Annotated in this window: 58 protein-coding genes (2 of these 58 only partly in view); 34 read left to right on the top strand and 24 right to left on the bottom strand. The window is 46.8% G+C overall.

The genetic code is table 11. The features are described 5' to 3' along the window. Both mreC and mreD read left to right on the top strand, forming a co-directional pair. Positions 1–43, top strand: partial view of a rod shape-determining protein MreC gene (gene mreC / locus JOY44_RS19925; protein WP_171575299.1) — the 3' portion only. 791 nt of this gene lie to the left of the window's left edge; only the last 43 of its 834 coding nucleotides appear in the window; its start codon lies off the left edge, out of view; it ends in the stop codon at positions 41–43. Continuing rightward, positions 40–603, top strand: coding sequence for a rod shape-determining protein MreD (gene mreD / locus JOY44_RS19920; protein ID WP_171575298.1), 564 nt, complete (start codon positions 40–42; stop codon positions 601–603). The genes mreC and mreD overlap by 4 nt, the downstream gene beginning before the upstream one ends. A 44-nt stretch (positions 604–647) precedes the next feature. Here mreD and JOY44_RS19915 read toward each other — a convergent pair whose 3' ends face one another. From JOY44_RS19915 to JOY44_RS19905, 3 genes are all read right to left on the bottom strand, one after another. Then, positions 648–1280 carry a molybdenum cofactor guanylyltransferase gene (locus JOY44_RS19915; protein WP_171575297.1) on the bottom strand — a complete coding sequence of 211 codons (633 nt, stop codon included), beginning with the start codon at positions 1278–1280 and terminating at the stop codon, positions 648–650. Positions 1281–1310: 30 nt separating this feature from the next. Beyond that, on the bottom strand, positions 1311–2324 hold the full coding sequence (locus JOY44_RS19910) for a glycosyltransferase family 2 protein (RefSeq protein WP_171575296.1): 1014 nt from the start codon (positions 2322–2324) through the stop codon (positions 1311–1313). 77 nt (positions 2325–2401) lie between these two features. Continuing rightward, positions 2402–3043 (bottom strand): serine O-acetyltransferase, encoded by a 642-nt coding sequence (locus JOY44_RS19905; RefSeq protein ID WP_171575295.1) that lies wholly within the window; start codon positions 3041–3043, stop codon positions 2402–2404. A gap of 164 nt (positions 3044–3207) precedes the next feature. On the opposite strand from JOY44_RS19905, the gene JOY44_RS31190 reads away from it, so the two are divergent. Continuing rightward, positions 3208–3396, top strand: a complete 189-nt coding sequence (locus JOY44_RS31190) for a hypothetical protein (protein ID WP_171575294.1) — start codon at positions 3208–3210, stop codon at positions 3394–3396. Here the strand turns inward: JOY44_RS31190 and JOY44_RS19900 are convergent. Further along, positions 3357–4160: a sensor histidine kinase gene (locus JOY44_RS19900; protein ID WP_171575293.1), complete on the bottom strand. Its 804-nt coding sequence runs from the start codon at positions 4158–4160 to the stop codon at positions 3357–3359. The genes JOY44_RS31190 and JOY44_RS19900 overlap by 40 nt on opposite strands. Before the next feature lie 311 nt (positions 4161–4471). On the opposite strand from JOY44_RS19900, the gene JOY44_RS19895 reads away from it, so the two are divergent. The 7 genes from JOY44_RS19895 (at position 4472) to JOY44_RS19865 (ending at position 14504) form a co-directional block, all read left to right on the top strand. Further along, a complete protein-coding gene (locus JOY44_RS19895; RefSeq protein ID WP_171575292.1) occupies positions 4472–6082 on the top strand; it encodes a Ppx/GppA phosphatase family protein in 1611 nt (536 codons plus the stop codon). Positions 6083–6311: 229 nt separating this feature from the next. Then, the gene (dnaK, locus tag JOY44_RS19890; protein WP_171575291.1) at positions 6312–8231 is read left to right on the top strand and encodes a molecular chaperone DnaK; all 1920 of its coding nucleotides are present in this window, start codon (positions 6312–6314) and stop codon (positions 8229–8231) included. Positions 8232–8437: 206 nt separating this feature from the next. Next, positions 8438–9397 (top strand): asparaginase, encoded by a 960-nt coding sequence (locus JOY44_RS19885; protein ID WP_171575290.1) that lies wholly within the window; start codon positions 8438–8440, stop codon positions 9395–9397. A 64-nt stretch (positions 9398–9461) separates the two neighbouring features. Beyond that, on the top strand, positions 9462–10640 hold the full coding sequence (locus JOY44_RS19880) for an isomerizing glutamine--fructose-6-phosphate transaminase (protein WP_171575289.1): 1179 nt from the start codon (positions 9462–9464) through the stop codon (positions 10638–10640). Positions 10641–10826: 186 nt separating this feature from the next. After that, positions 10827–12329, top strand: coding sequence for an esterase-like activity of phytase family protein (locus JOY44_RS19875; protein ID WP_171575288.1), 1503 nt, complete (start codon positions 10827–10829; stop codon positions 12327–12329). Between the two features lie 165 nt (positions 12330–12494). Continuing rightward, positions 12495–13523, top strand: coding sequence for a hemerythrin domain-containing protein (locus tag JOY44_RS19870; RefSeq protein WP_171576133.1), 1029 nt, complete (start codon positions 12495–12497; stop codon positions 13521–13523). Between the two features lie 114 nt (positions 13524–13637). Then, positions 13638–14504, top strand: coding sequence for an SDR family oxidoreductase (locus JOY44_RS19865; protein WP_171575287.1), 867 nt, complete (start codon positions 13638–13640; stop codon positions 14502–14504). Between the two features lie 93 nt (positions 14505–14597). Here the strand turns inward: JOY44_RS19865 and JOY44_RS19860 are convergent, their stop codons facing one another. Beyond that, complete coding sequence (locus JOY44_RS19860) at positions 14598–14849, bottom strand: hypothetical protein (RefSeq protein WP_171575286.1); 252 nt, start codon at positions 14847–14849, stop codon at positions 14598–14600. Between the two features lie 213 nt (positions 14850–15062). Here JOY44_RS19860 and JOY44_RS19855 point away from each other — a divergent pair, with 213 nt between their 5' ends. From JOY44_RS19855 to JOY44_RS19845, 3 genes are all read left to right on the top strand, one after another. Then, the gene (locus tag JOY44_RS19855) at positions 15063–15218 is read left to right on the top strand and encodes a hypothetical protein (protein ID WP_171575285.1); all 156 of its coding nucleotides are present in this window, start codon (positions 15063–15065) and stop codon (positions 15216–15218) included. A 70-nt stretch (positions 15219–15288) separates the two neighbouring features. Beyond that, positions 15289–15720 (top strand): hypothetical protein, encoded by a 432-nt coding sequence (locus JOY44_RS19850; protein ID WP_171575284.1) that lies wholly within the window; start codon positions 15289–15291, stop codon positions 15718–15720. Positions 15721–15878: 158 nt separating this feature from the next. Then, entirely contained in the window at positions 15879–16802 is a 924-nt protein-coding gene (locus tag JOY44_RS19845) for an alpha-isopropylmalate synthase regulatory domain-containing protein (protein WP_203032068.1), read from the top strand. Positions 16803–16812: 10 nt separating this feature from the next. Here the strand turns inward: JOY44_RS19845 and JOY44_RS19840 are convergent, their stop codons facing one another. The 4 genes from JOY44_RS19840 to JOY44_RS19825 form a co-directional block, all read right to left on the bottom strand. After that, a complete protein-coding gene (locus JOY44_RS19840) occupies positions 16813–17682 on the bottom strand; it encodes a fructosamine kinase family protein (RefSeq protein ID WP_171575282.1) in 870 nt (289 codons plus the stop codon). A gap of 60 nt (positions 17683–17742) precedes the next feature. Continuing rightward, entirely contained in the window at positions 17743–19053 is a 1311-nt protein-coding gene (locus tag JOY44_RS19835; RefSeq protein WP_171576132.1) for a M16 family metallopeptidase, read from the bottom strand. A 186-nt stretch (positions 19054–19239) separates the two neighbouring features. After that, positions 19240–19707, bottom strand: a complete 468-nt coding sequence (locus JOY44_RS19830) for a SufE family protein (protein WP_171575281.1) — start codon at positions 19705–19707, stop codon at positions 19240–19242. 72 nt (positions 19708–19779) lie between these two features. Continuing rightward, positions 19780–20151 (bottom strand): hypothetical protein, encoded by a 372-nt coding sequence (locus JOY44_RS19825; protein WP_171575280.1) that lies wholly within the window; start codon positions 20149–20151, stop codon positions 19780–19782. Positions 20152–20435: 284 nt separating this feature from the next. On the opposite strand from JOY44_RS19825, the gene JOY44_RS19820 reads away from it, so the two are divergent. Together JOY44_RS19820 and JOY44_RS19815 are read left to right on the top strand one after the other, a co-directional pair. Next, on the top strand, positions 20436–20927 hold the full coding sequence (locus tag JOY44_RS19820; protein ID WP_171575279.1) for a helix-turn-helix domain-containing protein: 492 nt from the start codon (positions 20436–20438) through the stop codon (positions 20925–20927). Positions 20928–21073: 146 nt separating this feature from the next. Further along, positions 21074–22393: a C1 family peptidase gene (locus JOY44_RS19815; protein WP_171575278.1), complete on the top strand. Its 1320-nt coding sequence runs from the start codon at positions 21074–21076 to the stop codon at positions 22391–22393. 109 nt (positions 22394–22502) lie between these two features. Here JOY44_RS19815 and JOY44_RS19810 read toward each other — a convergent pair whose 3' ends face one another. Together JOY44_RS19810 and JOY44_RS19805 are read right to left on the bottom strand one after the other, a co-directional pair. After that, positions 22503–23012 (bottom strand): pentapeptide repeat-containing protein, encoded by a 510-nt coding sequence (locus tag JOY44_RS19810; RefSeq protein WP_171575277.1) that lies wholly within the window; start codon positions 23010–23012, stop codon positions 22503–22505. Next, positions 23009–24394, bottom strand: coding sequence for an LCP family protein (locus tag JOY44_RS19805; RefSeq protein WP_171575276.1), 1386 nt, complete (start codon positions 24392–24394; stop codon positions 23009–23011). The genes JOY44_RS19810 and JOY44_RS19805 overlap by 4 nt, the downstream gene beginning before the upstream one ends. A gap of 509 nt (positions 24395–24903) precedes the next feature. Between JOY44_RS19805 and JOY44_RS19800 the strand changes: the two genes are divergently transcribed. Further along, the gene (locus JOY44_RS19800) at positions 24904–27285 is read left to right on the top strand and encodes a tetratricopeptide repeat protein (RefSeq protein ID WP_171575275.1); all 2382 of its coding nucleotides are present in this window, start codon (positions 24904–24906) and stop codon (positions 27283–27285) included. A gap of 214 nt (positions 27286–27499) precedes the next feature. After that, positions 27500–28282 (top strand): hypothetical protein, encoded by a 783-nt coding sequence (locus JOY44_RS19795; protein ID WP_171575274.1) that lies wholly within the window; start codon positions 27500–27502, stop codon positions 28280–28282. Positions 28283–28454: 172 nt separating this feature from the next. Here the strand turns inward: JOY44_RS19795 and JOY44_RS19790 are convergent, their stop codons facing one another. From JOY44_RS19790 to JOY44_RS19780, 3 genes are all read right to left on the bottom strand, one after another. Then, complete coding sequence (locus tag JOY44_RS19790; protein WP_197985593.1) at positions 28455–30260, bottom strand: S8 family serine peptidase; 1806 nt, start codon at positions 30258–30260, stop codon at positions 28455–28457. A gap of 117 nt (positions 30261–30377) precedes the next feature. After that, positions 30378–31244, bottom strand: a complete 867-nt coding sequence (locus tag JOY44_RS19785; RefSeq protein ID WP_203032067.1) for a PPC domain-containing protein — start codon at positions 31242–31244, stop codon at positions 30378–30380. Then, positions 31201–31518 carry a hypothetical protein gene (locus JOY44_RS19780; RefSeq protein WP_171575272.1) on the bottom strand — a complete coding sequence of 106 codons (318 nt, stop codon included), beginning with the start codon at positions 31516–31518 and terminating at the stop codon, positions 31201–31203. Before JOY44_RS19780 ends, JOY44_RS19785 begins: the two co-directional genes overlap by 44 nt. A 217-nt stretch (positions 31519–31735) precedes the next feature. Here JOY44_RS19780 and JOY44_RS19775 point away from each other — a divergent pair, with 217 nt between their 5' ends. After that, the gene (locus tag JOY44_RS19775; RefSeq protein WP_171576130.1) at positions 31736–33538 is read left to right on the top strand and encodes an ATP-binding protein; all 1803 of its coding nucleotides are present in this window, start codon (positions 31736–31738) and stop codon (positions 33536–33538) included. A gap of 125 nt (positions 33539–33663) precedes the next feature. Here JOY44_RS19775 and JOY44_RS19770 read toward each other — a convergent pair whose 3' ends face one another. Further along, the gene (locus tag JOY44_RS19770) at positions 33664–33912 is read right to left on the bottom strand and encodes a hypothetical protein (RefSeq protein ID WP_203032066.1); all 249 of its coding nucleotides are present in this window, start codon (positions 33910–33912) and stop codon (positions 33664–33666) included. A 336-nt stretch (positions 33913–34248) separates the two neighbouring features. Here JOY44_RS19770 and JOY44_RS19765 point away from each other — a divergent pair, with 336 nt between their 5' ends. The 3 genes from JOY44_RS19765 (at position 34249) to JOY44_RS19755 (ending at position 38425) form a co-directional block, all read left to right on the top strand. After that, positions 34249–35991 (top strand): helicase HerA domain-containing protein, encoded by a 1743-nt coding sequence (locus tag JOY44_RS19765; protein WP_171575271.1) that lies wholly within the window; start codon positions 34249–34251, stop codon positions 35989–35991. A 726-nt stretch (positions 35992–36717) separates the two neighbouring features. Continuing rightward, the gene (locus JOY44_RS19760) at positions 36718–37701 is read left to right on the top strand and encodes an RNA polymerase sigma factor, RpoD/SigA family (protein ID WP_171575270.1); all 984 of its coding nucleotides are present in this window, start codon (positions 36718–36720) and stop codon (positions 37699–37701) included. A 94-nt stretch (positions 37702–37795) separates the two neighbouring features. Further along, positions 37796–38425 (top strand): ribonuclease H-like domain-containing protein, encoded by a 630-nt coding sequence (locus tag JOY44_RS19755; RefSeq protein WP_171575269.1) that lies wholly within the window; start codon positions 37796–37798, stop codon positions 38423–38425. Here JOY44_RS19755 and JOY44_RS19750 read toward each other — a convergent pair. After that, a complete protein-coding gene (locus tag JOY44_RS19750; protein WP_171575268.1) occupies positions 38422–39297 on the bottom strand; it encodes a pirin family protein in 876 nt (291 codons plus the stop codon). The two genes, JOY44_RS19755 and JOY44_RS19750, sit on opposite strands and share 4 nt — an antisense overlap. Before the next feature lie 145 nt (positions 39298–39442). Here JOY44_RS19750 and JOY44_RS19745 point away from each other — a divergent pair, with 145 nt between their 5' ends. Beyond that, a complete protein-coding gene (locus JOY44_RS19745; RefSeq protein WP_171575267.1) occupies positions 39443–40126 on the top strand; it encodes a class I SAM-dependent methyltransferase in 684 nt (227 codons plus the stop codon). Between the two features lie 22 nt (positions 40127–40148). Beyond that, complete coding sequence (locus tag JOY44_RS19740; protein WP_171575266.1) at positions 40149–40727, top strand: hypothetical protein; 579 nt, start codon at positions 40149–40151, stop codon at positions 40725–40727. A gap of 66 nt (positions 40728–40793) precedes the next feature. On the opposite strand, the gene JOY44_RS19735 is transcribed toward JOY44_RS19740, so the two are convergent. After that, positions 40794–42962, bottom strand: coding sequence for an NACHT domain-containing protein (locus tag JOY44_RS19735; protein WP_171575265.1), 2169 nt, complete (start codon positions 42960–42962; stop codon positions 40794–40796). A gap of 356 nt (positions 42963–43318) precedes the next feature. On the opposite strand from JOY44_RS19735, the gene JOY44_RS19730 reads away from it, so the two are divergent. Then, positions 43319–43732 (top strand): hypothetical protein, encoded by a 414-nt coding sequence (locus tag JOY44_RS19730; protein ID WP_171575264.1) that lies wholly within the window; start codon positions 43319–43321, stop codon positions 43730–43732. A gap of 171 nt (positions 43733–43903) precedes the next feature. Here the strand turns inward: JOY44_RS19730 and JOY44_RS32205 are convergent, their stop codons facing one another. The 3 genes from JOY44_RS32205 to JOY44_RS19715 form a co-directional block, all read right to left on the bottom strand. Continuing rightward, complete coding sequence (locus tag JOY44_RS32205) at positions 43904–45265, bottom strand: ATP-binding protein (protein WP_245404936.1); 1362 nt, start codon at positions 45263–45265, stop codon at positions 43904–43906. 37 nt (positions 45266–45302) lie between these two features. Further along, positions 45303–45731: an arsenate reductase ArsC gene (locus JOY44_RS19720; protein ID WP_171575262.1), complete on the bottom strand. Its 429-nt coding sequence runs from the start codon at positions 45729–45731 to the stop codon at positions 45303–45305. 288 nt (positions 45732–46019) lie between these two features. After that, positions 46020–47417 (bottom strand): UDP-N-acetylmuramoyl-tripeptide--D-alanyl-D-alanine ligase, encoded by a 1398-nt coding sequence (locus JOY44_RS19715; protein WP_171575261.1) that lies wholly within the window; start codon positions 47415–47417, stop codon positions 46020–46022. A 228-nt stretch (positions 47418–47645) separates the two neighbouring features. Between JOY44_RS19715 and JOY44_RS19710 the strand changes: the two genes are divergently transcribed. Then, positions 47646–47930, top strand: coding sequence for a DUF427 domain-containing protein (locus JOY44_RS19710; RefSeq protein WP_171575260.1), 285 nt, complete (start codon positions 47646–47648; stop codon positions 47928–47930). Between the two features lie 202 nt (positions 47931–48132). Beyond that, positions 48133–48510, top strand: coding sequence for a DUF2237 family protein (locus tag JOY44_RS19705; protein ID WP_171575259.1), 378 nt, complete (start codon positions 48133–48135; stop codon positions 48508–48510). Between the two features lie 80 nt (positions 48511–48590). Here the strand turns inward: JOY44_RS19705 and JOY44_RS19700 are convergent, their stop codons facing one another. Together JOY44_RS19700 and JOY44_RS19695 are read right to left on the bottom strand one after the other, a co-directional pair. Continuing rightward, positions 48591–49001 carry an EamA family transporter gene (locus JOY44_RS19700; RefSeq protein ID WP_171575258.1) on the bottom strand — a complete coding sequence of 137 codons (411 nt, stop codon included), beginning with the start codon at positions 48999–49001 and terminating at the stop codon, positions 48591–48593. Between the two features lie 21 nt (positions 49002–49022). Then, on the bottom strand, positions 49023–49427 hold the full coding sequence (locus JOY44_RS19695) for a DUF2499 domain-containing protein (RefSeq protein ID WP_197985590.1): 405 nt from the start codon (positions 49425–49427) through the stop codon (positions 49023–49025). Between the two features lie 61 nt (positions 49428–49488). Between JOY44_RS19695 and csaB the strand changes: the two genes are divergently transcribed. From csaB to JOY44_RS19675, 4 genes are all read left to right on the top strand, one after another. Continuing rightward, positions 49489–50532, top strand: coding sequence for a polysaccharide pyruvyl transferase CsaB (gene csaB / locus JOY44_RS19690; protein ID WP_171575257.1), 1044 nt, complete (start codon positions 49489–49491; stop codon positions 50530–50532). Positions 50533–50635: 103 nt separating this feature from the next. Next, positions 50636–50941, top strand: coding sequence for a glutaredoxin 3 (gene grxC, locus JOY44_RS19685; RefSeq protein WP_171575256.1), 306 nt, complete (start codon positions 50636–50638; stop codon positions 50939–50941). Next, a complete protein-coding gene (gene tadA / locus JOY44_RS19680) occupies positions 50938–51432 on the top strand; it encodes a tRNA adenosine(34) deaminase TadA (protein WP_171575255.1) in 495 nt (164 codons plus the stop codon). The genes grxC and tadA overlap by 4 nt, the downstream gene beginning before the upstream one ends. A 122-nt stretch (positions 51433–51554) precedes the next feature. Further along, on the top strand, positions 51555–52376 hold the full coding sequence (locus JOY44_RS19675; protein WP_171575254.1) for a lysophospholipid acyltransferase family protein: 822 nt from the start codon (positions 51555–51557) through the stop codon (positions 52374–52376). Between the two features lie 21 nt (positions 52377–52397). Here the strand turns inward: JOY44_RS19675 and JOY44_RS19670 are convergent, their stop codons facing one another. Further along, entirely contained in the window at positions 52398–54509 is a 2112-nt protein-coding gene (locus JOY44_RS19670; protein ID WP_171575253.1) for a S8 family serine peptidase, read from the bottom strand. Between the two features lie 377 nt (positions 54510–54886). Between JOY44_RS19670 and JOY44_RS19665 the strand changes: the two genes are divergently transcribed. The 3 genes from JOY44_RS19665 to grxD all read left to right on the top strand — a co-directional run bounded on the left by JOY44_RS19665 (position 54887) and on the right by grxD (position 56296). After that, entirely contained in the window at positions 54887–55495 is a 609-nt protein-coding gene (locus JOY44_RS19665; protein WP_242541809.1) for a hypothetical protein, read from the top strand. 154 nt (positions 55496–55649) lie between these two features. Then, entirely contained in the window at positions 55650–55904 is a 255-nt protein-coding gene (locus tag JOY44_RS19660; protein WP_171575251.1) for a BolA family protein, read from the top strand. Positions 55905–55972: 68 nt separating this feature from the next. Further along, positions 55973–56296, top strand: coding sequence for a Grx4 family monothiol glutaredoxin (gene grxD / locus JOY44_RS19655; protein ID WP_171575250.1), 324 nt, complete (start codon positions 55973–55975; stop codon positions 56294–56296). Between the two features lie 88 nt (positions 56297–56384). On the opposite strand, the gene JOY44_RS19650 is transcribed toward grxD, so the two are convergent. Continuing rightward, a complete protein-coding gene (locus tag JOY44_RS19650; protein ID WP_171575249.1) occupies positions 56385–56633 on the bottom strand; it encodes a DUF6761 family protein in 249 nt (82 codons plus the stop codon). A gap of 285 nt (positions 56634–56918) precedes the next feature. Between JOY44_RS19650 and JOY44_RS19645 the strand changes: the two genes are divergently transcribed. After that, positions 56919–57022, top strand: the 5' end (the start) of a protein-coding gene (locus JOY44_RS19645; protein ID WP_171575248.1) for a response regulator transcription factor. It continues 673 nt past the right edge of the window; the window shows 104 of its 777 coding nt (coding positions 1–104); it begins with the start codon at positions 56919–56921; its stop codon lies off the right edge, out of view.

Genomic DNA, 57022 nt, shown 5'->3' with positions numbered 1-57022 from the left:
TTCTGTGCCTACCCATTCCGAGCAAATAGAGCCTCAACTATGAGAAACGAGTCTTTATTTGAGCGATTGCAAGATCGTCCGATCGCTCGCGTTGTAGTCAACAGTGCAGTAACTGTTTTGTCGGTTTTGCTCTGTTTAATAATCTCGCCCACGAGGCTGCCAGGCATGGAGTTGGCAGGGATCGGACCTAATTGGCTATTAATCTGGGTCGTTGCCTGGAGTGTGAAGCGTTCTGTGTTGCAAGGCGCACTAGCTGGGTTAGCATTAGGGCTGATTCAAGATGGCATGACTGCTCATACACCCACCCATGTTGTTAGCTTAGTACTGGTAGGAGTTTTAACGGCTCGATTGAGAAAAGAACGGTATCTCCGAGAAGATTTTATTTCAGTTGCCCTAATTGCTTTTGCAATGGCAGTGATGGCAGAAACCGTGACTGCCATCCAATATAGTATTCAAGGTGGTCGCTCCTTAGTAGAAATCTGGACTTATCACCAACTCATAGCCTTGGGTTCTGCTGTTCTCAGCAGTCTTTGGGCACCCATTATTTATTTTCCGCTGAATCGCTGGTGGCAACAGATGAGTCTTCTAGAACAACAGTCTTAAGACTTTTCATTGCTTTGTCTGTTCATAAAGCTTAATTTAACTTTTTACAGCATGTCTAAAACGCCTCTAACTTGCAGCAGATCCTCTGGTGTGTTGCAGTTAAACAGCATTGCCTGTTCTTGTCGCTTTATGTTTGGATCATCACTGAACTGAATTGCCTGGACTGATGCTTGAGCTAACCATGCTTGGAGCGATCGCCCACCTTGATTCATGAACTGAGTCAGACTGGGTAAGCAATCAGTTCGATAAAAACCACACAACGGTTCCCATCCCTTCTGGCTTTTAGGAAGTAGAGCCATTGCCCCATTGACCTGCATTAATTGCAGCATCCAACGTTGTAAAACTGCTTGACTTAACCTGGGCAAATCACACGCCAGCAATAATACCCACTCTGCTTGAGTCTGCGTCAACCCTTGAACAAACCCAACTAACGGACCCTGCGGTTTAGATTCGCCCTTTAAAGGACTTTCTTCAATCACCGAGCAGCGAGCAGGCACAATTCCAGAGTAGGGTCTCACTCCGGTAGTCACAACAAACACTTGGGGGGCACACTGCATGGCGATCTCACAGGTACGCTGTAACATCGGGGTGCCATCTACTCTAATCAACGCCTTGTCTCTGCCCATGCGAGAGCTTTGCCCTCCCGCAAGAATAATGACCGATAGCGAGGGTTGCATACTGTTTATTCGGATTATTTAGAATTTCTCCTAAATACTAGGAAGCTTTTGACAGGGAATGCCTTGCTTTAAAAATACGCTGTTGCGAAACGTGTCTGCCAACATTTGAGGGGGATCAGTATCTGGCTTTCGTTGTAGCATCCGTCGCACCCGCCAAAGGCTAAATCCACTTAGCCAGGCAATATCAACAAGGGCAGTATAGAACCATCCATGGTTTTTGAGAAAATAGCGGCGGCGAGAATCAAACCAATATTGAGGGAGACGCTTAGGTGGCTGATTGGTAGCAGTCACTCCTGTACTTTGTCCTAAAATGTGCATCACTCTACTTTGGGGAACATACCAAGCAGTCCAACCTGCACGCCGCGCCTGTAAGCAAAAGTCAGTTTCTTCGAAATAGAGAAAATATCCTTCATCCATCAGCCCAATCGATTCAAACACTTGCCGACGGATCATCATGCTGGCACCCGGTAGCCAGTCAATTTGTTCCTCCTCATTGTCCATGACTTTAGCAACAATCCACTTAGACAACAGCTTAGAGACAACACCAAGACGAAGGGCTGAATCTAACTCGCTAAAAATACTAGGAAAACGGAATGCATAAGGCCAAGGTTTGCCATCAGCCTCTTCAAAGCTGCTGCCTGAAATTCCTACTTCTGGATGCTGATCCATAAAATCTATTAGAGCTTTGAGGGCACCAGGGCGCACTTGCGTATCGGGATTAAGCAGGAGGAAATAATCGGGTGGGTTGGCTGTTTGAAGGGCAGGACGAATGGCATAGTTGTTGCCATAAGCATAGCCACCATTGAGTTTGGAGGGTAAAAGAGTTGCCCAGTCTTGCCACCCTTCTGCCGCGATCGCGTTGCTAATTTTTTCTACCGAGTCATCGCCCGAATTGTTATCGACGATGACAACTTTTGCCCCAGGCACCGATTTAATTTCCTCTTGAAGAGAGCGCAAACTATCAACAACCAGTGAACCTGTCCGGTAATTGACCGTGACAATCAGCAAACGATTTTTATCTTCAATCTGAAGTTCAGCAGACATAGCGTTATACCCACAAAATTAAAGGAACAGTGTACAAATGCACAAAAAATGAATATTGAAGCTGCACGAAAATTAAATCAAAATGTCTGCATTGCTTCAATATCTTCGCTGAGTCCAGTCAAATTGTTTGGCAAGTTATTCCCCGAAGCAAGTGTTAGTTTTGTCTTGAGAATCTTGGCAGGAATACCCACAGCCGTTGCCCCAGCGGGTACATCGATTAGAACCACTGCATTAGCACCAATATTGGCATCATCGCCAATTGTCACTGACCCAAAAATTTTTGCACCTGCACCGACATTGACTCGTGCTCCTAGCTTAGGCGCATCCAGTGGTCTTTCTAAGTAGCGATTTCCCAACGTTACACCTTGGCGGATGATGCTATCATCGCCAATTTCACAGTAACCATGAATGACGATCGCGCTTTGATGCTCAATGATGACGCGGCGACCCAACTTGGTGGTATAGGGCAGTTCAATACCATAGGTGTTTCGCACTTTGCGAAATAGCATCCGGTACAGCACACTAAATGGAGCGCGTAATAGCTTAGACGATAGGCCCATCCGCCATACTCCAAAGCGATGAACAGCGATCGCTCGAAATCCAGGTTTTGTCCAATCTCGCCCGTGGGCAATCCAATCTTCAGTAATTTGCTGCCATAAGTCCAGATGTTGATCTGAAGGTGAGTCACCGTTTACCGTTCGGTTGAGATTTTGGGGCATGTACAATCCTGCCGTTTACTGTAAGACTTTTTTTGACAAAGGGAGTCAAGCTGAAAGCTTTTACTACGATAGTGTTCCCATTGTTGATGAAAACACTTGTTTTTAAAAGCAGCAGCATTCGCCCTTGAGCTTTATAAACTCTTGTTATTTTTAGCCATATCAAAGTGAAACATAAAGCGTTTGATAAAGCAGACAAAGCACTGCGAGAGCGTTTTGCTAAAGCCTACTACGCAAAAAATGATACAAACCCGAAGAAGGAGCGATCGCCTTTCATCCAGGTTTATGTGGGTAGATGGCACGATAACAGTCTATTTTATCGGGTGAAAGGTGGGGTAATTGGCAAGGTGAAGTAAAACCGGCTACCTGCGCCATGAATGGATTCAAAACCGATTTGTCCACCTTGATTCTCGACTAGAAGCTTGCACAAAGACAATCCTAAACCCGTACCCTCAATATTTTGGCGATCGCCGTGCTTGACTCGATAAAACCGATTAAATAGATGAGGCTGATCCGCTTCAGGAACGCCCAAACCATAATCTTGCACCCATATCTCTACCCAGCCCGATTGCTTGACCACTGCGCCCACGTCAATCGCCTGCCCAGCAGGGGAATACTTAATCGCGTTGGATAAAAAATTGACCAGGACTTGGGAAATCTGCCAGCGATCGCCCCAAACCTGAGGCAACCCAGCTTCAAATTGATACATGACTGGATAGGGTGCCAACTCTGCTATCACCTCCTTGACAAGAGTTTGAAAACAAAAGCTCGTTGGCTGAGTAGCTATCTTTCCAGTCTCTACATTACGCAACGCCATTAAGTCACGCAGCAGATGGGTAAGTGATTGGAGTTTTTGCTGGATAACCTCTAAAAATTCCTGACGCTGTTCCTGTGCTAAGGATGGCTCACCTAACAAATGAACTGCACCGTTTAATGCTGTCAGCGGCGTAGCAAGCTGATGTGTAAGTAACTGCATCAGTTGGGCGTGCTGCAAAATATGCTCCCGCAGAGTTTGATTCTCTTGAAATGCTTGAACCAAGTCTTGATCAAAATCATTCCCCTCCGGCTGAATCGGAGGATACAAGGAAGGAGTAGAACTTTCACTTGGAGAAGAAAACATGAGGAACCAGTCATAGCTTGTTCATATATCTTAACAATTGATCGGCTTTTTACGCCAAGGCGATTGTTCATCTACACTCGGACATTTTCAATCTCGGCAAGAACAGCGCTGAGTAGATTTAGCATTGGTACTTGCACTTGTTTGACTCAACGGTTCTGCTGAGATTCCGAACATACTTACAAGCCAACACTTTTTAAGTAGATGTCGAATTAAGTAATGGATGGTGAGCAATTCTTTTCAAAAATTTTCTGATTGGTTCACCGAACAAGTGAAACTAAAGATACAGTTAGTCCGATCTTTAGCAAGACTCAATGACTTTGGAACACGATCGCATTCTTACGGCAATTGATGTAGGGACAAATTCCATTCATATGGTAGTTGTTCGCATTCAGCCTGCATTGCCTGCGTTTACTATCATTGCTGGCGAAAAAGATACGGTTCGGCTAGGTGAGCGGTGTCATCAAACCGGACGACTAACCGAGGAAGCTATGCAGCGAGCCTTAGAGTCGCTCAAACGCTGTCAGGAGATTTCTCAAAGCCTGGGTTCAGAGCAGATCCTGGCAGTTGCCACCAGTGCGGTTCGCGAAGCTCCCAATGGACAAGAGTTTTTACAGCGCGTGGAGTCAGAATTAGGACTTTGGATTAATCTGATTTCAGGAGCGGAAGAAGCGCGGCGCATTTATTTAGGTGTGTTGTCAGGCATTGAGTTTAACAACAAGCCGCACATTGTGGTAGACATTGGCGGCGGCTCTACAGAACTGATTTTGGGTGATGGTCATGATCCCCGCAGCTTAAGCAGCACCAAAATTGGCGCAGTTCGATTGACTAACGAGTATGTTTTCACCGATCCCATCAGTTCTAAAGAATTTGAAGCGCTGCAAGCTTATATTCGCGGCATGTTGGAGCGTCCGACGGAAGAATTGCAGACTCATCTCCAACCTGGTGAAATGCCGCGGTTGATTGGCACTTCTGGCACCATTGAAACGTTGGCAATGTTACATGCACGGGAGCATTTGGGCATTGTGCCAACGCCACTCCACGGCTACAGCTTTACGCTGGTTGATTTGCAGGAAATGACCCATCGATTTCGGCGTATGAATATTGCAGAGCGATCGCAGCTTCCGGGCATGAGCGATCGCCGCGCTGAGATCATTCTGGCAGGAGCGCTGATTTTGCAGGAGGTCATGACTCTGTTCAACATCGAAACGATCACTATTTGCCAGCGATCACTGCGCGAAGGAGTCATTGTTGATTGGATGGTGACCCATGAGCTGATTGAAGATCGATTGCGCTATCAAAGTTCCATTCGCCAACGCAGCATTCTTAAAACAGCCCACAAGTACCAGGTGAACTTGCATCACAGTGAACGCGTCGCAAAGTTTGCTCTTAGCCTATTTGATCAAACTCAAGGAGTTCTGCATCAATGGAGTATTGAAGAACGAGAACTGTTGTGGGCGGCCGCCATTTTGCATAACTGTGGGCACTTCATCAGCCACTCTGCCCATCACAAACATTCCTACTACCTCATTCGCTATGGAGAGCTTTTGGGCTATACCGAAACGGAAATAGAAACGATCGCAAACTTAGCGCGCTACCACCGCAAAAACAATCCCAAGAAAAAGCACGAAAGCTACCGTAACCTAATCAGCAAGCAGCATCGGAGAGTCGTCGATCAACTAAGTCCTCTACTGCGGCTTGCGGTTGCCCTCGATCGCCGTCAGATTGGAGCCATTGAAACAATCACCTGTAAGTTTTCGCCGACTAATCGCGAACTGCAGCTTCATCTTCAAGCAGCCAACCCCGCTGATAAATGTGCTCTAGAACTGTGGAGCCTGGAAACCAAAAAGAGCAGTTTTGAAAGCGAATTTGGACTCAAGCTGATGCCTGTGTTAGAAACCAAAATGGCGGAGTTCTCGACTTAAATGGCATCTTGAACCGATCACTTAACCTAACCGCCCACCTAGGTACGGTAAATACTCCTTCATCAGAAACCGCAATTGAGACGACTATGTAGGGAGGAGCGCTGAGCTATGGAATAAATCGGTTGACAACGATGATTTCCTGCCTGTCTCACGATTGATCGTCGTGAATGGTGAACAGCCCCTCAGATATTTTTGATCTCTCGTAGTAGTTGATGGAGCCGAAGCAGCAATGGCAAAAGTCGTCGGAATTGACCTGGGTACAACAAATTCGTGTGTGGCTGTGATGGAAGGTGGCAAGCCCACTGTCATTGCAAACGCGGAAGGCTTCCGAACCACGCCTTCTGTAGTCGCTTTTGCAAAAAATGGTGATCGCTTGGTTGGTCAAATTGCCAAGCGCCAAGCCGTCATGAACCCCGAAAATACTTTCTATTCGGTAAAGCGGTTTATTGGTCGTCGGTTTGACGAAGTTGCCAATGAGCTAACCGAAGTTTCCTACAAAGTTTTAAACGTAAACGGCAACGTCAAGATTGATTCTTCTGCCAAAGGTGAGCAGTACGCCCCTGAGCAAATTTCTGCCGAAGTGCTCCGCAAGCTCAAAGAAGATGCCAGCAAATATTTAGGTTCAGATGTTACCCAAGCGGTAATCACCGTTCCTGCTTATTTCAACGACTCACAGCGTCAGGCAACCAAAGATGCCGGAAAGATTGCTGGTTTAGAAGTCCTACGGATTATCAACGAACCAACCGCTGCTTCATTGGCTTACGGTTTAGATAGGAAGAGCAACGAGACTATCCTTGTGTTTGACTTAGGCGGCGGTACCTTCGACGTCTCAATTTTGGAAGTTGGCGATGGCGTGTTTGAAGTGCTCGCAACCTCTGGTGATACGCACTTAGGCGGCGACGACTTTGACAAAAAGATCGTGGACTATTTGGCAGAAGAGTTCCGCAAATCGGAAGGGATCGACCTCCGTAAAGACAAACAAGCCCTGCAACGCCTGACTGAAGCTGCTGAAAAAGCTAAGATTGAGCTATCCAGCGTGACTCAGGCAGAAATCAATTTGCCATTTATTACTGCGACTCAAGATGGTCCGAAACATTTGGATACCACACTGACCCGCGGCAAATTTGAAGAACTGTGTGCCGACCTAATCGATCGCTGCCGGATTCCTGTGGAAAACTCCCTGCGGGATGCCAAATTGGGCAAAGAAAGCATTGATGAAGTGGTGATGGTGGGCGGTTCCACTCGCATCCCCTCAATTTTAGAACTAGTCAAGCGCGTTCTAGATAAAGAACCTAACCAGACCGTTAACCCTGACGAAGTTGTTGCGGTTGGCGCAGCCATTCAAGCAGGTGTGTTGGCAGGAGAAGTCAAAGATATTCTGCTGCTTGATGTTAGCCCACTGTCCCTCGGTGTAGAAACCTTGGGCGGTGTAATGACCAAAATTATTCCCCGCAACACTACTATCCCCACCAAAAAGTCTGAAGTCTTTTCAACAGCGGTGGATGGTCAAAGCAACGTGGAAATTCACGTTTTGCAAGGTGAACGGGAAATGTCCAATGACAACAAGAGCTTGGGCACCTTCCGTTTAGATGGCATTCCTTCGGCTCCGCGGGGTGTGCCTCAGATTGAAGTGATCTTTGACATCGATGCCAACGGCATTTTGCAAGTTACTGCCAAAGACAAGGGCACGGGTAAAGAGCAATCCATCAGCATCACGGGAGCTTCTACGCTACCTAAAGACGATGTGGAACGGATGGTGCGCGAAGCCGAGCAAAACGCAACGACAGATAAAGAGCGTCGCGAGAAAATCGACCTGAAAAATCAGGCAGACTCTTTGTCTTATCAGGCAGAGAAGCAACTCACTGAACTGGGAGACAAGGTTTCCGCTGAAGATAAAACTAAGGTTGAAGGGTTGGTCAAAGATCTGAGGGAGGCGATCGCCCAAGAAGATTTTGATCGCATCAAAACTCTGACGACCGAACTTCAGCAATCTCTTTACACCATTGGTAGCAACATTTATCAGCAAGCGGATGGGGCAGCGCCTTCTGGAGCAGGAACTCCCGATGACGCAGGCACCGGAGGATCTAGTTCTTCTAGTGGTGCTTCTGAAGATGATGTCATTGATGCTGACTTCACTGAAAGCAAATAAGACACTGCAAATGGGTTGAATTTGGAGTGCATTATTGCGCTATCAATCACAAGAGCTGATCGACAAAACTGATTAGCTCTTGTGATTGTTTTTTGAATGATTTTGATTTGTTTTCCTTAAAAAATTCGGTCAATAGCAATGTTTTTTCTCTTCTCAACTCTAAAGAAAGTGGATTGCTGTCCCCGTCTGATGATAGAGTTGTGCCCATGACTACACCACGGGGACGACGGACACAAGCAACAGAGCTAACGGTGCAACTTTTGCGCGAGGGGCTTGTTGAATCAACACATCGCGTGCAAGCAGTTGTTAGCGACGATCGCGGGCGCATTCTATCCGTTGCTGGTAGTGCCGAAACAGCAACCTTTATTCGTTCAGCGTTAAAACCATTTCAGGCGCTGGCAGTAACAACAACAGGCACCTTAGAACGCTATGGATTGGGCGATCGCGATTTGGCGATTATCTGTAGCTCTCACCGAGGCACTGTAGAACAAGTTAGGCAAGCGTTTAATATTCTTTGGCGGGCAGATGTTGATCCCTCAGCATTGCAGTGCCCCATTCCAGCGGGCAAGAAAAGTCCATTAGAATACAACTGCTCTGGCAAACATGCGGGTATGCTTGCCGTCTGTCAACAGCGAAACTGGACGCTAAATAGCTACCTGCAACCCAATCATCCTGTCCAGCAGCTTATCTTGCAAAAGCTTGCAGAAATTCTGGGTATGCCTGGAGAAGAACTGATTGCCGCCCGTGACGACTGTGGTGCCCCAACCTACTTTTTGCAAATGGGGCAAATGGCAACCTTGTATGCTCGGCTTGCCTCTGGCGACAGTTTAGACATGGAACGTATTATTCGAGCCATGGTGCATCATCCAATGCTCGTTGCAGGAGAAGGCGAGTTTGATACGGAGTTGATGCGCTTAACAGAAGGCGAACTGGTGAGCAAATCTGGGGCCGAGGGCATTCAATGCGTTGGGCGCGTCCGTGAAGGTATGGGTCTAGCAATTAAGGTGATGGATGGCGCAAAGCGAGCAAAACATGCCGTTGCGGTTCACTTGCTCAGACAAATGGGCTGGATTAGTCCTTCTGTCTCCGAAAACCTGGCTGAAATGTTTATGAGTTCAGGCACAGCTACTCGTCTAGAAGTATCGGGTGACTTATCGATGATTTAGGTGGGAGGGTTCGGAGAAGCGATCGCCTAAGGCACACTAGAGGTATCCTTCCCCTGCTATTAACGTGAACTCCAATCTACCGGGTGCTGATATAGTCAATCAGCTTGATTCTGCCGATCTATGTGGATTTCCTCATTACATGCTGAAGGAGATTCACGATCAGCCTCAAGCGGTTCAAGTCTGCCTAGAACACTACCTACCCACCTCGTACTCTGCACTCCACACTCCGTACTCTTCCAGTCTCACTGCTTTTCTTTGTGACCTGAATGAAGTTCATATCTTTGCCTGCGGTAGTAGCTATCATGCTGGATTGATTGCCCAGTATTGGATTGAGCAACTGGCAGGCATCCCTGTGCGTATTCGATCTGGCTCAGAGTTTCAGGAAGCGCCTCTGCCTATGAGTGCAAACACGCTCATGATTGGCATCACACAATCGGGCGAAACGGCTGATACACTGAACGCGATCGCCCTAGATAAACAGCGTCGAGCTGCTCAATCTCCTGCATTTCAGCCGCATCTGTTGGGTATTACGAATCAACCCGCTAGTGCTTTAAGCAAATTGGTGGATTGGACATTGCCCACCTTGGCAGGCACAGAGATTGGCGTAGCTGCCACGAAAACGTTTATGAATCAGTTAATCGTTTGCTTTTATCTCGCGCTAGAACTCGCGCTTGTTTGCCAAGCCATTGCACATGAAAAAATTCAGATCCATCATGCCGAGCTATATGCGTTACCTGCAAAGATTCGGGCTGTGCTGGAGTTAGAAATCCAAATTAAGAATATTGCCCAGGAATGGGTCAATCAGCAGCACTGTATTGTTTTGGGACGTGGAATTAATCGAGCGATCGCCTTGGAAGGTGCATTAAAGCTAAAAGAAACTACTTACATTCATGCAGAGGGCTATGGAGCTGGTGAGTTTATGCATGGACCCATCGCCTTACTAGATGCCCGTATCCCCGTCATTGCGATCGCTCCTACTGACTCTACTCACGCTGCCATGATTGCCAACCTACGTAAAGTCAAATCTCACGGTTCACCTATTATTGGCATACTGACGGAAGATGCCGCACCCGAAACCATCAGCTTGTTGGATCACGCGCTGATATTGCCAGCGATCGCCAATCCTCTTTTTCCTATACTCTCCGTGATTCCACTGCAACTGCTGGCCTATCATATCGCCGTTCAACGAGGACTGAATGTGGATAAACCCAGAAACATCACGAAGACGTTGAGCGATCAGTAGGGTGGGGTAGGAAGTAGGTAGCAGATTAAACATGCTTTATGTGAAGGTGATATTAAGCGATCGCACTAATTGTATAAAGATATCAATTAGTCAGCGATCGCTAAATCTTTGTTGACCTTATCTAAACCTGTTCTTAATGTTGGTGCCCGATTCTCAGATAGGTCAGTAATTTTACATATACTTCCAATGGCAACCTTTTCTCAAAGTCGGCTGTCTGCGCTAGCGTTTTCTTTAAGCCTATCGGCTTTAGGTTTTGCTACAGGCACTCAGTCAGCTCAAGCATTCACCTTCGTCAATTCTTTAAGCATCCCCGGTAATGCTACAGATTTGGCATCTGCTCCCACGGGTAATAGCGCTAACACAAATCGCTTGGGCGGTTTTGGCTCCGATCTTTACTACGATCGCGACAACAAAGTCTTTTATGGCGTTGTGGATCGCGGACCGGGCGGCGGCACCATTCCTTACGACACTCGTGTTGAAAAGTTTACAGTGGATATTGACCCCAATAGTGGAGGCATCAGCAACTTTAAACTTTTGTCCACCATCTTATTCACCGACCAGACTGGCGAAAACTTTAATGGATTCGATCCTCTTCTTTTGAACGGTGCTGCAAATGTGCTAGGTCGCAGTCTTGACCCAGAGGGTTTTGCCATTGCGCCCAATGGCAATTTCTACGTGTCGGACGAGTACGGTCCCTCCGTCAAAGAATTTACACCCGCTGGCAAACTCGTTCGCGAATTTGAAATACCTGCCAACCTTCTTGCCAGAGATGCTCAAGGCAACCTGGCTTTCTCCGGTGATAGTTCTGTCACTGTGGCACAAGGACGGCAAGCCAATCGTGGTTTTGAAGGGCTAGCGATTACCCCCGATGGCTCTAAGCTAATTGCTGTTTTACAAGATCCGCTGACGCAGGAAGGCACTCCTACTGGACGTTCTAGCCGCAACGTTAGACTTGTAGTGTTTGATGCGGCAACGGGCAAGAGTACTGCTCAATATGTCTATCCTTTGGAAACAGTAGCTGAAATCAATGCTCGGATTCCCGGCACTACAGGTGACTTTGGCGCGACAGCGCAAGGTCGCAACATTGGGGTTAGCTCCATTGTTGCGCTAAATGATCACGAATTCATTGTGCTAGAGCGCGATAATCGGGGAGTCGGAGTAGATGACCCGACTGGGAAGAATCCCGTTGGTAGCAAGCGCACTTTCAAAATTGACATTACAGGCGCAACCGATGTGAGCAATATCAGCCTCACTGGTTCAAATAACGCGATCGCTGGGGTAACACCGGTTGGCAAGTCGCTTTATTTTGATATTCAAGCTTTGCTAGCTGCCGCAGGACAAACCATTCCAGAGAAATTTGAAGGCTTCACGTTTGGTCCACAACTGGCGAATGGCTCTTACTCAATTCTGGTTGCGACTGATAATGATTTCAGCGTGACTCAAAATGGTACAGGTGTGCAGTTTGATGTTTGCACAAACGGTGCCAACGTTGCGTTAGATACTTCCTGCCCCTCTGGCTCAACTCTGCTCCCTTCCTATCTATATGCGTTTACCGCAACTGCGGCTGAACTCGGTAACTATGTGGCTCCTACCAGCAATGCTGCTGTTCCAGAACCCACTACCATGACTGGCATGGCACTAGCAGGGTTAGGCAGTTTGTGGCTAAAGCGTCGTAAAAAAAGCAGCTAAACCCATCACTGATCGGGATACTCAATTTCGTATCTCGTTTTGATAGGTGATCCATCTTTTAGTTTCAAATGCTCCGTCGTGCGACAGATGGAGCATTTTTTTATGCGATGCACACTGTCAATATCCATGTTTATAAAGATTCCTCACACTCAGGAGAATGCTGAAATGGTTTTAACTTTGAATGATACAAAACGCACAGCGATCGCCGTGAAATTGGCAGATATTCGTGCAGTCCAAAATCTCATCCTTGACAGCGAAAAAGAGTTTCTTAAAGCTTGTGACGACGCTGAATTGCGCGATCGCTTTCAGCACATGATTGCAGATGACGAAAAAAATCTGGGCATTGTAGACACCGTTATTACTCAATACGGCATTCAAGAAAAGCCTTCTGAAAAAACTCAAGAACTGATTCAAAAAACACAAGAGTTGATGAAGGGTTCAGAACTGAGTTTTTATGAAAAAGTAGTTCAACATGAATTGTTGAAACATGCCCAGTTTATGTCTGGAGTTATTGTTCATAAAGCGGGTCAAGTAGTGGGTGCTGATGTTGAGGTTGCTATCACCCCATTGAACACCTTTAACTTTGAAAGCCGTGCTCATCAAGAGCAACTCAAAGGTGTTTTAGAAGTTTTAGGAACGCGTGAGTTGACCGGGCAAGATCCTGATCAAAGTGTATGGGGACGGGTGCAAGATGCGATCGCAGCATTCTCTGGCGTAGTAGGTAGTGCAGTCACTCAAAACAGCAATAGCTCTGACATGAACATTCAAGAAATCATCTTTGCTGATCACCGCAAAGCAGATACCTTGATCATGGAAATTGCAAATTCAAACGATGCTCAAAAAATTCAAGAATATTTTGGGCAATTGTACAAAGATCTGTCAGTTCACTCTGAAGCAGAAGAACAAGTTGTATATCCTACTGTTCGTGCTTTTTATGGGGTTGAAAACACCCAAGAATTGTACGATGAGCAAGCAGAACTTAAAGTTCTGCTAGAAAGAATGAAGTCTATGGATGCATCCTTACCTGCTTTCAAAGACTGCTTGAAGCAAGTGAAAGAAATGGTCGGAGATCACACTCGGCAAGAAGAAAGCACCATGTTTGCTGCAATTGGTAAAAACTGTAGCAAAGAAGAACAAGAGCAATTAGGCTCTCGCTTTAAGGAAGCTAAAAAGCAGCTACAAATCAAGCTGTAACTAACAATTCACCTGCTAAAGCATTGCTTTTACTACTGATAGGGACGTTATTGACAGCGTCCCTATTGACCTTTGTATCAACGCCAACCAACATTGAAGAAAAGGAGGTTAGACATGACTCAATCATCCTCTAAACAATTGCAACCACCTCAACATCAATTCTTTCAACCAGGGTTAGAGTCTGAGATGGACCCAAAGCCTCAAGCATTAGGCTCTAACTATCAAGCAGCTAACAAGCTTAAAGGCAAAGTAGCATTTATCACGGGAGGAGATAGCGGTATTGGTCGCGCGATCGCCATTCTGTTTGCAAAAGAGGGCGCAAATGTCGCAATCTCTTATCTAGATGAACATTCCGATGCAGAAGAAACCCAGCGATTTGTAGAAGCAGAAGGACAAGATTGTCTACTTATTCCAGGGGACATCGGCAATGAGCCATTCTGTCAAAAAATTGTAGAGCAAACTATTCAAAAATTTGGTCAGCTAGATATTTTGGTCAACAATGCGGCGGAACAGCATCCTCAGCAAAGTATTGAACAGATCACTGTAGAGCAGTTAGAGCATACCTTTCGGACAAATATTTTTAGTATGTTTTACCTGGTAAAAGCCGCTTTGCCGCACCTCAAACCAGGCAGTACTATTATCAACTCTGCTTCAGTTACAGCATATAAAGGTAATTCCAGCTTGTTAGACTATTCCTCAACAAAAGGGGCAATCGTAGCGTTTACGCGATCGCTTTCTGCTTCACTGGTTGAAAAAGGCATTCGAGTCAACGGTGTTGCACCAGGTCCAATTTGGACTCCGCTGATTCCGTCAACCTTTCCTGAAGAAAAAGTAGAACGGTTTGGCGCTCAAGTACCCATGCAGAGAGCGGGACAACCAGAGGAAGTTGCGCCGTGCTATGTTTTTCTCGCATCCAGTGATTCATCCTACATGACTGGACAAATGCTGCACCCCAATGGTGGCGACGTGGTGAATGGTTGATATTCACCTATCTGAAAATATATAAACCAACAGCCGATTTAAGTAGGGATAGAGTTGAGCAACTCTATCCCTATTGAGCGTCTATCGAGTGATTTAATCAATTTGTCTAGGCTGAGTATAATTTTGTTCGTAGCTTGGTGTTTGGGACTCATTGGTCAAACTAATAAAGAGGGTCAATGTGATTGCGACTGCAACAATCGACCAAAACACATTGGGAGCATCGCTGCCAATATCACTGATATGCCGCCATTCGGCACAGACGCGACAATATTCAATATTATGGCGATCGGGATGAGGAGCTATCTGGCAAGGTGGTACAGCACAGCCTTGATGAGGGCAATTCATAGGATTCTCCTGAAGATTTTTTAAAGTAGAGCATAATCGGGGCAGGACTCCTCACCACTGTTCGTATCGAACTTCTAATACCAATAGTTTTATGTATGTCAATTGTATATACAAAAGATTTTTATTGAAAGTATTTATATATACAAAATCTATTTATTTTGAGTACCTAAACAAAAGTTCTCATAGGGCCGCTCGTTTCAAAATCATTGAGCTGTGCGGCTTATCAACAGTGATGTGAAGCCGATTGATAGCCGCGATCGCGTTCAAGAACAAGAAAATTCCAGGATGCCTGCAAAATATCCTCCCTTCGCCTCAAAATATTCCCGCGTGAAATTGTATATCTTGATCTATTTAGTTCGCCAAGATTGATATACGATTGATGAGCGTGTGAGAGCAATCTCAACTAGATGCAGTGCAGTAACGTAAATTGAAGCCCACTATGGATAGGAAATTAGTAAGTTTTCGACTGCCTGAAGACTTAATGCAAGATCTAAGGGAACGGGCAGGCGTGGATGGAATTGCAGTCACCGAACTAGTTTGTAGGCTGCTGCGTCAAGGCTTGAAAACTAGCACCGATGACCGAGTTGCCGCCCTTGAAGACGAAATTCGAGAATTGAGACAGTTACAGCAAATTAATTTTAGCAATGTCGCTTCAGCCGCCCCTCCCGCCCCTGTTTATATGTTTCCTCAGCCAGTCCCTGCTCGTGAGGGTGATGGTGAAATTAAACAGCGGATGGCTGATTTAGAAGCATTGATGAAAGAAGTAATTACAAGTTGTGCCAGCATTCCCAAGCTAGAAAGTTTGGTGGAAGAAATCCAAACGACGCAAGTGATGGTCTGTGCAGAAAAGGAGCGTGAGCGGCAAAAATAGTTAACCAAAAGCGATGGTGCAGTAAAAGCCCCCTGCTGCATCTAGCTAAGTAACTGTCTTGTGACCGTGGTGTGTGGTGAGTATATGCCTCAACTCAATCGCATCTACAGGTAAGAAATATGCCTCCAAGTAAGCTCCCAACTACATGTACTGCTTTAGTGACTGCAAATGTTTTCCAAAACGTTTTGGCAAGACATGATCCGCACTGCGAATACTATACAAGCCTGTTAAGGCGACTCGCATCCCGTCCGGTTCAGTGGTACACCACTTCTTTTGATTGGAATTTGGCGCTGACTTTTTGGGAACAGTTTAAGGGAGCAGGAGTGGATGAAGCCTGCCAGGATGCCTATTGGGGATTATTAAACCAGGTGAAAGCTTACCCACTTGAAAGATCGGTTTGGGAACTGTCGGGAGAGTTGCAAATTGGCAATTTCTGTGATGCTTTGCGGCTAGCAACAGCGATCGATCAAGCAGTGGATGTGATTGTAACTCAGGAGCCGCAGCAATTTGCTCGAACAGTAGTGGACTCTTATCGAGCGCAAGTGGACGGCTATTTTTATATCACCTTGCCGACGATTTGTGCTGAGACGGGGCGCGAAGTGAACAACCACATTGGAGTATTTTCAGTGGGTGCCTTTCTATTGAATTTGGATAATATTGGACGGCTGCCGCTCGTTATGCAGCTACCAAGATCGGAGTCCTTGCGGATAGAAAGCCTGCAAATGATCGTTAGCGACGAGAGTGAAGCCACTATTTTTTTGAAAGGATGCGCCGATCGGATAACGGTCACTGCTAGGGGGAGAACTCCGTTCGAGGCAATTCAGCGAGCGATCGACCAAGCAGTAGATGAATGGTACGACATGCCCATTCGACAGTTGGTCCGTTTTTGGATTAGACCTTCGACCTTGACGGGAGCCGATTCTCCAGTGGAAATGGTGGTGGGTGTGGAGTGCGGCGATTTGAATTTTGAAAGTAGTGCCTGTAGCGGCAACTGCATCCGGGCGGCAGCAGATGCGTATGTGAAAGTAATCAACTCGATCTGTGAGCATTTGAAGCTGAAAGTTCGGGACAAAGAAATCTAAATCCTTCTTGTTAGCTGGAACTCAGGATTTGCTCGATCATCCGATTTGCCTGAGCCGCGTAGCTACCGCCAAACAGGTTGAAGTGGTTGAGGACGTGGTAAAGGTTGTAAAGAGTTTTGCGCTGCGAGTAGCCAGAATCTAGTGGAAATGCTGCATTGTAGCCACGATAGAAATCAGCCGGAAAGCCACCAAACAGCTCAGTCATAGCAATATCCACTTCGCGATCGCCATAATAAGTTGCTGGATCAAAAATCACGGGTTCGCCAGTTTGGGTAACTGCGGCATTGCCTGACCACAAATCGCCATGCACTAAGGCTGGCTGTAAGTCATGCCCTGCTAATAATTTAGGAATCGCACTGAGTAAGCGATTTTGAGCAGGAAAAATTCCTCCTCGCTGCGCCGCTAACCCGAACTGATAGCCGAGTCGGTGTTCTATCCAAAATTCCGCCCAGTTCCTTGTCCAGTGGTTGATTTGAACCGTTGCTCCAATCGTATTGTTTACCTGCCAACCAAATCCTTTGAGGCTAGTGTTTTGGTGCAGTGCCGCCAACTTTTGACCCATTGCTTCCCAAGCAGATCCGCTGTTGCGTCCCAAATCCAGCCATTCTAAAACTAAATAGGCAGAACCCGCTGTGGTTCCCCAGCAAATTGGCTTGGGCACTCGAATGGTTTGGCTGGCAAGCAGTTCATTCAATCCCGCTGCTTCTGCTTCAAACATGTCAAGTTGAGAGGCTTGATTCAGCTTGACGAAGTAAGTTTGCTGACTGCCAGAAATCGCATAAGCAGAGTTGATACATCCGCCACTGACCGATCGCCGGGTTTCTAGTTGAAACAGTTGACCCGTACTCTGGCTCAAATGCGCTGCGATCAAATCCCACATAGAGTTTTCAAGGAAACGCTTATCACTTGCTTGCTTATTACTTGCTTTAAGGTAGATGTCTTACTCTTCTCCGGGTCGAATCGTGACAATGCCATACGCCTGAGGCGAAAGATAGCGCTGAACTGAAACTCGCACGGCCTCAGCATCGATCGCCTGAATGTAATCAGGGTAATGAATTGCAGGCTTTAGATCTCGCAGCAACGTGTGATAGTAGCCATAAAGCCCGGAGCGATCGCTTGGAGTTTCGTTGCCAAACACAAAGCTATTGGTCGTGCGAGTCCGAATTTTGGCAATTTCAAGTTCAGTAATCAGTTCTGTTTGTAGGGTTTGGAGATGTTGGGCGATCGCCGCTTCTACCACTGCCAAATTTTCTGTGGGTAACTGAGCCGAAATATAAAATGCGCCCTGATGCAGATAACTCATATTACTCGCCGAAATGTTTGAGACTAAGCCACGGTCTTCGCGCAGATCACGAACTAGCCGGGAGGTGCGCCCCCGACTCAGCACCGATGCCAAAACATCCAATGCATAGGTTTCTTGAAGATTGTTCAATCCTGGTACTCGCCACACCATAATCAATCGAGCTTGTTGCAAGCTATCGTCGGTGACTTCCCGGCGGATGATTTCGGTGAACGGAGTTTCGGGAGTCAGAGATTGAGGTGTGGGGAGAGATGAGTTTTTTCTCATCCCTCGTGCTTGTTTGCGTGCGCCTTGCTGAAAACTGTCCTCTACAATCTGGATCAGTTCTTCGACGGGTAGATTACCCACTACACAAGCAGTCATGGATTGGGGCTGATACCAATTTGAGTGGAAGTCGCGCATTTGCTGCGCAGTCAGATTTTCCACAACTTCAGCAGGTCCCAACACATGGCGGCGATAGGGCAGGCGATCGAAGGTGAGTTCGGTGGCATGGTGAAAGGTTCGACGACGGGGATTGTCTTGCGATCGCCGAATTTCTTCTAACACGACTTGCCGCTCTCGCTCAAACCCATCATCAGGAATAGTCGCGTTCATCACCACATCCACTTGTAGGGGTGCCAATTCAGCAAAATCTTTTGGAGCTGTTGTGATGTAGTAATGAGTGTAATCCTGACTGGTGGCAGCGTTGGTCACAGCTCCCCGCTGCTCAATCAACCGCTCAAACTCGCCACTTTGCAGCTTTGCTGTGCCCTTAAATATCATGTGTTCTAAAAAGTGCGCCATCCCATTAATGCCATCGGATTCCAACGCAGAGCCAACATTGAGCCAAATGTTTAGGCTGACGGCTTCTGTAGGCATCTGTTCGGCAATGATGGTCAGCCCGTTGGCTAAGCGATGGATGGTCGGCGCATTCAGCGGTGAGGTAGAAGACTTGAGCAGAGTAGCCGTCATGCAGTGCCCTTGATGTGGGTGATATCTGACCATTTTAGACGGTTCAGATTCGGGATAACGGATGAAGCGAAGAACGAGTTAAGTTTTAGTTAATTTAGAGTGACTGGCTGAGAGACCTCAGTTTAATTTCCCTGTTCTTGATTCGCTCAAGTCAATAACACTCCAGCCATGTGAAACCAATCGTGGTTACGGGGTTGAATCATCAGCAACGGATTGCATAGATATTTCCAACTGACACAATAGAGCCTTACGCTGCATCGTTTGAAAGATGTTGTAAAAGCCGTTTGCGCGAGAAGGTGTGAGGCTGACATCTAAACCAGTATCTTTGATGAAGTCAGGAGTAAGCTGAGAAATTTCTTGGGGAGTCAATCCATTCAACCCTTCAACCAGCAGCGCTACTAATCCCTTGGTTAATTGAGCATCGGAATCTGCCTCAAACGTGACTTTTCCATCCACTAATGCGGCGATGATAAAAACCTGAGAGACGCATCCTGGAACCCTATTCTCAGCATTTTTTTGAGACTCTGGGAGCGCTGGCAAACGCTTGGCGAGCCAGAGGAGATATTCGTAGCGGCGTTTTGGATCAGTTGTTTGTTGTAGACGACGAACAATCTTTTCTAAAACGGGTGGCAATGGCACAGATGAGGTAGACATTTAAAGGCTGAGAGACGCGATCGCGCCGCAAACATGAGTCACTACCACCTTAACGCGCAATGGGCTAGCTGTTTATGAAAGCATATTGCGAAGCTGACGGAGCGATCGCACACAAGCTGGACAATCACACCCAAATAAAGCGACCGTGGCATCACTTTCTTCTTCTGTCATATCAAATGAGGTTGCCGTGACATCATCAATTTCGGCTATCTCCTTTACACCCAGCGGAGATTGAGTAATATCAAAAACCTTAGCAGTGTCAGATGCTAGACGCTTACAGGTAAATTTCGTTGCTGTCAAGGTTGCCGCACGTAAACAAGTTGTCTCTTTAGAAACCTGAACCCAATCAGATTTATTGGCTTGAGCAGGTTGAACCATAACCAGCGACATAACTGAAGCAAATGTTGCCGGGGAGAGGAGCAGAAGCCGAAGAAACTGATTCATAGTGAGTGTGAAGAATCAAAACTTGCTAATTATTCCACATCAACTGATAAGTGATCCGCAAGCTTTAAAAAAGACTTGGCCTTGCTTAACACTTAAGCAAGGTCTGTAGGTGCTTGAGAATTTGCAACAACAAGGTTTCTTCACAAAATCCTATATCCCATACTCTTTGCTGGTGCTTGGTTTCGCAGTTTCGCAAAGTATCTCTATAATGAGACGATTTCTGTTCATGAGGCTTTTTTGAATCAGGATCGCCGTTAGCGTATGACTTGTTGTGGAATAAGTTTATGAAGGGTGGAAGCAAATATCAGCCATTGCTAGAGTACTTACTTCAGGAAGATCGTCCTGAAATAGTACTAACGTTTGCGGATATTGAAACTCTCATGGGTGCTCCATTACCGGAATCTGCCCGCCACAACCGGGCATGGTGGAGCAATCGTAGCAAAGGCGCACTACAATCAACCGCTTGGATGAGTGCAGGTTATTTAGTGAAAGATTTAAACTTTTTGGACGAGCAGGTCACTTTTCACAAACCGCCTCAAGTTTACACAGTGCCGCGCGTGAATGATCAGATTCAATGGAACGGGGAACTGGTCAAAGCCTTGCGATCGCACATGGGGCTAACTCAAGCAGGATTTGCCAAAGAACTCTGCATCCGACAGCAAACTGTCAGCGAATGGGAAAAAGGAGTATATGAACCCTCACGAGCTTCTTCAAATTATTTAACTCTGGTTGCCGAAAAAGCCACGTTTAAGCTTGAGTCAGGAGACATCGCTTGAATCACTAATTGCTGTTGGGTACTGCTCAAGCAACCCGTAGCTGTTTGCTTTTTAAGCAAGAAAGTTTTTGTAATTAGCCTGCGGGAATTCAGGATTAGTTTTGGGAATACCAGAAGAACGAGCACTGGAACCTATAAACACAATTCATGACACGTCATAAAGTCACGACTCTTACCAATCGCGCAACTGGACAAACTATCAAGTTAGGCGGCTTTCAACCCGCTAATGGCAAAAAACCACCAAAATCTCAAAAATACTCTAGCGATCGCTTTCAGCCCGAACAATTGCCGCCACGGGTCGATTTGCGCCCTTATATGACCGCTGTTGAAAACCAGTCTCAACTCAGCAGTTGTGTTGCCAACTCACTAGCTGGAGCCTACGAATATCTAGCAAAACGGGCAAACGGCAATGCTGGTGATGTTAGCCGCTTGTTTATTTACTACAACGCCCGTGCCTACGAAAAAAGCACAGAAGATGCTGGCTGTATGATCGTATCTGCAATTCAAGTGTTGCAAGAACATGGAGCCTGTAGCGAAGCAACTTGGGCATACGATGAAGCCCAAGTTAACGTGCAGCCTCACGATGCCGCTTACGAAGAAGCCCGTAATTTCTTGGTACAAGAAGCTCAAGAAATTGAGTGTGACCTAACCGCCATGAAGAGTTGTCTCGCTGAAGGCTTTCCCTTCGCATTTGGACTCAAACTTTTCCATTCCTTTGACAAAGCCGAAAAGCGCGGCATTGTTCCGATTCCTGACTCTTCCGAACAAGGTCGGGCAGAACACGGCTGGCATGCCATGCTTTGCGTGGGGTATTCCGACCAATCTCAAGCGTTTATCGTGCGTAATTCTTGGGGCGAAGGCTGGGGTGAAGAGGGCTACTGTTACGTGCCTTACAGCTATATGACTAATCCTGAATACTGTCAGGAGTTATGGGCAGTTCGCGCTGTAAGCGATCTGGATTTTAGTCAGGGCGTATGGGTAGAAGACGATTTTTCAGTTGCAGATGCCATTTTTGACCTGTTCGGCGATGAGCTAGACACAGATACAGAATCAGAATCAGAGTCAGTTTATACCTACGACTATGTTGAGTATGAGGATGAATCCAGTGAGGAAGCAGAAGAAACTGATGACTCTGAAGAATATGAGGAATCGGCTGAAACTGTAGACGCTGACTACGAGGAGAGTGAAGAGATTTCTGAAGAATACGTAGAAGAGACCTCTGAAGAATATTTAGAGGAAACTGAAGAGTCCGAAGAATCGACTGAATCTGTGGAATCTAGCTACGAAGAAACCGAAGAATACTCAGAGGAAGAATTCAGTGAGGAAGAAAGCGAGGAGTATGAAGAGGAAGAAATAGAAGATAGCAGCAATGAGGAGGAAGAAGATGAGGAAAGCGAGGAAGAGGAAGTAGAGGAGGATTATGAAGAAGAGATAGAAGAGGAAGAGGAGATGGAGGAAGAGGAATAAAAGCTTTAGGGAAGTAGCAGCCAATTAAATTTTTCTATCCCAAAAAACTTGAGGTCAAGGCACTTCGTGGTCTTGACCTCAAAAAGTTATTAAGCAGCGCTGACCATCGCTAACGACAGCCTAAACTATCTCTGGTCGAAATGCCTGTGACGGAATTAATGCCATCTGCCCGTTTGCAAAGTTGGGTGACAGTGTAGCGATCTACAATGGCATCAGTAAAGTCGGCTCCAGTAATATCCGCCTCCTCAAAAATGCTGTTGGAGAGGGTTGCTCCGGTGAAGTTAACGTTGGTCAAATTAGTTTTATAAAGGGTGACGCGATCGACTAGTGCTCCTTCCAAGTTAGCGCCCGATAGATTGGCACCCAGCAGGTTGCCTTTGGTAAACATGGCGTTAGTCAGGTTGGCTCCGCTCAGATTTGCACCTCGCATTTCGGAGGAAACGAAATTTCCCCCTGATAAGTCTTGATTGGAGAAGTCTTGATTGGCTAGTTGGGCATTAGTGTAACCAGTAAACTTACCTTCCTCAGCAAAGGCGGGCTGAGCACTGAGCAAAACCCAAGCGAGCGCTAGAGCGATCGCCCCTAAAACAAACACCGAATTTCGCAGCCAGTTAATCATTTCGCTTGCTTCCCCCAATCATCTCCAACTCTGATAGTGATGTCTGACTCTAGATCGCCGGTGGAATTTGCATCAACCGTGCCAAGCCCTAACTGTTGTTGTAGCACTTGGGCCGCTTGGAGGTCTCCTCGCTGAGCAATAACCTGAGTTTGGGCTTGCCTATCTGCCCAATCGGAAGCGATGACCACATTTGAAAAGCCTAGTGAGATTAAACGCTGACTAAGTTGCGACGCGGCGTTGGGGTTACGGGAGGCATTTTGGATAGAAATTCGGAGGGCAGTAGCTGAGGCATCCCCTTCTAACGAGGATGATAGAGGATCAATATCAAAGTATTGCTTCATGACGCGATCGCGCCCTGCCGGGTCCATGATCCAGTAGCTGGCTCTAAATTCATCCGGTGAGCTAAACCGTCCTGGCAACATCACCATCTTAAAATTACCTTCACCCAACTTCCGCCCTGCACTCACCAGCGCCAGCATTTCTTCCAGGGTTAAATTGGTGTCGATGTACTTCTGCATCGCCTGCACCAGCCTAGGAATGCGGGGAATCACACTGGGACTTGTCAATTGCTTTCGCAGTGCCTTTAAAAGCGCTTGTTGCCGCTGCACTCGCCCAATATCTCCAAGATCATCGCCGCGAAAGCGGGCAAACTGTTCAGCTTGGGAACCATTTAGAACTTGCTTTCCAGGCGATAGATTGATCTTTAGCTTTTGAGTTTTGTCTTCGTAAACCATGGGTTGAGGCACGTAGACTTCAACGCCACCCATGAGATTCACTAGCTCTTTGAATGCTTCAGTGCTGACGCGCAGGTAGCGATCGATCTGCACGCCATTCAGCACGCTACTGGCAGTCCGGGCCGCTAGAGTGGCTCCACCTTGCACATTGGCATCGTTGATTTTGGTAATACCGACTGAGGGAATTTCAACTTGAGTGTCTCGCGGAACCGACAAAAGGCTGATGGAATCGGTATCTGGATTAACCCGTAGTAACAGCATCGTATCGCTACGACCATTAAATATTTCGCGAGAACCGGGTGCCGCAGTGGGTACGCGATCGATGCCCATGACCAAAATATTAACTGGGCGAGAAACTTGGTAACCCACGCCAAACTGCCATAAATCCAGCGGTTTGGTAATTTTATCTTTAGCAACCAGACCCATGGGTAAGGGCAACAAAAGAGCAGCAGTTAAACCAATGGTTGTAGAAGCAATGGTCACAATGCCCAAAGCGAAAGCTTTTTGAAGCCAGTTGGCGGCAGAGGGTTGTTTGGATGACACAAGAGGCACTTGTTTAGAAGGGGTTTGAGCCTGACTAGCCCATTGCGGCGGGAATGAATCTGATTTGGCTTTGGTTTGTGGGCTATTGGTATCAACTTGTTTCACAGTTACTCCTGTCCTCTCAATTCCTTCTGCCCTGATTCATTCACGCATGACCAACTTTTGCGATATGTAAACTTTTCGAGATTATACCCCGCTATAGACTCTTGCTTATCTATAAAACGACAGAGTTAAAAATTTCTCACCCTAAAGTCCTCTCTCATAGGAAAGGGATTTTGAATCTGGGGGCTTTTTTCCAGAATAATATAAGCTTATTTCCTGCAAGGTAGACAGCCAGGGAACAGGCGAAGGTGTCATGCCACCAAAATTAAAAGTTCTAACAGCGATACACAAGATAATGAGTGGTTTCCGTAGATTCTAAAAGATATTGGACTGGTGGCTTCGCGTAGTTTACCCATTTTGCTGGTTAGGTCACTGTAGCCGATCGTTACTCTCATGTATCTCTTTCCTGATTAGATGCTGAATCTATGAAAAAAGATTGAAAGGGGATGTAAGTCCACTTGATCAATTTGATCAATTTAATTCAGCAGTCTTATTCAGGCGAGCAAACCGCTGTGAAAAACCGTCATTGGCTTAATCTTGCAGAGTCCATTATGCTGGTCGGTTCCGGTGTTGGCTCCGTGGCAACCGCTGTGTCTCAGCAAGTGCTGTATGCAGCGGCTCCAGTTTCAGCATTACTATTGCTGAATGCGTTGAACCATCGTCGGTTGGAGCAAGAGACTCGATCGGATATTGATGGCGCGATCGCTCAGCTAGATCAAAAATTGTCAGGAACCATTAACCTGATGCAGCAGCAAATTCAAGGGTTGCCCAGTGCGCTTCACCTTGCGACTTTGCGAAAAGATCTTCAAGGGAAAAATCAAGCACTTTACAGTGAACTGTCTAACAGCATTTCGCGACTACAACAGGAAATTACCAAGCCAGAATGGCGATCGCTCAGACAAGAAATGGCTCAGTTGCAACAGCAGCAGGCTACCTTAGATAACTCTTTGGCAGGACTTAGGGAGTCGCTGGCACGGCTCACTCCACCCAAACAGCTCACCAACTGGCAACCCGATATTGATCAACTGAAGGCTGAGCTGGCTCAACTGCATAGCGCTCTTCAACAGATGGAGCCTCAGCAAAATTTGGGGAACTATCGCACACTGCAAGATCAGATTAGCCAGCTCAATCGTCGCCTCAATCATTTGCCTGCGCCTTTCGATGCCAACGCTCTCAAACAAGAAGTAGAAGCGTTGATCAAAATGGTGGGCGAGATGGCAACGCGGCGGGATCTCTCGCGATTGGAGATGCAGATTAGTAAGATTGCTCAGCAAGGCAGCTATGTGGAACAGGCGATCGCGCCCCTGAAGTTGGCAACCACAATCTTGAAGAAGCAATTGGATGTGACGACTGCAAAGGTTGTAAACGTCGAGGTATGGCAGCAGGCAAGCTCCGATATTCCAGAAACACTGACCACGTTGCAAACGACGATTCACACGTTAGAACAACGGCTAAACCAACTCACCACAGATGATCTCAATCACTTAAAAGCAGAGCTACAGAGCGAACTTGCCACTCAACTCGATCAGGTTCAGCAGCAATTAGGCAGCCTGCACCAGCGATCGCAGGATTTGGAGCAGCAGCAGCAACGCCTGCACGATTCAGTCCAACGACTGCCCCACTTACTAGATACCAGCGCCCTGCAAAACGAGGTTAAATATTTGGCAACCCGCGTGGAATGGGCAGAAAATACTGTGACTAGCTTGCAGCAGGAAATCCATACGGGCAATCTAGAGCCTCACTATGAGTTTGTGTTTGATGTGCAAGCAGAAGCCCGTGAAAACGACTCTTCTCACTTAACTAGCCGCGCCATGCTAGAAACTGCGCTCAAAAAAGCTCAGGCTCGGCTGGTAATGGTATATCCCTTTCCAGAAGCAGTGATCTTTGATGATGCCATGATGCAGCAATTGCAGCAGTTTTTGGCAAAAAAGGGCTGTTTGGATATTGGCTGGGGACATTTGGGCAATACCAAAGATTGGTATGCATCGCGCCCCATCGATCGCCGTCGGGCAGTCAACTCGACCGAAAAAGGCTTTTTATACACGACGCTAAACCAGTTGACGGCGTTGAAAAAGCAATATCCTGACCAGTTTCGCTTTAAGGTGCTGGGAACTCACGAACACTTTTTAGTTTGCGATCGCGCCTACGCCATTCTAGGCACCCCCGCGATCGCCACAGCCAGTGCCGTTTTCCCTGCTGCTGCGGTGGGGTTACGCACCACCGAGCCGAGCGTGATTCAAGGGTTGATTGACCGCTTCGATCAACCAACCCTTGATGCAGATGATGCAGAGGCTTACTTCAATCGTGCCTCCACGCGCTACGATTTGGGCGATTGTCCCGGTGCGATCGCTGACTACACCGAGGTGTTACGGCTGAATCCCCAAGACGACATCACTTACAATAATCGTGCCCTGGTTCGCTACGATCAGGGCGACAAAAAAGGTGCGATCGCCGATTTAGATGCAGCTATTCAGCACAATTCAGCCAACCTTATTGCCTACTGCAACCGAGGCTTTATTCGGTCAGAGGTGGGCGATAAATTGGATGCGATCGAAGACTACGCCAACGCCATTCAACTTAATCCCGACTATGCTCCGGCTTACTTCTATCGTGGGCTAACCCGCACTCGCCTACAAAACAAGCTTGGAGCAATTCAAGACTACACCGAAGTGATTCGCCTCAACCCTCAAGACGCGATCGCTCACTTTTATCGGGGGCTTGCCTGCGCCAAAATTGGACGACAATCGGAAGCCACCTATGACCTGCACCGAGCCGTCCAGCTATTTTCAGATCAAGGCAATACTGCCAGCTACCGCCAAGCCTTCACCGCCCTCAAAAAGCTGCATAAAACCCTCGCCATTGGAGACACCGATAAATTACTGGTAGGGGGATAGGCTACAGGTGCAATGTGGTGGCAATCGCTTTATACATCTGAAAATAGGCGGAAAAATTCTGCCTATCCACCCCAAACGGCATACTATACGGAAAGATTCAGTCTATATATCTAACTAGAGATGTTATTCAAAAACAATCTGCATATTCACCCGTTTCGGAGTGTTATGCGGAAACCTTCAGTCTAATAAGTAGTTATGTCTCTGGAGTTTTGGATTGAGAATTGAAATTGGCTGTAACATTTGCTCTCATGATAATTCGGAAGAGAATTCCTCTTTCGTGAGATATTCGCGTCTCTGCTCTGTTCGTGATGATGGTATTTATGAATTTGAGTGCCCTGAAGGACACCGATCAACAACGGTTTTACTTACACCAAAACACGAGGTTCTTTTTTTGATTGCCTCAAATGCTCTGCTGGATGGATATTTGCGAGAGGCTATCGCTAGTTTTGCTGCATCCCTTGAACGATTTTATGAGTTTGTAATTCGCGTCATTTGTCGATCAAAATCTATTTCTCAGCAAGATGTCGAAAAATGCTGGAAGTCGGTATCAAAACAATCAGAGCGGCAACTTGGTGCTTTTACCATACTTTGGTTTGTGGAGATGGGTGATCCTCCAGATTCACTTTCAAACAAGATGGTTGAATTAAGAAATCAAGTTATTCATCAAGGAAAAGTACCCTCTTATGAAGAGTGCATCATATTCGGAAAAGCAGTTATTAACGTAATTTCTCCAATCGAGCGCAAGATGCTTGATAAATTTCCCGACACCCACAAAGATGAGTGTTTTGCATTGTCGAGATCTGTAAGAGAAAACCACAATCAACGACTTGCTATGTTGAGTATTGACTCTCCATTGAGTGCAGCAATTCAAGAAAATACGGATCTTGAAATAAGCTTGGAGGGTTTACGTTTACATCGCAAAATACTTGGTATGCCATCCATTGCTTCAGAGCTTATGAGAGCCACAACAGTACGTCATGTGCCCAAAGAACCCTAGTAACCGCAATGCACTTTGAGTGTAATGGTTCTTAGCCAAAATATCTACGTCGTGATTGCGAACGTTATCTTTGCAGATCCGAAAGTTTTAGATAAGATCGCTCGATTTCCTAGATGCAAAAAACTGGGATGAGCGCTAAATAGACTCATCCCAGAATGATGAAGGAATGGAACTACACCACCGGGATGGCTTGTTGCCACGCTAGGGTTTGAGCGCTAGGCATGGAAAGCACGATCGCCCGTCGGATGGCGGCATCTGCATTCACTAGCCCGCTGCCTGTGGTGCGATCGTAGCCAGGAACCGACAGGTCATATGCCGTTTCTGCCAAGACCTGTTTTAGTTGCGTCGCCGTCAGGCTGCTGTTGGCGCTCCACACCAGAGATGCCACGCCTGCCACATTGGGAGCCGCCGCTTCAGTGATTTCAAAGCTGGTGTCATAGCTAAAGTTAACCGTGCCATTATTCGCTTGTGTTGCCTGCGTTGTCACTACTTCACCCGGAGCCATCAGCGTTAGCCCTGTGCCATAGTTTGAGCCATCGGTGCTGGAGTAAGAGATGCGCGTACCAGGAATCCTGGCAATCCCGTCTTCATCCTGCCGATCCCAAACTGCGCCCACTGCCACCACGTTACTGTAGCGCTGTGCCAGAGATGCCAGGGTCGAAAGCTGGCTGCTGTTCGTGTCTCCTGCGGCAATCACAAACAGGACGTTGGCTTGATTTTGGGCAACCAGTTCTTCTAACTGAGCAGAAACCGATGAACCGACTACATTCAGACTCAAGTTGATCACTAAACGCTGCCCTGCATTATTGGCGGAATTAATCATTTCACGGGTGGCATCCACCAGACTCAAGTCACCAAAGTCATTTCCTGCTACATCAATAGTCTGGATAGGTGAGTTCCAGTTGATGCCGCTGATGCCCTGCCCATTGTTGGATGCCGCTGCGATGATCCCTTGGATGGCAGTGCCATAAGAGTAGGACGAGTCAGAAAAATCATCGCTGTAGTTATTAGGGGAAGTACTACGGTAGGTGTTTTGCGATCGCAGATCGTTATGGATAAAACCCAGTTGATTGACTGCGCCACCAGAATCCTGAATGCCGACCAAGACGTTGTTGGAGCCCGTGGTGAACTCCCATGCGGTTTGCACGCCCATCATGTGCAGGCTGGTTTGCTGATTGAATAGCGGATCGTTGGGCATAATCGCCAAGGCAATGGTGCGATCGCTAAACCGAATTTCCTCAATACCCTCAAATAAAATCTGGTTGCCGTTGCTCAGGGTAATCGCATCAAACATCCGTGCACCATTGCCAGTGTCGTAAGCAACCCCACCCCCAGTCAACCCGGCGCGGTTGAGGATAGCCGAAGTAGACAGCACATTGGATAGATCCAACAGATCACGGGAGCCTGTGCCAAAATCAACATTGCCATTGCCAGAGATGATGGTGCGTCCAGTGCCTAGATTGACTCTAAAGGTATCGGCTCCCAAAGTTCCCTGCAAACGTTGGAATCCATTCACTGCTGTGGAAGAAAGGCTGAGGTTGTAGTTAGTGTTACCCGTCCACTGCTCCACGCGCACAAAGTAGGTGCCTGCCGCTAGATTATTCAATTGGATGGAGTCAGAATTGGTGCCGCTCAAATCGGAAGAGTCCAGCACATCACTCTCATCAAAGCGCCCATTGCCATTGCGATCGCGCATCAAATACAGATCCGCATCGGCGCTCAGCCCGGTTAAATCAATCCGCACATCGCTATTGTCTGACACATAGAAGCGGTAATAGTCTATGTCATCCGTCGTCCCCACAAAATCGCTAAAGTTTCGGGTGCCATTCAGGATGCCAATATTGCGCGCCGTAGCATAGGAATCTCCGGCTGCATCTGCCGTCAACGTTAGGGTGTAGTTCGTTGAGGTGTTTGAGCCGCTAAAAGCGCCCTCATAGACCACCTCCACCAAATAATTACCTGCTGCTAGCGCATTCAAACTGATTTTTTCGGAGAGGCTTCCATTTAAGAGCGATCGCCCAATGGTTTCACCCGCATCGACTAGGCCGTTGTTGTTGCGATCTTGAATGAGGTAAAGATCCGCATCGGTGGAGAGTCAAGTCAAGTCAAGCGTCAGGTTGCTGGTTGCCGACAGACGCAGACTAAAGAAGTCTTGCGTATCTGTTCTGCTGACTGCATCTCGAATCACTTGCTGCCCGGTCAATACACCCAATTCAGCCGCGTTGCCAATCGTGTTGCCAGGCTCAGCCGACACTGCTGAAGAGTTGAGCGTGTAGTTGGTGTTACCCTCATATTGACTGACCCTAAGGTAGTAACTTCCAGCGGCTAACCCTTGCAGGCTGATGGTTTCCGAGGTGGAATCTGTCCGGGTTGACCAGGCGATCGCTTCGCCATCCTCCACTCGCCCGTTAAAGTTAAAGTCCTGCACTAGATACAAATCCGCATCGGCAGATAGGTTGGTGAGCGAGAAATTGACGTTGCTTGCACTGTCGAGTTGAAAGCGGTAAAAATCATCCAGAGCGCTAGTGCCAACATAGTCTTTAAAAGTACGGTTGCCGCTGAGAGTGCCCAAGTTACGGGCATCGGTGAGGGTTTCTCCGGCAGCATCAGCGGTGAGGGAAACGGTGTAATTAGTGGTGCCGCTGTACTGTTTAATCAGCGCATAGTAAGTTCCAGTTGCCAATCCAGTGAGGCTCAAAGATTCTTGGTTGCCGTCATTGATAGAGGAGCGCAGCATTTCTCCTTTGTCGATGGTTCCATTACTATTGCTATCGCGATACAGATAAATATCCGCATCACCGCTGGCTCCTGCCATGAGCGTCATCGTTAGATCGCTGAGTGCAGTCAGGTTAAACCGAAAATATAGCGTTTCCGGCTCCTGTGAGGTACAAACTAAAGGCTCAAACCCTTGCTCTCTATTATTCTGCCCGTACCTCATCCGACAGAAAACCGCTATAATCATTGCGATCGCTGCTGCTCACCTGCCCGTTATTGATCCAACGTCCTTCCAGGTTGCCGATGTTTGTTGCGGTAGCTAGGGTGTTTCCTCCCGCAATGGAAGTAGTTGCCGATAAATTACTAGACGATGCACTACTTGATATCAACTCAGGTTGTTGTAGAGGATCTACAAGCCCTGAATGGGTAGAACCTAAACCCGCTGTTTGAGTAGACAACGAAGGGGTGCTGCTACCTGTTGATGACGAAAAAACAGAACTTTGATCGTGTGATTCAAACATCGTTAAACATCCTTAAATTGGTAGAACACAAAAAGCCGGGGGCTGGTGAACTATCAGATCAAGGTTGAAAAATTATGCGATCGCCCAGAAAGCAGTATGAAGAGTAGGCTCTACACCAGAATTGCGAAAAGACCGGGACAAAATTTCGCACCATGCAAACTTAGCTAATCTTAACGGGCACACTACAGGTTACTTTGCCCAAAAAGGAACGGAAGCGATGCCTACGGTACTACATAATCTTTTGTCAGAGTCTTTCGTGCCTCACGGGCATTGCTACCTTTGGAAACCTGAACTCGTTTGGCTCAATGTGGTCTCAGATGGGCTGATCGCTTTAGCTTATTATTCAATTCCAATCGTGTTGCTCTACATTGTTCGCAAGCGGGGCGACATTCCATTTGACTGGGTAGTTTGCTTGTTTGGCGGATTTATTGTTGCTTGCGGCACAGGGCACCTACTCAATATTTGGACGATATGGCACCCAACTTACTGGCTGTCTAGCGTTATTAAATCTTTGACCGCTGCCATTTCTATTGGTACGGCGATCGTTTTGATATCGTTAATTCCCAAAACTTTAAAACTGCCAAGTCCGGGTCAAATGGCAGCAGCAAACCAACAACTAGAAAATGAAATCCTAGAGCGGCAAGAAGCAGAGAAAGAATTAGAAATGATTCATCAACGCCTAAAGTTTCACGTTGAAAATTCGCCTTTGGCAGTTGTGGAGTGGGATCGGGATTTTCGTATTCAAGGATGGTCGAAACGGGCAGAAGAGTTGTTTGGCTGGAGCGCAGAAGAAACAGTTGGATTGCTTCCCGATGAACTTAAGTTTGTTTATGAGGAAGATAGTGCGATCGTAGAAGAAATGATTGCCTGTTTGACTGACGGAGGTACGCCTCGAAATTTTTGCCAAAATCGTAATTACACCAAAGCAGAAAACATTGTTTATTGCACCTGGTATAACTCAGCGCTATCCAATGAGGTAGGAGAGCTTGAGTCTACATTATCGCTAGTACTAGATGTCACAGAACAGAAGCTAGCACAAGAAGCTTTGCAAAAATCTGAAGCCTCACTAAGACAGAGATCGCAGCAGCTAGAAGAAATCCTACAAGAATTACAGCATACACAAAGTCAACTGATTCAAACGGAAAAGATGTCAAGTTTGGGACAACTTGTTGCGGGGGTTGCTCATGAAATTAATAACCCTGTAAATTTTATTTTTGGCAACTTAAATCACATTAATACTTACAATCGCGATTTGATTGGGCTAGTGGTACTGTATCAAATGCACTATCCAAATCCAATCCAGGAGATTCGCGATCGCATTGAAGAAATTGAATTTGATTTCCTTCAAGAAGACTTGCCAAAAATTTTGTCTTCTATGAAAATTGGCGCTGATCGGATTCGCCAAATCGTTCTATCTTTGCAAAATTTTTCACGTCATGATCAATCCGAAATGAAGTCAGTCAATATTCATGAAGGAATCGATAGCACACTGCTGATTTTGCAACACCGCCTCAAAGGAACAGCAGATTATCCAGTCATTGATGTGGTTAAAAATTATGATTCATTGCCATTGGTGGAGTGCTACGCAGGGCAACTAAATCAGGTATTTATGAATATTTTGAGCAATGCGATTGATGCGTTAGGAGAGGGAATTGGCGTTAGAAAATTCACATCTAGAGCAGGCTCTAGCTCTCAACTTTCGATTTCTAATCCTCGCATTTCGATCCACACTGAGCTGGTTGGTAACCATGTGGCTATTCGGATTGCAGATAATGGTGGTGGAATGTCAGAGTCGGTGCGATCGCAGTTATTTGATCCCTTCTTCACAACAAAACCCGTTGGCAAAGGCACCGGACTTGGACTATCGATTAGCTATCAAATTATTGTGGAAAAACATGGCGGTAGCTTGGAATGTTCATCTAAACCGGGTCAAGGCACTGAGTTTACAATTCAAATTCCTCTCCAGCCTCAAAAGATTGAACTGAGTCAATCAACCGTGGCAAGTATGCATCTTGAGTAAGTGTGTGGTAACAGGTGTGCTCACAATTTCCACTTCGTGTTCGCCCTAATAACTAGCTCTAACCGGATGCGTAATCGCGCTCCATGCAATGGGCAGAAGCAACAAAACTACCCAGCCTAAATTGCTTAAAAGGGTGGGATTTGACTAGCAAGAGCAGTTGGGAGCACAGACGCAAGCAGTAAAAGAGGAGCCACGATCTCGCCTTGCAATGGGCGAACAACGACCTCACCATGGGCAGGCTTGGGAGCCGCAATCGATTCCCGCACCAAGATCGAAGCTGCTATTGACAGTACTAAATGAGCAACCTTGCGAAATTGAGATAGCTTGCGACTATTTGCAAGAAAATGCTTGGTTTTCAAGAGTAAATGAGGCATTGCCTTAAGGTTGATGAAAATAAATCACCCTACTGCTTCTCGCCGAGTTCCAAAATAGTCCATCTACAATAACCCATGCAGAAATTGTGAAGAGTTCATCCTTGAGGGCTAAAAATGTATAAAACTAGATGAAAAAATTTTCCAGATTACGGGTTTCGAGAACACGATAAAGCCACCCAATCGGCTCAGCTCTTTGGTTTGTGTTAGCTAAGTATTTAAATAAGCTATCTTAAGTAGAACAGATCTACCAATCTAGATGGAACTGGTGTATTATTTCAACCTATTTAAGCTAAGCTCAGTTCAATAACAGCTTGAGTACCATCTGGTAATTGCTTCATGAATCCAGAGAATCCCCTTGGTTCAGTTATTCAGGGTTCCCTTAGTCAAGGGTTAGAAGTCCGCCTGCATGCAGAGGTGCTGGTGGAAGATATGCGGGTGGGTAAGTTTTTAGTCGTGCAAGGACGGCGATCGCGCTTCTTTTGCATGTTGACTGATGTCGCACTGGGTACCAGCAGTCCCCGCATTTTGGCAAACCCTCCAGAGCCTGAGAACACCTTTTTGCAAGAAGTATTAGCTGGCACAGGCACCTATGGCACGGTGAACCTTACGCCAATGTTGATGATTAGTGATATTCAGGGGACAGAAGACAGCAGACAAAGATCAGAGCAAGAAAAGGATCAAGAGCAAAAAAGCAATTCAAAACTCAAAAAAGCAACCTCCTACAAGGCTCAATCGAGTGCCCCGATTGAACTGCTGCCCGTTAAAACAATACCTAGCCACTTTAGCCAGGTATTTGACGCAAGTGAGTGGGATTTTCGGGCAGTGTTTGGTTGGGAAGATGACCCGCATCGGCGAAACTTTGCGATCGGTCAGCCGATCGATATGGAGGTGCCAATCTGCATCGATCTCGATCGCTTTGTCGAGCGCAGCAACGGCATATTCGGTAAATCGGGTACAGGCAAATCGTTCCTAACGCGGCTGTTGCTGTCGGGTATTATTCGCAAACAGGCGGCGGTAAACCTGATTTTTGACATGCACTCAGAATACGGCTGGGAAGCAACCCGTGAAGGCAAGCAGTTTAGCACCGTAAAAGGCCTGCGGCAGCTGTTTCCTGGACAGGTGCAAATCTACACGCTTGATCCCGAATCGACGAAGCGGCGTGGGGTGCGCGATGCCCAAGAGCTTTACATTAGCTACGACCAGATTGATGTCGAAGACTTGATGTTAGTGCGTGGTGAACTGAATCTGTCGGAAGCTAGTTTAGAAAATGCCATCATTTTGCGAAATGAATTTGGTAAGGCTTGGATTTCGCGGTTGTTGACCATGAACAACCCAGAAATTCAGGAGTTTTGCGAGACGAAGATGGGCAGCAAGTCTTCGATCATGGCACTGCAACGCAAACTGCAACGACTGGATGGGCTGAAATATATTCGCAATACCTGTCCACACAACTATGTTGGGCAAATTTTGGACTCTTTGGAAGCTGGAAAACATGTGGTGGTTGAGTTTGGCTCCCAGTCAAATTTGTTGTCCTACATGTTAGCAACTAACGTGATTGCGCGACGAATTCACCATGCTTATGTGCAAAAGGCAGAGCGATTTTTGCAGACAAAAAACGTCAGCGATCGCCCCCAGCAAATGGTGATCACCATCGAAGAAGCCCATCGGTTTCTTGATCCAGCAACAGTTGGGCAAACGATTTTTGGCACGATCGCCCGTGAAATGCGAAAGTACTTTGTTACCTTGCTTGTGGTGGATCAGCGCCCTTCGGGAATAGATAACGAAGTCATGTCTCAAATTGGCACTCGCATTACCGCCCTGCTGAATGATGAAAAAGATATTGATGCAATTTTTACGGGGGTTTCTGGTGCGCAAGGGCTGCGATCTGTACTGGCAAAACTGGACTCCAAACAACAGGCACTCATTTTGGGACATGCCGTTCCCATGCCCGTCGTTATCCGCACTCGCGCTTATGATGAAACCTTCTATGCCGCAGTAGGCGACACCGCTTGGGATGAAATTCCTGATTCGGTTGTGTTCAAAGCGGCTGAAGCTGCCAGAGCAGATTTAGGTTTTTAATCAATCCAACTGACACACCACAGTCGTATAACCTTCACATCACAGCTAAACCCGTTGGATATAACTATAGTCAAGCCCAACTACTTCGGTTAATGGACTCACAGTAATCAAATACGCTTTTGCCGCATTCCTTAAAACTGACTAATTTCGTAGTTCTTTTGATCTGCCTTTTAGTTCGGTTCTTTCTACCCATATCTATAAAACCGCCCTTTCAGATTCGGATATCCCGCTTATTTCAGACTATTCAAATCTAAAGAATTAATTCAATATGAAGTTATGAAACAACAATTTCTCTCGAAATTACAGCTTGATTACATCTTCTGAAGGGTTGAAAGGTTAGCCACTCAAGATCTGTTGATTCTGTATTCCGTATATCAAAAGATCACCCTACAGGAGGAAATGAAAAGACAGTCATCGCGCTTATAATTTTCATTATAAGAATTCCAAAGTGAACTCGTAATGATTTTGGATTAATCAACCCAAATCTTATTCTAAGTACATCAACTGCTTTTTACTATTCCTGTCAATTATTCACCGCTTCAGCTATTAGTTCTTCCATTATTTATTTAGAGCGCAGCTTCTAAATAGGTGAAATAAGTTTTCTCAAAAGTTCAGTTTTTCCGAAAAGGTTTTTACTAATGATGTTATTCACATAACTTCCTTTAGAAAAGAGCCTTTTATTTCAGTCGTTCTTCCCGTTTATTGTTTACGGAGTGTTTGTCACAAATGACCACTGCCACTGCAAAGTCCAAGACCGCTAAACCCGCATTCACGGTAGACATGGTTCGTACTTATCTCCATGAGATCGGTCGTGTACCCATGTTGACCCATGAGCAAGAAATTGTTTATGGCAAGCAAGTGCAGCAAATGATGGCGCTGCAAGATAAGAAAGAATCACTTGCTAAGTTGTTGAGCCATGATCCAACTGATGAAGAATTGGCAGATCATGCTCACATGAGCGAGGGTGACCTGAAAGATCTGATGCATCGCGGTCGTCGAGCCAAGCAAAAGATGATCGAGGCAAACTTGCGCCTGGTGGTGTCGATCGCCAAGAAGTATCAGAAGCGTAATCTGGAATTTTTGGATCTGATTCAAGAAGGCACGATGGGTTTAGAACGCGGCGTAGAAAAATTTGATCCGATGCGCGGCTACAAGTTTTCAACCTACGCTTACTGGTGGATTCGTCAGGCAATCACTCGTGCGATCGCCCAACAAGCACGTACGATTCGTTTACCGATTCATATCACCGAAAAGCTGAACAAAATCAAGAAAACTCAGCGCGAACTTTCTCAACAGCTAGGGCGGGCAGCCACCGCTTCGGAGGTAGCTGATGCGTTAGAGCTAGAACCTGGTCAGATTCGCGAGTTCTTGACTCTGTCTCGGCAGCCCGTTTCGTTAGATTTGCGTGTGGGCGATAACCAAGATACTGAACTGCAAGATTTGCTGGAAGATGATGGTCCTTCACCTGAAACTTTCATGGCGCAAGAATCACTGCGGCAAGACTTGGCAACTTTGATGGCTGATCTTACGCCACAACAAAGAGAAGTAATTGCTCTAAGGTTTGGTTTAGAAGATGGTCATGAATTATCGCTAGCAAAAGTAGGCGAACGTATGAGCATTAGCCGCGAAAGGGTTCGCCAACTAGAACGTCAAGCTTTAGATCACCTACGCCGTCGTAAAGCGCGAGTACGTGAATACTTAGCGAGTTAAGGGCGAGTTAAGCGTAGAAAACAGATTATGGGGTACAGATTATAGGGGGAGGCAAAGCCTGTACCCTATAGTCTGTACCTTATTTTTTATTGCCATGGTGCTACAGGATTTCCAGATTTGCGATCGCGACCTCACCGATGAGCAGCTAACTGAATATTTGCTTGCCGAGGCGATCGCGGTGGATACAGAAACCATGGGTCTAAACCCTCAGCGCGATCGTCTATGCTTAGTGCAGCTATGCGACCCTAGCGATCGGGTGACCGTGGTTCGCATTCAGCGAGGGCAAACGGCTGCGCCCAACCTAAAGCATCTTCTAGAAGCCGTCAATGGGACAAAGATCTTTCACTTTGCTCGATTTGACATCGCCACCCTACGCCATCATCTTGACATTCACGTTCAACCAATTTTTTGTACCAAAATTGCTAGCAAACTAGCCCGTACTTATGCTCCTAGACATGGGCTGAAAGATTTGGTCATGGAACTAGAAAAGGTGGAACTGGACAAAAGCGCTCAAAGTTCGGATTGGGGAAATGCGGCAAACCTATCGGATGAGCAACTTCGCTATGCTGCAAATGATGTTCGCTACTTGATTAGCGCTCGTGAAAAACTGATTACCATGCTGAAGCGCGAGGAACGTTGGCAATTAGCACAGGATTGCTTTCAGTGTTTATCCACAATCACGGCTCTTGACCTACTGCAATATCAAAATATTTTTGAACACTAAGAGGCAGTTTCTGGAAGTGGAATGAATTCTGTTTCCTGAGGCACTTTGGCAAATCGATCTGCCTGCCAATCTTGCTTTGCCTGTTCAATTCGTTCGGGTCGGCTAGAAACAAAGTTCCACCACTTGTGCCGCTCGCCTAAAGGTTCACCCCCAATAATAATGCAGCGCGCTTCTATTTCAGAGGCAACTTCAATGGGAGTATCCGTAGCCAAAATTGCTAGCCGATGCTGTTCCAGCGGATGATGATCCACTATTAAACCGTCTGTAACGCTGTAAATGGCGCGATCGCTGTAGCCATCCGGCAGCGTAAACTGTGTTCCAGGAGATAGCTGCACATCCAGATAAACAATCGGCGAAAAGGTGTTAACGGGGGAAGTGTAGCCATAGGCTTGTCCGGCAATTAGCTTGAAAGATACACCATTGTCTTCCCAGGTAGGTAAATCGGCGGCTGGATAGTGGAAAAATGCAGGCTCGGTTTCTTCATCTTCTTGGGGAAGCGCTACCCAGGTTTGAATGCCATGTAGCCTTGCTTCCTGCCCTCGAACATCGGCGGGTGTGCGCTCAGAATGGACAATACCACGACCCGCTGTCATCCAATTGACTGCTCCAGGATGGATTTCTTGGACGCTGTTCAAGCTATCGCGGTGCAGCAAGATTCCTTCAAATAAATAGGTGACGGTTGCTAAATTAATGTGGGGATGCGGTCTAACATCAACCCCGTGGTCGGGTGGAAAGACAGCCGGTCCCAAATGGTCGAAAAAAATAAAGGGTCCAACCATCTGGCGATCTCGGTGAGGTAGAATGCGCCTCACTTCAAAGCCGCCTAAATCTTTCACTTCCGATTCAATAATTTGAGTAATGCTAATGGACATAACAGATTGGCTTGCCTGGTTTAGGTAAAGGTTGCAATAACGCCTTTTAGTATAAACTCGCTAGTCACAAGGTTACAGTTGTCCAATTAGCCTACTTTGGATTTAGTAGAGCTTCAAGGTAGTCTCATTCTAAAGACAGCAAGCTATGAGAACGGATTACCCAGGGCACGATCGTATTTACCAACGCAACCGGAACGATCCAGATTATGCAGGTTGGTTCAAATACGACGAGATGATTGAATATTGGCAACTGAGTTGGCGACCTTTGACTCAGAAAAATGCGTTTCCAAAGCAAGGAAAACTTCTGGAACTTGGCTGCGGAGCGGGAAATCCCAGTATTTTTCTAGCACAAGCAGGATACAACGTAACGGGTATTGATATTGCTCCAACTGCGATTGCTTGGGCGATTGAAAATGCATTTAAAGCAAACATTCTCGTTACTTTTATGCAGGGTGATGTGTTGAGGTTGACTGAAGTTGCCGATGCGTCATTTAATATCGCTTTAGATAGTCGTTGTTTTCACTGCATTATTGGCAGTGATCGCGCTCAATTTTTACGAACTGCCCATCGAGTCCTCAAACACAGCGGCATTTTGGTAATCAACACCATGTGTAATGAGGTTCCAGCAACACCCTACTGGAATAACTACTTTGATGTGCAAACGCGCTGTACCATTCATGATGGTTTGGCAACCCGTTATGTTGGCGATTCTAATGATATTCTGCAAGAGATTATCCAATCTAGTTTTCGAGTTTTGGATGTAGAAGTTTTGCCCCGTAGGAATGAGGAGGACATAGCAGAACTGCAAGTAATTGCGGAAAAGAGATGAAAAAGTATTCTGAGAAAAAGGAATGAATAAGTTACTGATATTTTTAAGCCAGCCTATAATTATTACGTTGCTATCTTTGTTGATTGGAAGTTATCTTTTTACTTTACTTGCAGAACGTAGAGCAAAAAGAGAAAAGAGCAGGGAAAAAGCAATTCAATTGATTGAAGAGGTTGGTAACGATTTCAACGCTGTTTTTGCGCGCATCATTGGTCGCGTCAGATTAGGTAACTTCAACATTGAGAGAGATTCGCCACTCAATGAAAAAAGAGGATTGTTATTCACGAAAAGATTTAGTGTCAGAATTAAAAGCGAAGCTTATCTAAGAAATAAAGATTTTTGGAAAAAATATGATTATTTGGTATTTGAAATAGACAAGATTATTACAGTAATGAAATCAACTACAGAAGTAGCAGATGTACAAGAAATCGTCAAAGAGATCAGGAGACATCAGCAAAAACTTTTTCATGAGTGGACTATTGATGAGGACAGGCGCGAACCTAATGTCTCTTCACTATCTGATGAGCTAGAAATTTGGCATCGCATGATTTGGGATAGAGCAGTTTGGCTGCTATCTACAAATTTGAAAGCTGAGTTGCGGTGACGGTGGTGAAACAATTGCAATTGACGATACAACAGTTTTCGTTAAAGACAGACACTTCTCCACTTACTAGGACGATATCCGCAAGAGGCGTTGTTCGATACCTGCCCAGGTGCGGGGCGAAACCCTGACTGCCGCCTGTTTACAGCGCACGAGCAGCCAGTTGGCATAGAGATAGCGATCAAGTTTTCGCAGTTCTTCGGTGGAAAGGCTGATCCAGGTGGGATCAAGTTTGAGGATGCTAAACCAGGTGTGGAACACTTGTGTGTGAAATTCTTGCAGCACGGTTGCCGACTGGCGGATATCCGGAGATCGCAGATTCAATGCCCTTAACTGTGTCACCAGTTCGTGTAGTGTCGTTTCGTGAAATGGCTCTAGCTTAGCGAGTTCATCGGTAAAGGTTTTGGTGAGTGTTTTGGCGAATGCCTGCCCTATTAAGCGAGTCGGCAGCGATCGCGTGAGGGCGATCGCCAACGCACGAGTGGGAATTGCCGACCGGGCAGGAGTATTGTCTTCGGTGTATGCCGACTCCAAAGTGCGAATATTTGCCAGGGTGCGCGCTAGTTCCAGCGTGCTTGCCAGGTTAGGATCTAGCACCCGCGCCAAATTTAGAGCGCGATGATTCACGAGCGCCAAAAATAAGGCAGTCGTGCGCTTGGCGGCAGGCGACAGGCGACCCGTCGATTCTGTAGTGACCTCCTCAGTCCATTGCAGTAACGCCTTCAACTTTGGCGTGTTGATGAAAGTGTTTGCCTGTGCCTCCATTGCCAGCAGCAGAGCATCCGCCCCGCCCCGCATCACGCCTGCTACGAGCAAAAACACTTCTTGCCAGCGCTCATGAGTCAGGTGTTCTTGCACCAGGGTTTGGGTGAGTTGGTGGTCGTCAATGTACTGCGCTGCCAGATATTCCTGCAAGGTCAGGTGAGAAAACGAGTAAACTTCCTGTGCCCGCTCTACCAGAATGCCCTGCTGAATCGCGATCGCCTCTAGCACGGCTTCTCCATCTAAATGCTTGGGTGCATTCAGGTTTTCTGCCAGAAAGGTACGGATTTGGTCTACGACCTCGCGTTTGGTAAAAAACAATCGATTCGCCTCGAAGTGTTTAAAGGCAATCTCTGCCAGCATGATCTCCTCCAGCGCAATGCTGAGATCTTGATAAATTGGATCGCGCTGAATTCGCCGTTCCGATGCCCACTTTTTCAGTAACACATCCAGCGCTTCGCCATACAGCACCGCTCGATTTTTGGGAAAAGTTTGGGAATCGTCAAACACCAAACACAACAGAGTAAGCAGTAAAGGCGTATGGGCAAGTTCCTTAGTGGCGACATATTCTGGCTGCTGCAACAGATTCCAGCAGCGCTGTGCCGTAGTCAGCTTTAAGTCTTCTTCCGACTGAAACCAGCGGTGAATAAACTGCTTCACCTGTTCGTGGTCAAAGTCTGCCATTGCCACATCACTAAACCGATAAAAGTTGTTGCGGTAGGCAGCAAGGCGACAGGATGCTACAAAGCGATTTTTGTCATATTGATCGACAAAGTTTTGAATCTGCTGAATGGCGCTGGTCATCTGCTTGGTGGGCACTTCATCTAGCCCATCTAACAAAATCAACAGGTTGCCGGCTTCCAGCAGTTTGGTCGTGACAAGCTCTGGCGATGGAATGCCACAAATGCGAAACTCTTGGGCGATCGCCTGTTCAATGGCAATTTCATTGGAGGCGAAGTTCTTCAACTCAACTAGCACCGGGATGCACTCATGCACATAGCCATTTTCGAGGCTATTCCCCTTCAGTGCTTCCAAGCCCATTTTGCGTAAAAAGGTCGATTTGCCTGCACCGGGACCGCCCAGCACCATTAGGTATTGCTTGTCATTGGCAACCCGCAGCCCATCCATTTTTTTGGCTTTCTTTTGAAAGCGGCGATCGGGCTGTTCGCGAAATGCCTTTTCTAGGTCTTCAATCGAGTCAAATCGGCTAATGCTCTCCCGATCCAAAAATTGCACTGCTGTATAGACCGACTCCAAAGGCACGGGTTCTCGCATTCCCAGCACCTTCATCATGCCGTGGCGTTTGGCGTAGTTCCAGGCATATTGCTCCGACGCTTTTTTAATAATCTGTGCGGCATCTTCGCTTTGTTCCTGCACCCAACTGGCAAACCGTGTGCCGCCTTCACACAGCACACGGCTGCAAATAGAGCCAATGGTTAAGGCTGCTGCCGAGATAAACATCTGCTCAAATGGCATAGGGAAATCATCCGTCGCAAATTATTTGTTCGCTGTAAAACTACTGTAATCCACAGCCCCGTTTGTCCCCACCCAATTTTGAGTGAGGCGATCGCTGTCAGCCACATAAATCAGAAAGTGTGCGGAAAGATTCTGCCTATTTACCCCAAACGGCATACTATATGGCAATATTCTGCCTGTCTACCTAACTAGGGGCGTTATACAGAAACTATCTGCATAATTACCCAGATTAGGATCTTGGGCAGAAACCTTCCGTTTAACAAATAGTTATACTGCTTGAATTTAGTGGTGTAGGTATGGAATGAATTTTAGAACTTAAGTAAAGCTATGAATTCTCTATAACGGAGATGTGGGCTGTGAATAAAAATAATCCGTTTTCTCTACAAGACGACCACGAATTATACAGGAAAAGACCTACTCCCCTACTCCCTAGAGAACTGCTTGAAGTTAGCACTATTGACATTTTGATTCTTGATGGAAGCGGTGCTATTGGAGGGCTGAATATCCTTGATAACGCGCCTCGTAAACGTATTGAGGATCAAGCTGTACAGAAAATTGCTGACTTATTTCGCCAATTACCTTCAGGAGATCCAGCACGTTGCCATACTCCACCATTCGGTTTGCGGTTTTACACCCAGGATAGTTCGCAAAGACAATGCTCGATATGTTGGCAGTGTAATAATATTTATGGAGACTTTCAATATGATTTTGATGCAGAAGATTCTATTTCTCAGAACCTGTTAGCCTTGCTGACTCAGCTTTCTAAGTGAAATTAAGATTTGATTCTCGCTAGAGATCGCCACATAACAACCCCAATCCACACCGACTGCGAGAGGCTATCTGAATAAGCGTTTGAGGTTGCCAGCGGCGGGTGATTAGGGACTGCTTGAAACGAAATCAGAAGTCTTAACTTTACTCATCCTTAAGGTTATGCGGGAGCTTTATAAATCTGTCAGTGAAGTAGGAAGTTCAATCACAAACTCGGCTCCCTGACCCGGTTGAGAACAACAATACAAGTTACCGCCATGTTTCTCCACAACAATTTGACGGGCGATCGCTAATCCCAATCCGGTTCCTGTACCAACTGCTTTGGTCGTAAACGATTGATCAAAGATGGAGGCTTGCACCTCTGCCGTCATGCCAGGTCCGTTATCAGCAATGTAAATCAAAACCTGTTGCTCATTTTCCGAGAGCCGTGTGCGAATTTCAATTCGATGAGGGTTAGCTCTAAGCCCTTCAAAGCTGCATTGCTGCTGCGATTCTTCTAATGCCTCAATCGCATTTGCCAGTAAATTCAAGAAAACTTGATTGAGTTGCCCAGCGTAACACTCAACGGTTGGCAGCCCTCCGTATTCTTTTATGACTTCAATGTCAGGTCGGCTCTCATTCGCCTTCAGACGATGTTTCAGGATTAAGAGTGTACTATCAAGACCTTCGTGAATATTGAAAGGAACGGGGCGATCGCTATCGGTTCGCGAGAAAATTCGCAGACTGGTACTGATATGTTTAAGACGATTTACCCCCTCCTGCATCGAACCGATAAGTTTTGGCAAATCTTCCCGTAAATAGTCCAGATCAATTGCCTCCATTTCAGCACTAATATCTGGATCAGTTGTAGGATACTTCTCCTGATACAAGTCAATCAAGCCAAACAAGTCCTGCACGTAATCTCTAGCAGGTTGCAGATTACCTGCTAAAAAACCTACTGGATTGTTGATCTCATGGGCGATCCCGGCTACAAGATTGCCCAGAGCCGACATTTTTTCATTCTGAATGAGTTGCAGTTGCATCTGCTGAAGTTGCTGAAATGCCTGTTCTGCCCGTTCTTTTTCGTGAACCAGTGCCGAGGTTCGTTGTTGAACCCGCGCTTCTAGAGCCTGATTACTGTGTTCGAGCAAACGTTTTGCCTCTTGTAGATCCAGTTCCGCCTGTTTGCGCAGGGTAATATCGGTTGCAAGTAGCGAGTACTGGCTAATAATTCCTTCCGAATCGCAAATAGGCTGTCCATCCATCAACAACCATGCTTGAGTGAGGAGTCCTTCCTGTTGATAGGCAAACTCAAACTTAAAGCTTTCACCTTTGATCAGTTGTTCCTGAATATAGGTCTTCTGTGGCAAGTGCTGAGCATTGAGCGAGAGAATTTGAAAGAACTTTTGTCCAATCATTTCCTCAAGCGATTGTTTGCTGTGCAAAGAAAATGCTTGATTAGCCCATAGAAATCGTCCAGCACGGTCGATCAGCGCCATAAGCAAATCTTCGCGATCGGCAAGAGCTTGTGCTATGACCATAGAAAACTTAACCATATTTGGTATACCCAGGCTAAGAATTTGTGGGCGAAGCTCACAGAGCGTCGCGCCTGCCTGCAACATAGGCTAACAAGATACGACTGATATCGTCCCGAATTTGGCGAAACACCACGAGTTTTTCATTTTCAGTTCCTACTGCCGAAGCGGGATCTGGAAAACTGAAGTGATGGCGCTTGGTTGACGCAGGTAAGACCGGGCAACTCTGATCAGCATGGTCGCAGACGGTAATTACCGTCTCAATTGGCTCATCAAAAAAAGCATTGATGTGTTTGCAGGTATTTCCAGAAATATCAATCCCGATTTCTGACATCACTTTGACTGCCAGTGGATGAACCTCTGCAGCAGGGTCCATGCCAGCACTTTGAGCATCAAATAAATCATCGGCTAATTCTCGCAAAAAACCTTCAGCCATTTGGCTGCGGCAGGAATTGCCTGTACAAAGAATGATTAAGCGAGGTTTCATGGGTTATTTGAGGAGAGTGTTGGCTTGAGTTAACCAAGGAGCGTTAAGAGCATTACTCAAGAAGGTTGAGGTTACCTCCCGTTATCAAAATACCCAAAAAGCTTGAGCATGAGTAATAAGAAGCCAAAGTCTCATCCTCTGGAGCTTTGAATATGGTGGCTAACTATCCAATACAGCGGGCGGCTGAAAGCTGCTAGTCCTAAATTTAAGGACATCTGCCACCGCTGATTTGAGCTGTAGCTGACATCAACCTATTGTGAATACGCGTGTGTAAGAACCTTGATTCAATTACTGGCAACGATCGCGACGGAATTGGTTCACCACTTGGTCAAGTCCAACAGCACGAGATGCTTTGAAAAGCAGGCGATCGCCACTTTGCGCCAGCACTTTCAACCGTTCGACCAGTTGTGACTGACTGGTAAAGCATTCAGTAGGAATTCCCGCGGCACCCGCCTTCATGGCGGCAGCTTCGAGAGGATCGGCGAGGATCAGCAGGTAATCGACCTGAAGCTGTTGAGCCGTGAACCCAACCCGTTGATGAAACTCTGGCGATCGCTCCCCCAATTCTTTCATCGTGCCCAGTATTGCAATATGCCGTTTGCCAGGGGTTTGCATGAGCAAATGTAGAGATGCCAGCATGGATTCTAGTCCCGCATTATACGTTTCATCTAAAATCACGATGTCGTTTGGGAGGTCGTAGCGTTTAGCACGTCCGCCCGGAAGCTCTACGGTCATCCCTTGCATGAGCGGCGACCAATCTAAACCCAAGACTTTAGCCACCGTTAACGCTGCTAGATAATTAATGGCATTGTGGCGACCGGGCAAGGGCAAGGGTAGATCAATGCCCTCGACTTGCAGCGTATTTGGATCGAGCAAGTGCCCGTGAATGTCTCCCCCATCTAGCCCAAACGTGAGGGTTTTGCCTTGCCAAACTTCAGCGGCTGTTTTGAGGAGTAAGGGATTGTCGTGGTTGAGAATGGCGATACTGTCAGCGGAAAGCTCGGCTAGAAGTTCGCATTTTGCCTGGGCGATCGCAAGTTCTGATCCCAATCGTTCAATATGAGCAGTGCCAACGTTCGTAATCACCGCGATAGTAGGTTGGGCAATGGTGCTCAGCAATGCAATCTCTCCTCGTCCGCGCATCCCCATTTCCACAATCGCGTAGTCATGACTGGCATCCAGTTCTAACAGCGTTTTGGGTACTCCAATCTCGTTGTTGTAATTTGCTTGAGTTTTTAAGACTTGAGGTAAACCGGGGCTGGCATGTGAAAGAACAGCAGCAATTAACTCTTTGGTGGTCGTTTTGCCAACGGAACCCGTCACAGCAATGACTGGAATAGTGAACTGGGTGCGCCACCAGTGGGCGATCGCCTGATATGCCACTAGCGTATCTTTTACCTGAATTAGCGGAAATGGCTGTTCAGCCTGCTGAGTGTCAAAATCTGCCCTCAAAAATTCGCCATCCACAATGGCTGCGATCGCACCCTTTTCAAACGCTGTCGTCACAAATTGATGCCCATCAAATTGCTCACCGCGCAATGCTACAAACACTTCTCCAGGTTTGATAGCGCGAGTATCAGTTGTGATCCCTGTTGCTAAGGTTGTTAGTGCCGCATCGTCTAATAAATTGATTAGCGTGGCGTTGAGCAAACTAACAAGCTGGGTCAGGGTTGCTTGGCAAGGCATAGGGCAGCAATCAAAAAGGTCTAGCTGCTATTGAACTTCCAACCTCCACCTTTGGCAAGTTTTCCAATAAGTTTCTCAGGTTCAGTCCATTAAAAAATTGACTCAAACGCTTGATATACAGCCCTTAGCCGTTGTTATTGCACTTTAACTACTTCGCGCGATCGCGTTGCAAAAACAAGTGGCACTTCGATAGGCTAAAGGCGAACCATTCAACGAGATTACTTAACAATGCCCAAAGCTATCTGGAACGGTGCCGTCCTCGCCGAAAGCAACCACTGTGAAGTCGTTGAAAACAATCAATACTTCCCACCCGACTCGCTCAACAAAGACTATTTTGAGGAAAGCAACACCCACACCGGTTGCCCTTGGAAAGGTACTGCTAGCTACTACAACGTGGTTGTAGATGGGCAAGCAAACAAAGATGCAGCATGGTATTACCCCGAACCAAAGGATGCAGCGAAAAACATCAAAGGCTATGTTGCCTTCTGGAAGGGTGTGAAAATAGAAATGTAGACGAAGGAGCGATCGCTGAGATCATCCCCAATCTATGCTCAAACAGCTTGGGCAATAGTCTTCAGCGATCGCCCCATCACGGCCCAAGTGAATCTTTTTTTGGGTAGGCGATCACGCTTTTTAGCAATGATTCTAAAACACCATTGCTCACCATTAGAACGAAGTTGACTACGATAGATCAGGGTTTAGCGAGGCAATCATCATGACTGAAGCCAAAAACGTATTGGGTGAACCGCTCGAGCTTTGCTGCACCTCGCCCATGACGGGCTATTACCGCGATGGACTTTGCACTACAGGCAGCGGTGATGTGGGCGTGCATGTCGTCTGTGCCCAAGTTACCGCAGAATTTTTGACCTATACCAAAGCACAAGGCAATGACCTATCGACTCCCATGCCTGCCTATGGCTTTCCCGGATTGAAACCGGGCGATCGCTGGTGTTTGTGTGCCTCCCGCTGGAAAGAAGCTTTAGATGACGGAGTTGCACCACCTGTGGTTCTCGCATCGACCCATGCCGCCGCTCTGAAACATGTGACCTTAGAAGAACTGAAGCAACATGGGATAGAAGGGAATAAGGAGTAGAGTACGGGGTTTGGAGTACGGGGTTTGGGATCTTTCGACATATCACATTTCACACTCCGTACTTTGCACTCTGCACTTCCTTATGCTGCTACTAGGATCATTGCTACTATTGCCAGCACAATCCCGATCCCTTGCTGGAGCGTGATGGTTTCGTGGAGGAAGGCGATCGCAAGGAAAATGCTCACGATTGGGTAGAGGGCAGAAACAGTCGCTACCAGTGTTACCGGACCTGTGAGCACGGCGGTGAGAAAGCAAAAGGCACCCGCAAACCCCAGCATTCCAGTGGTCATTGCCAAGCCGATGCCAATGGGGTGAACCTGGGGCTGAAAATTAAGAGAAATTAGCATGGCGATCGCCAATACAATTGCGCCTAGAACTTCATAAACAATGGCGCTCCGAGGCGCGAGATAGGTCGTTGTAATTTTTGGTAAAAAGCCCCAAAAGCCCCAAAAAACCAGTGCTCCCAACGTTGGCACAATCCAATCTTTCATAAACACCCTAATACTGAATGACTAGCCGTCTATCTTCGTTTGAGCGCTTTGCCAAATCCACCAGGCTGCTAGCATGACAGTCACATTTCCCAAAACAGTCATTGCCGCCTGTAGCGTAACTAGCCAAGCGAGCGACGAAGGGTTATCAAAAAAGTGCCAGGTGCAGGCGCACATGGCGCTAACAAGGGCAGGCAACATGCCAAACGAAAGTGCCTTCCAAGCTGGATTGTTGATCACCTCTCCATAGCTCCAAATCAACCAAATGGCAGCAATCCATTCAACAACACTTGAAATATGAATAATCCAGGTAGGAATTGACAAAGCGTTCATAGGAAATGCAGAGCGAATGTATCGATAGGGGCTGTCTTCAGGATAGTTTAGTAAGGGAGTCATTCGACTTAAGGCTGCGGGTGAATCTTCACTCAAAATATTTCCTACGGAAATACAACGCGAACAAAATTTATAACTCGTTCAAAATCTACTACCTATGGGAACACGGGCGGTTTTATGTGGTTACTACGGTAAGGGAAACGGCGGTGATGAAGCGCTATTGGCATCACTGCTGCAACTGTTACCTAAAACGGTTACGCCTGTGGTGCTGTCGGGTAATCCCAGTCAAACCCACGATCGCTTTGGGGTAGAGGCGATTGACCGAAACAACGCGATCGTGGTTTTCAACGCGCTGCGTCAATCGCAGGTTTTTATTTGGGGAGGTGGCAGCCTGATCCAAGATGCCACTAGTGCCTTCAGTCCGCTTTATTACACTGGGCTGATGCAGTTGGCGCAACGCATGGGCTTAACCACGATCGCTTGGGCGCAGGGCATTGGACCGCTTCACCGTCCCTTTACTCAATGGCTGGCTCAACAAACCTTTTCTCGCTGTCATGCAATCAGTGTGCGCGATAGTCGTTCTGCTAACTGGGTATCGCAATGGGGCATTCCATTTACGCTGGCACCTGATCCGGTTTGGGCGATGACAGGCAGTCCTGTTCAAGGACTTTGGGATTTGCCTGCTCCGAGAGTTGCAGTCAATCTTCGGATTCATCCTCAACTCACTCCAGCACATCTTGCGGCGTTGACCCACGCTTTGATCCTGTTTCAGCAGGCGACCCAAGCTTGTATTTTGCTGGTGCCGTTTCAACGATCTCAGGATTTGGCGATCGCCGAAGCCATGCAGCCTCAGATTCCAGGTTCCAAGGTGCTGATGATAGAAGATCCCCAGCAGCTAAAAGGGTTGTTTCGGGGCGTAGAAATGGCGATCGCCATGCGGTTCCACGGGCTGATCATGGCTGCCGCCTCCGAGTGTCGCTGCTTTGCGCTCAGCTATGATCCCAAGGTGAGCCAGTTAATGCGTGACCTTGATTTGCCAGGATGGGAACTCGACCAGATCCCGACCGACCCTAACGCCATTTGCCAAACTTGGCTAGAACATTACGCCAATGGCGACCCCCTGTCCTCTGACCAGATTCAATTTCTTGTTGATCGCGCCCTCATCCATGCAGAAGTGCTAGAAAAAGCAATAGCGCAGTAAAACGAAGAATTAGCGTTTACAACAAAGTGTAAAGTCCTGGAGTCCAAAGTGCAGAGTACAAAACTCAAAAATTAGAACTCACCGATCCTCACCACTATTTACCATGAAACTGCTTAACTCCTTACTCGGCCGCCATCCAGAAAAAATCAATGCCAATGTAGAAATTTATACCTGGCAGACTTGCCCATTTTGCATTCGTGCCAAGCTGCTGCTGTGGTGGAAAGGCGTGAATTACACTGAACACAAGATTGATGGGAATGAAGCCGCACGGACGGCAATGGCGGCGCGATCTCAGGGTCGTCGCAGTGTACCCCAAGTTTTTATTAACGATCAGCATGTGGGCGGGTGTGATGATCTTTATGCTTTAGATGCTCAAGGTCAGCTTGATCCATTGCTGCAATCTGCATGATTGGCAGGAAGTATTTACTGGATGACCCAGAGTATCAAAACCACTGCCGCTGGATGGAGCGGGCGATCGCCCTGGCTGATGCGGCAGGAGATGCCGGTGATGTCCCAGTCGGTGCAGTGATTATTAACCCACAGGGACAGGCGATCGCCGAGGCAGAAAATCGCCGAGAACGTGACCACGATCCCACTGCTCATGCTGAAATTCTCGCCCTTCGCGCTGCTGGGGATACCCTCAATACGTGGCGTTTAGATGGTTGCACGCTTTATGTCACCCTGGAGCCTTGTCCCATGTGTGCGGGTGCCTTGATATTGGCGCGGTTAGGAACGTTGGTGTATGGCGCAGATGATCTTAAAGCTGGAGCCATTCGCAGTGTGCTGAATTTACCGGATAGTGCTTGCTCAAATCATCGTTTTCCGGTAATTGGTGGTATCTTAGAAACCTCCTGTCGTCAGCAATTGCAATCATGGTTTGGTAATCGTCGTTCCTCGTAAAAATGGAATCTCTCCAATGACACCACGCAAACTGTCCCAGGTATGAAGACAGGTCGTCTGGGTGCATCTACGGTGGATATACCGATTACTGTCTCTGCATCTAACCGCTTTTTATTAGCATCATGCGATCGCTTAACTCCCTGTATCCATTTGAATTTCTCTTTAAGTCTGTTTTTCCTGTTGAAGACGAAAAAAAACCTGAGTCCTTTGAGGGTAACTGTTCATCCTCTCAACCACTAAAACCTGCTGATTTATCACCTATCAAAAAAGCCGCTCCTCCTGCTCCTTCGCGCGTTTTGCATTGGTTAATGGCGATGTTTTATCCGTTGGGACGCTATTTTGTGTTGCCGATCTACTTTAAGCGGATCGAGGTGATTGGCAGAGAGCGGTTACCTTCTAGTGGATCGGTGATCTTGGCTCCAACTCACCGCTCTCGGTGGGATGCTATGACGTTGCCTTATGCCGCAGGACATGATATAACCGGACGACATTTGCGCTTTATGGTATCGGCGAACGAAGTCACTGGGCTGCAAGGCTGGTTTATTCGGCGTATGGGTGGTTTTCCGGTTAATACAGACCGTCCGGCGATCGCGAGTCTAAGGCATGGCGTGGAGTTACTAGAGGCGGGCGAAACACTGGTAATTTTTCCTGAAGGCAATATTTTTCGAGAGACTTGCGTTCAATCCCTGAAACCAGGGTTGGCGAGACTGGCAATTCAAGCAGAAACCGGCTGCACCGACCTTGGTATTCAAGTAGTACCTATTAACATTCATTACAGCGACTCTTTAGTGCCTTGGCGTAGTTCGGTTCGCGTTGTCATTGGCACGCCGCTTCGTGTTCCTGACTATTGCCAGGGTTCGCATAAACAAAACGCGAGGCGGCTCACAGCCGATCTTCAAGCCGCCATGGACGCGTTGGCTTTAGAGAATTTAGAACACGAGTGATTTTCACCAACTTGACGTTAGTCATAAGCCTAGAGTCAATTGCCAATTTTTCAAGGTGCCAGTGTCTCCCAAAGCCGCATCTACGACTTTAAGTTGCCAGGTTCCTTGGGCCGATTGACCCACACATCGACTTAGCGCTGGAGTAGATTGGGGAGAATAGGTTGCCTGCCAAGTCGTTCTGCAACCTAAGGTACGGGCTTGCAGCAGTACGGTTTGCTTAGAAGGAGCTATTAGGCTAACTTCCAGATCACCTAAAAAGCTGTGTTGCAGTTCTAAATTGATTTGAATGGTGCGAACTGAGCTAGTCTCCGTGACTTGAATCGGGCTGATAATGCCTTGGGGATTATTGTCAGGAATTACTAGACTGGTGGAGTTAGATAGCTGAATTTGACGAGAAGGCGCGATCGCGAGTACTCTTCTTTGCACTGCTGCCTGAGTCGCCTTAAATGCATTGACCTTCCCATAGCCAAACCAGTCACAGCGTCCTCCAACTTCATAGGTGCCTTTGCGAAACCCAAACTGTGGATCTGGATTCGGATCAACGATTTTATCAGCGGTTTGCTGTAACACTTGCTTGACTTCCATCGCTGTTAAGTCTGGATTGGCAGACAGAACGAGCGCCGCCACTCCCGCCACTACTGGACAGGCGCTAGAAGTGCCACCAAAATCAGAGGTGAAATCACCCGAATCATAACCCGGCTGCCCCAAGCGATCAGTGGTGACAACGCCTAATCCGACTAACTCTTCCCGCACAGCGGGTGGCGTGTAGACATAGCCCACCCCCTGCAAACCAAATCCAGGAGGCGCATTGTTGCTAGGGGCACACACTAAAATTTCTCTGCCCCAGTTGCTATAGGCGGCTTTGCGATTCAGGCTTGTGGAAGCCGAAACCGCAATCACATCAGGATGAATAGCAAATCCGTTCAGCCAATCGGTTGCTCCCCTCAAAGCGTTATTGGGCCATCCTTGCTCGGTTACCTTGCCATTGATCGGGCGGTTGGCGTTACCAGCGGCAAACATAATCACACAACCTTTACCATTTCGCCCTTCGCTAGCAGCACGAGATAGCGCATTCCGCTGCCGTAGCGATAAGGGAAAATACACTGCCGAGGGTCCCCAACTGCAAGAAATGACGGAGGCTCCTTTGGTCATCGCCCAATCAAATAAACTCTCAACGGATTCATCATCCAAAAATCCGCTGGTGCGGAGGGGCATGAGAGCACAGCCAGGAGCAACGCCTACTGCACCTTTACCTGTTTCTTCAGCCACAGAAACACCCGCACAAGCCGTTCCATGATCATCGTCGGGTTCACCGGGCATGGGCAAAAAATCATTGTCCTTAAAGTCCCGTGGAGCAACAATTTTGCCAGCACCCTGGAAATCGGGATGGTTTAAATCGACGGAATCATCCATAATGGCGACCACAACCGATCGCACACCTCTAGTCAAATCCCAGGCTTGTTCTGCAAAGATGTGAGAGTTGGGTGCCAAATCAGAGCCGCCATTATGATTTAAGTGCCATTGTTTGGAATAAATCGGATCTTTCGGACGATAGAGAGACTGCGACTCAACCACAATATTGGGTTCAGCAACTAACACTTCCGATCGCTGCATCAAACGATTAGTCACCTTCACAGGATTTTCTTGGGCAGCAGCCGTGACTTGAAAGACAAACGTATTGGGAATACCCACCACAGGTTTTACCTGCTGTAATCCAACCTCGGTCGCAATTTGGGCGATCGCTTCTGGGCTTATCTGTGGCGCAAACTGCACCGTAATTTGATCCGTCATGTATACCCGCGACATTGGATCATCTTGAAATTGATAGACATGACTGGCGTAGTCTACTTGATCCGACTCGCGCACTTGCTGCATCACCTGATCGCGCTGACCTGGCTCCACCACAATTTCCGTTAGCTGCTGAGGACCCTGTTCTGTGCTGACTTCAGCAGGAAGCGGCTTGACCAAATCCACCATCACTGAATGATCCGACGCTTTCACCGTAAAGCGATCGCTCACCTTTTCAATCAGCAATTCTTCCCCACCTCGCTGAAGAACCCTACCCATACTCGCCTCTGGCATCGATTGGTTGGGAGGAGCAGAATCGGATTGAGAAGGAGTTTGGTTCGTCATAGAGGCACCTCAAGCAGTTGCTACAAATTGCTATAGACTGAATTTTCGTTAGCGCGATTATAAGAAAAGGCGCGATCGCCTCTCCAGACTACTCCAAGTTTTTCTCAAAAGGCTCCTCTCTTAAAATCAAAGTATCCATAGTGGTTATTACATGTGGTAGACATGCTCAATTGCTGGAATAGACATACCTGCTGGATATGGATGCGCCACGAAGATTTGAGATCCCCACTTTGCACTCTATATTCACCATCCCGACTACTCCGTTTCTAGCAAGAACAATTAGGTACTTCGACGCATGACAAGTTGCAGTGGTAATATACATGAGTTCAACTAATTCCCGTTTCCTTTAGCAACGTTGCCTCATGAAATCCTCTGGAATGCTTCGTTTTCTTCACATTGCTAGTTTGACATCCTTGTCGATTCTGATCGCTTCCAGCGTCTTTAAGCCCGAAACTTTATCGGCGCAGGAATTGCCAACGGGTCCGAACCAGGCGAAGCCCATTGATCCAAATGCTCCCAACGTTGTCAGCCCTACTAGCCAAGAAACTGGGATTCTCAGCTTGCAAGGCGGTACAAAGCTGATGCAGGAAGCCAACAGTGCTGTTTCCTCCCAAAATTATCCCCTAGCGCTGAAAAAATTTCAGGAAGCACGTCAAGTTTTTAACCAGCTTTCCAACTTCTATCAAGAACTCGCAGGCAGTTTTTCTGGAATTGATAATCGAATTGCGGATGGACATCGCCGCAAAGCTTTAGACACCGCCGAAATGCGAGATAATGCAACTTATCAACTTGCATTAGTGCATCGTGCTCAAAACCAGTCTGAGCTGGCAGTTCCCCTACTGGTGCAAATTATCCGCAGTCAACAACCCACTCGTGATTTAGGTAAAAGAGCTTATCAACAGCTTTTTGAACTTGGCTTTGTAGATTCTCCTTTTCCTCGACCTCGTGCCGATGGCTCTGCCCCTGCCCCCACCTCTGCCAGATAAATGACCAGTCGAGCAGCAAACTGCTTCTAATCCATAATTTTTACTTTTTGGCTTTCGATATTGAGAGATTTCAAGTAAAACCTCAAGCAAATACATCAAATCAGTTTTAAATCGTTAAACTAGGTTGAGTCACTCAACAAGATAAGGAGGGTCGATGGTCAGCCCCGATCAGGTTGAAGCTATGATTAAAGTTGAGATACCCGATGCTCACGTTCAGGTTGTGACGAGCGATGGTGAACACTACGAAGTGATTGTGGTATCTCCAGTTTTTGAAGGAAAGCGATTGGTTCAACAGCATCAGCTTGTTTACAATGCCATTCAAACTGAAATGTTAACCGGAGCGATCCATGCAATGGCAGTCAAAACCTATACGCCCGAAGCATGGGAGTCTGCTAAGCAAACTGTTTAGCTTCGCAAAGCCTATAAATATTCAGCGTTTGATAGTTAACTAAATAACCCATTACCTAAAGTAGATGTATGACTCCAGAAACTAAAGCACGGATTGAAAACTTGGTCCAAAACAATAAAGTGATGGTTTTTATGAAGGGGAATAAACTGATGCCCCAATGTGGTTTTTCAAACAACGTTGTTCAAATTCTCAACGTTTTGGGAGTTCCGTTTGAAACAATTGATGTTTTGGCAGATGCTGAAATCAGAGATGGAATTAAAGCGTTTTCCAATTGGCCCACTATCCCACAAGTCTATGTGAATGGAGAATTTGTGGGCGGCTCTGACATTCTGATTGAGCTTTATCAGAAAGGTGAGTTGCAGCAGATAGTAGAAGTGGCGCTGGCATCTTGACGATCGCTCTCAACCGCTAGCGATCGCCATTCATACTTGATAAGTACAAGAAACCCCTTTGTTAATTGAACAAAGGGGTTTCTTGTATCTAATAATAACCACGCTCAGCTTCCGGCTCTGTTTTTTCAAAGTTAGAGACATCGTAGAGATAGCGAGTAACCTCTTCTTCTAATCGATGGATAAGATACGCTTCAAGACTGTTAGCGTGCCTTAGTGCGGCAAGGTAACCATCAATATACAATCGCAAATCGTCAAATCGGTAGCCGCGACTCCATAGGTCAACTAGAGAATCAGTTAACCGTTGATAGTACCGAATTGTTAAGGTGTCTTGCAACATAGTGGGATATGAAAAGCGCCTTTACCTTTATGAGACTAGTTGACTGCTGTCTTTCCGCTAAACCAGATGAAGCCGATTCACAGAAATAGTAATCACCTAACCCAATTTAATAACCCCATCTTAACTTTAATGAAGCAAGTTCTCGTACTTTTCGATTAAGCCATTAGAAAGATTTTTAGTGATGTAAAGAACAGAATGCACTACCTTCTGAGTAACGCTGATTACAAATATGAGTAGTAGTCTCTGTTAAATTGAAGACACGAATCGGAAGGGATTTGAGCCTGAGTGGGAGCTTTTTGTATTCAGATTGTTGAAGGAAATCCCCATTTGCGATCGCTGCTGGGGTGGCATTTGCAGCAGGCAGGTTCGGTTGTTTACCAATCTGCTGA

The organism is Leptolyngbya sp. Cla-17 (assembly GCF_016807185.1).
Lineage (GTDB): Bacteria > Cyanobacteriota > Cyanobacteriia > Leptolyngbyales > Leptolyngbyaceae > ULC077BIN1.
Note: the sequence above shows the minus strand (reverse complement) of the source record. Positions and strands in the feature narration are given on the sequence as shown.

Excerpts from the sequence above, each read along its gene's own strand:
- mreD (WP_171575298.1), top strand. The coding sequence starts at position 40 with ATGAGAAACGAGTCTTTATTTGAGCGATTGCAAGATCGTCCGATCGCT.
- JOY44_RS19915 (WP_171575297.1), bottom strand. The coding sequence starts at position 1,280 with ATGCAACCCTCGCTATCGGTCATTATTCTTGCGGGAGGGCAAAGCTCT.
- JOY44_RS19910 (WP_171575296.1), bottom strand. The coding sequence starts at position 2,324 with ATGTCTGCTGAACTTCAGATTGAAGATAAAAATCGTTTGCTGATTGTC.
- JOY44_RS19905 (WP_171575295.1), bottom strand. The coding sequence starts at position 3,043 with ATGCCCCAAAATCTCAACCGAACGGTAAACGGTGACTCACCTTCAGAT.
- JOY44_RS19900 (WP_171575293.1), bottom strand. The coding sequence starts at position 4,160 with ATGTTTTCTTCTCCAAGTGAAAGTTCTACTCCTTCCTTGTATCCTCCG.
- JOY44_RS19895 (WP_171575292.1), top strand. The coding sequence starts at position 4,472 with ATGACTTTGGAACACGATCGCATTCTTACGGCAATTGATGTAGGGACA.
- dnaK (WP_171575291.1), top strand. The coding sequence starts at position 6,312 with ATGGCAAAAGTCGTCGGAATTGACCTGGGTACAACAAATTCGTGTGTG.
- JOY44_RS19885 (WP_171575290.1), top strand. The coding sequence starts at position 8,438 with ATGACTACACCACGGGGACGACGGACACAAGCAACAGAGCTAACGGTG.
- JOY44_RS19875 (WP_171575288.1), top strand. The coding sequence starts at position 10,827 with ATGGCAACCTTTTCTCAAAGTCGGCTGTCTGCGCTAGCGTTTTCTTTA.
- JOY44_RS19870 (WP_171576133.1), top strand. The coding sequence starts at position 12,495 with ATGGTTTTAACTTTGAATGATACAAAACGCACAGCGATCGCCGTGAAA.
- JOY44_RS19865 (WP_171575287.1), top strand. The coding sequence starts at position 13,638 with ATGACTCAATCATCCTCTAAACAATTGCAACCACCTCAACATCAATTC.
- JOY44_RS19860 (WP_171575286.1), bottom strand. The coding sequence starts at position 14,849 with ATGAATTGCCCTCATCAAGGCTGTGCTGTACCACCTTGCCAGATAGCT.
- JOY44_RS19850 (WP_171575284.1), top strand. The coding sequence starts at position 15,289 with ATGGATAGGAAATTAGTAAGTTTTCGACTGCCTGAAGACTTAATGCAA.
- JOY44_RS19840 (WP_171575282.1), bottom strand. The coding sequence starts at position 17,682 with ATGTGGGATTTGATCGCAGCGCATTTGAGCCAGAGTACGGGTCAACTG.
- JOY44_RS19835 (WP_171576132.1), bottom strand. The coding sequence starts at position 19,053 with ATGACGGCTACTCTGCTCAAGTCTTCTACCTCACCGCTGAATGCGCCG.
- JOY44_RS19830 (WP_171575281.1), bottom strand. The coding sequence starts at position 19,707 with ATGTCTACCTCATCTGTGCCATTGCCACCCGTTTTAGAAAAGATTGTT.
- JOY44_RS19825 (WP_171575280.1), bottom strand. The coding sequence starts at position 20,151 with ATGAATCAGTTTCTTCGGCTTCTGCTCCTCTCCCCGGCAACATTTGCT.
- JOY44_RS19820 (WP_171575279.1), top strand. The coding sequence starts at position 20,436 with ATGAAGGGTGGAAGCAAATATCAGCCATTGCTAGAGTACTTACTTCAG.
- JOY44_RS19815 (WP_171575278.1), top strand. The coding sequence starts at position 21,074 with ATGACACGTCATAAAGTCACGACTCTTACCAATCGCGCAACTGGACAA.
- JOY44_RS19810 (WP_171575277.1), bottom strand. The coding sequence starts at position 23,012 with ATGATTAACTGGCTGCGAAATTCGGTGTTTGTTTTAGGGGCGATCGCT.
- JOY44_RS19785 (WP_203032067.1), bottom strand. The coding sequence starts at position 31,244 with ATGATTATAGCGGTTTTCTGTCGGATGAGGTACGGGCAGAATAATAGA.
- JOY44_RS19780 (WP_171575272.1), bottom strand. The coding sequence starts at position 31,518 with ATGTTTGAATCACACGATCAAAGTTCTGTTTTTTCGTCATCAACAGGT.
- JOY44_RS19775 (WP_171576130.1), top strand. The coding sequence starts at position 31,736 with ATGCCTACGGTACTACATAATCTTTTGTCAGAGTCTTTCGTGCCTCAC.
- JOY44_RS19770 (WP_203032066.1), bottom strand. The coding sequence starts at position 33,912 with ATGCCTCATTTACTCTTGAAAACCAAGCATTTTCTTGCAAATAGTCGC.
- JOY44_RS19765 (WP_171575271.1), top strand. The coding sequence starts at position 34,249 with ATGAATCCAGAGAATCCCCTTGGTTCAGTTATTCAGGGTTCCCTTAGT.
- JOY44_RS19760 (WP_171575270.1), top strand. The coding sequence starts at position 36,718 with ATGACCACTGCCACTGCAAAGTCCAAGACCGCTAAACCCGCATTCACG.
- JOY44_RS19755 (WP_171575269.1), top strand. The coding sequence starts at position 37,796 with ATGGTGCTACAGGATTTCCAGATTTGCGATCGCGACCTCACCGATGAG.
- JOY44_RS19750 (WP_171575268.1), bottom strand. The coding sequence starts at position 39,297 with ATGTCCATTAGCATTACTCAAATTATTGAATCGGAAGTGAAAGATTTA.
- JOY44_RS19745 (WP_171575267.1), top strand. The coding sequence starts at position 39,443 with ATGAGAACGGATTACCCAGGGCACGATCGTATTTACCAACGCAACCGG.
- JOY44_RS19740 (WP_171575266.1), top strand. The coding sequence starts at position 40,149 with ATGAATAAGTTACTGATATTTTTAAGCCAGCCTATAATTATTACGTTG.
- JOY44_RS19735 (WP_171575265.1), bottom strand. The coding sequence starts at position 42,962 with ATGCCATTTGAGCAGATGTTTATCTCGGCAGCAGCCTTAACCATTGGC.
- JOY44_RS32205 (WP_245404936.1), bottom strand. The coding sequence starts at position 45,265 with ATGGTTAAGTTTTCTATGGTCATAGCACAAGCTCTTGCCGATCGCGAA.
- JOY44_RS19720 (WP_171575262.1), bottom strand. The coding sequence starts at position 45,731 with ATGAAACCTCGCTTAATCATTCTTTGTACAGGCAATTCCTGCCGCAGC.
- JOY44_RS19715 (WP_171575261.1), bottom strand. The coding sequence starts at position 47,417 with ATGCCTTGCCAAGCAACCCTGACCCAGCTTGTTAGTTTGCTCAACGCC.
- JOY44_RS19710 (WP_171575260.1), top strand. The coding sequence starts at position 47,646 with ATGCCCAAAGCTATCTGGAACGGTGCCGTCCTCGCCGAAAGCAACCAC.
- JOY44_RS19705 (WP_171575259.1), top strand. The coding sequence starts at position 48,133 with ATGACTGAAGCCAAAAACGTATTGGGTGAACCGCTCGAGCTTTGCTGC.
- JOY44_RS19700 (WP_171575258.1), bottom strand. The coding sequence starts at position 49,001 with ATGAAAGATTGGATTGTGCCAACGTTGGGAGCACTGGTTTTTTGGGGC.
- csaB (WP_171575257.1), top strand. The coding sequence starts at position 49,489 with ATGGGAACACGGGCGGTTTTATGTGGTTACTACGGTAAGGGAAACGGC.
- grxC (WP_171575256.1), top strand. The coding sequence starts at position 50,636 with ATGAAACTGCTTAACTCCTTACTCGGCCGCCATCCAGAAAAAATCAAT.
- tadA (WP_171575255.1), top strand. The coding sequence starts at position 50,938 with ATGATTGGCAGGAAGTATTTACTGGATGACCCAGAGTATCAAAACCAC.
- JOY44_RS19675 (WP_171575254.1), top strand. The coding sequence starts at position 51,555 with ATGCGATCGCTTAACTCCCTGTATCCATTTGAATTTCTCTTTAAGTCT.
- JOY44_RS19670 (WP_171575253.1), bottom strand. The coding sequence starts at position 54,509 with ATGACGAACCAAACTCCTTCTCAATCCGATTCTGCTCCTCCCAACCAA.
- JOY44_RS19665 (WP_242541809.1), top strand. The coding sequence starts at position 54,887 with ATGCTTCGTTTTCTTCACATTGCTAGTTTGACATCCTTGTCGATTCTG.
- JOY44_RS19660 (WP_171575251.1), top strand. The coding sequence starts at position 55,650 with ATGGTCAGCCCCGATCAGGTTGAAGCTATGATTAAAGTTGAGATACCC.
- grxD (WP_171575250.1), top strand. The coding sequence starts at position 55,973 with ATGACTCCAGAAACTAAAGCACGGATTGAAAACTTGGTCCAAAACAAT.
- JOY44_RS19650 (WP_171575249.1), bottom strand. The coding sequence starts at position 56,633 with ATGTTGCAAGACACCTTAACAATTCGGTACTATCAACGGTTAACTGAT.